This is a genomic window from Peribacillus muralis (genome assembly GCF_001439925.1).
GTDB classification, from domain to species: Bacteria; Bacillota; Bacilli; order Bacillales; family DSM-1321; genus Peribacillus; species Peribacillus muralis.
Genome location: NZ_LMBV01000002.1, coordinates 137,580 through 195,250, shown reverse-complemented (window position 1 = coordinate 195,250; position 57,671 = coordinate 137,580). Strand labels below are relative to the sequence as shown.

The window sequence follows — 57,671 nt, the reverse complement described above, 5'->3', positions numbered from 1 at the left end:
CTAGCATTTACTTATCTATATTATTTCCCTTTCCAAAATTGGAATTTCCCATTTCAAAATTGAAATAATCACCTTTAACAATTCATGGTACTTTAATTGTGTAGCTATAAATAAACCATCAATTGGGGGAAATTATTTTGTTAATGAAATTTTTGGTTTCAGCTATGCCGCTTGTCTTGATTTTGGGTTTTATATTTACAGTAAACCGACCGAAAAAGGAGAATCCTTATGTTAAGTAGTTTTGGAATTCCGGGAAGTATTATTACTGTCTTAGTTATAATCGGATTGATCTCTTTGTTTCGAAAACTTTTCAGGAAAAATATCAGTATTAATGCTTTTAAAAGAGACAACAAACATTGAGTTTGCTGACTCTTTTATTTTGGCTGTTTTATCATACGTTGTTGCTATTCAACAAGAAATGAGTTGAGGTTGATTTCCACTCCAGTGCTCGCTTTCCGCCGGGCGGGCGGGGAGCCACCTCGGCGTGAACGCCTGTGGGTCTCACCTGTCCCGCTGCTTCCGCAGGAGTCTCGCACTTACGCTCCAATCAACCTTATATAGTTTCGTTTGAAAAACAACATACGGTCAAAACCAATATCCAATCTAATCTCGGATTTCATTTAAAAACCACTTCTCTCTTGCTCAAAAAAAGGAAAACGCTGCGCACTCTTGATGCACAGGTTATTTCCGTGTTTTCTAAATTCAGGAAAAGATTTCAGTTGACACCTTCTCCATCATCTCTTATAATTACATTAAGTTCAAATATCTCAAATTAAAGATAAATAGTTTCGAGATTAATTTTTAGGAGGAATAATCATGACAAATACGAATTGGACAATTGACCCAACACACAGTACCATTGAATTTTCCGTAAAGCATATGATGATCGCTAAAGTAAAAGGAAGCTTTAACAAATTCAATGCAAGCATTTCAGCGAACCCATTGGATCTGACTACTGCAGAAATCGATTTTACCGTAGATGTAGCCAGCATTGACACTCGTAATGCAGACAGAGATAATCACCTGCGTTCAGCTGACTTCTTCGATGTTGAAAATAATCCAACATTAACGTTCAAATCTACAAAGATTGTGAAAACGGATGACGATGAATACGATGTTACAGGAAATGTAACCCTTAATGGAATCACACAGGAAGAAACCTTTGCCATCACCTTCGAAGGCCAAGGAAAAGATCCATGGGGAAATGAAAAAGCAGGATTTAGCGGTAAAGGGAAAGTGAAACGCAGTGACTATGGTTTAACCTATAACGCAGCATTGGAAACGGGCGGCGTCCTTATTGGTGACCAGATCACTCTTACCCTCGACATCGAGGCAGCTAAAGAAGCTTAAGGCAAAAAAAGAAGCAGTGTGCCCAATGGGACAGCTGCTTCTTTTTTTATGCATTTCTCGTTCGATAAAGTAAATAAATGAAATATGGAGCACCGATGCTCGCCGTAAAGACACCGGCTGGTATTTCCAACGGGGAGAATAACGTGCGTCCAATCAAATCCGCTATCATGACGAGGATGCCGCCAAGCAAAGCTGATGCGGGCAACAGCACACCAAAACTAGAACCCACCAACCTTCTAGCCATATGGGGTGCCATTAATCCGACAAAGCCTATTCCTCCAGCAAAAGCCGTCGCACCGCCAATCAAAGCCGTACTGATCATCAATAATATGAACCGCTGTTTTTGAACCTGCCCGCCAAGCCCCGTCGCCAGGTCATCGCCGAGCTCCTGTAAATTTATATTTCTCGCATACAGAAAGGCAATCAATAAAAACAGAAACGTCCATGGAGCCAGTATGGAAATATCATTCCATGTAGAGGTGGACACGGATCCCGTAATCCAGAGGTTGGCCTGGCTCGCAAGATAGACCGGGCCGAGAATCATCATCATCGTCGTGAGCGCCTTCATTAAGGCCATTACCCCGATCCCGATCAATACGAGCCTTATCGGGGGAACTCCATTTTTCCAAGCCAAGGAGTAGACGAGGATCGCCACGATTGTCGCACCGATGAAGGCTGCTAGCGGCAGCCAATTGATGCTCACCGTTAAAGAATGATTCTTGTCGCTAAAAATCGCCATGAATCCAACGACCGCCACAGTCGCCCCTCCTGTTATTCCAAGGATATCGGGCGAGGCAAGCGGATTTCTGATCATCCCCTGAAGAATTCCTCCCGCTACGGCAAGTCCCATCCCTGCCAAAAGGGCAAGGATTATTCTAGGCAGGCGAAAGGACTGGATGATTAGGCGATCGCCATCCGTTCCCCCTCCGAATAAAACCTGCAGGACATTCCATGGATGAATATTCATTTCGCCCAATCCAGTGCTGATTATAAAGACAGAGAAAGTGACCAAAAATAAGATGAAAACGACGATCATCGCTTTTTTATCGATTAAGAATGATAGTTTTTCATTAAATAAACGAAAGCTTTTATATGACTTCATCGGCTGCTGAACCCCTTTCTAGCTATGTAAATAAAGAATGGGGTGCCAATTATCGCCGTCATGACTCCTACTGGAACTTCTCGCGGCATCAGGATATACCTGGATATGATATCGGCAGCTATTAAAAGCACCGCCCCGAGAAGTCCGGAAAACGGAACCAGCCAGCGATGATCGGTTCCTACTATATAACGGGTAAGATGTGGAACGACAATTCCTATGAATCCTATCGGTCCAGCCACCGCCACTGATCCGCCGGCGAGCAGGATGATTGCCAGCCCCAGTACCAATTTTAGGATAACGACATTCAGTCCGAGACCTTTTGCCACATCTTCACCCATGGATAACACATTCATTTTCCCGGAAACGATCAAGGCCAGTCCCCATCCAGCGAGAAGGTAAGGAAGGACCGAAATTAAATTATCGAGACTCCTGCCGGAAACCGATCCGGCAAGCCAGAACAATACTTGATCCAACAGGGCCTCATTGGAAACTAGAAGACCTTGCGTCAGTGAAGCTACCATGGCGGACATCGCTGCCCCAGCCAAAGTCAGCTTCATGGGTGTCATGCCGCCCCGTCCCATGCTTCCTATCATATATATACTTGTTGCCGCGATTGCGGCACCGATGAATGATAACCAAGTGAATATTTGAAGATTGCTTATCCCAAGGATGGTGATACCAGTGACTACCGCCAATCCCGCACCGGCGTTGACTCCGAAAATATCCGGAGAAGCAAGCGGGTTTTTAGTCAGTGTTTGCATCAGCACACCTGAAATAGCTAAACTTGCACCAATTGCCGAAGCGATCAGGGCTCGTGGGAGTCTGACCGATTGGATTACGATATGTTCGTTCGACCCATCGAAATGGGTGAAAGCATCAATGGCCATTTGCCATGTAGTATTCGTATAACCGTATACAATGCTCGAGCACACTAAAAAAAGCAGCAAAAGAATGGTAATGAATAGCCCCATCCATTTCTGCCATGTATTTTTCAATAACATATCCTGTTACCTTTCCATTCATGTTTATACTATTATATTCAATTGTACGGTCGGCAACGGAAATATGTCAACGATTTTGATAATCATTTTCAATTATATATTGACAGAAAAGTATATTCATTTTATGATGAGGCTGTTAAGTGCGAATGATTATCATTTGCTTATAATCGGGAGGGATACATAAATGTTCAGGATTAAGTCATTATTCACCATTTTTACTATATTTGCAGTCTTCCTGCTTGCTGCTTGCGGCAATACGGATGATAAAGCCTCAGAAAATAAAGAGGATGACAAAAAAGAGGATACAAGCTATACAATCGAGCATGCCATGGGTAAGACTGAATTGAAAAAAGCACCAAAACGAGTGGTCGTACTAACGAATGAAGGTACTGAGGCATTAATCGCTTTAGGAATTAAACCTGTTGGTGCCGTACAATCTTGGCTGGGAGACCCTTGGTATGACCATATTAAAGACGATATGGATGGAGTCGAAGTTGTTGGTGTGGAACATGAAGTGAACTTAGAGAAAATCGCATCATTAAAGCCTGACCTGATTATCGGCAGCAAGATTCGCCAAGAAGCGATTTATGATAAGTTAAGTGCAATCGCCCCTACCGTCTTTTCGGAAACGCTTAGAGGGGATTGGAAGGAAAACTTTAAGCTTTATGCTAAAGCAGTAGACAAAGAAGAAAAAGGGAACGACGTAATTGCTCAATTCGATAAACACACTGAAGATCTTAAAGCTAAATTGGGTGACAAGGTAAATCAAGAAGTTTCCATCGTCCGTTTCATGGCTGGAACTACACGCATTTATTATACTGATTCATTCTCTGGAGTGATTTTTGATCAATTAGGCTTCAAACGTGCAGAACAACAGAAGGAACTGTTCACTGCTGATAATAAACTTGGCAACCTTGCGATCGAGGTAGGCAAAGAGGTCATTCCTAAAATGGACGGAGATATCCTTTTCTACTTCACTTACGCTCCTGAAGGAGACAAACAAGCTCTTAGCACTGCAAAAGAGTGGACAAACGATCCGCTTTGGAAAAACCTTGATGCAGTCAAAAAAGGAAATGCGCACGAAGTCAGTGACGCAACATGGAATACAGCCGGTGGAGTCATTGCCGCTAATAAAATGTTGGACGATCTAGAAAAAATCATGCTAGAAAAGTAAGGATTACGATCCAGCAAAACTAGCTAAAAAAGCACCCTATAGAATAGACATTTTGAAAAGTCTATCCTGTAGGGTGCTTTTGTTTATGATAAGAAATGCAGATAGACTTCCGATTCCTCATAGTTTAGAGGTTTATATTTAGACCGCTTCTTTCCACTACAGGCGCTCGCTTTCCGCGGGCGGTCCGTGAGCCTCCTCGGCTTTCAGCCAGCGGGGTCTCACGTAGACGCGCATTTCCCGCAGGAGTCTCGCACACCCGCTCCATTCCACTCAGACTTAACATTTAGTAAGAACTCCTTTACCCACAGTTTTGCAGGGTTGTACATCTACTAAACCTGTTCACTTAGTATTCATTTGAAGAAGATGAGGCTGGAAATCCAAGTGAATTTATTGATCAAAAGAGTTTAGTGGTAGTGACTCTTTAATGTAATTGAATGTATGATTAAATTTATATATCTGACTCAAAATATAGGTTCAACTTTAATTTCAGCTTTTAGCAATTTTTTTCATTATTAATATCTTAAGCAGAAATAAAAGACCCTTTCGCATTATACGAAAGGGTCTTTCTTTATAAAAGTTTTAGCAAGGCGGCAACCCTGATCTCTGGTAACTACCCATAAGTTTCGAACTGGGCAGCGCGTGGGGACCTTTCCCACCTCAAAAACCTTTACTTTATAGTATTATCGCAAGCCGTTTATACTCTTTTTTCAACTTTTATATTTTTCATTCGAGAAAATATTTAACTGTACCCGATTCGTTTTACCGCTTTAGCCATTAACCTGCTTGGCCACTTTCCTTCAGTTGATCGTCAACGAACAGGATGCCCAATTCATAATGCTCACCGTCAAATAATGCTCTTTGCACGAAACGGATTTGTTCATTATTATCGATGACCTCAAGCTTGCAATGGGCCCGGTTGATTTGGAGCGCCCTGTATAGCTCTTCTTCTTCCCTGACGATGACACCGTTGATTTTCGAAATGACCTCGCCTTTGACCAATCCCATTTTATCAGCAGGGGAATGAGGGATAACGCCTAAGATCTGGACGCCCAGCTTGCTTTTTGAAAAATAAAAAGGCAGCTTTTGATCCATTGCCCTTTGGGAATGATGCAGGAATTCACGGCCAAGGATTGCCAGTATGGCCGTCAGGATTGCGATTGTCGGATACCAGTAGCCGACAATCGCCAATGCGGTAATCATGAGTCCTAATGCTCCGACTTTTTTTCCATATGCCCTGATTGCCTGCTCCGGGAGCGTGCCATGCAATTTTTGCTTGAAGCCGATTAAAAACGGCAGCACGATTGGCGATATGGCTATATCCCCAATTGAAAAAACCGGATACCAGTCAATAGGAGCTGGAAGTTGTCCTCCCGGTATCATGACGAACATCGGGATTAACCAGAGCTTTTGCGAAACGTAAGCACCTATTGGCTGTCCCCTCTTGGACAACTGCAGCTGCGGGGAGACCTTTTTACTTCCGTTGCTAACAATTAAAAATCCTTCAGCAATCAGCAAGAGCCCTATCAAGATAACAAGCGTCGGGTAGATGGAACGATCCAGCTGATTCAATGCAGTCTGCAAAATCGGGAGCTTGAACTCACTATCGTATAAAAAGAAAAGGATGAAAAAGGTGATTCCGACTGTATATACAGGAGAAACGATCCTCTTGTTCATCGTCAATACAGCCAGGATCGTTACAACGGCCATGATGTACATCGCTGCCAAAGGAATGGTCATTCCCGAGACCAACGTTAGGCATGAAAGGATCAACCCCCATATCAGTCCATGAAGTAACGATGAACGCAGCTCCATTGAAGCCCTGTAAACCTTCGTATTAAAATCATGGCGTTCCCGTTTTACACGAAGATAGCCGATGAATAAACAATATGCAATCGAAATATAAAGCAAAGGATGAAGGAATAGCTTTCCTAATCCTATCATGCATGCTATCAGCCAGTCCGTTGTCAATTTCTTTCCACCATCCTCAAAGGGTAATTAATCGTATGTAAAATTCGTTCTTGTCAGTTACCTCCTATTCTATCAAAAATGTACCCTTCCTGCCTATCAAGATGAAGAAAAAGTAAACTACTCTTTTCATGTTATGTCCGAACAGAGAAAAGGCACCGCTTCAGGGAAGCGGCACCTTCTTTTGTCAGTTCACCAAATAATTCAAAGCTGTTCGCAGCTGAATATCATTATCTTCATCTTGGATTTTTTCCAGTATGGCGGTTTCCAAATGTGCTGCGGTTTTCGCATCCAGCTTCCCTGTCACTTTCAGGCGATATTGTTTTTGGAATGCTTTGACCGCAATTTCCGTATTCCAATCATAATAGCCATCCTCGCGTCCCGTTTCAAATCCAAGTCCCTTCAGAATGCTTTGGGCATACTGGATTTGTTCATCGTTCATGTCACGCTTCAGGACCCCTTCAACCGCAAGCTGATGGGCATTAAAGAAGTCTGGCTGCTTCACTTTGATCGTCGGTTCGATTCCTTTTTTGTGAATCCAATTCCCTGAAGGCGTCAGCCACTTATACAAGGTAAGTTTTATTTTACTGCCATCGCCCATCGGCACGGCCTGCTGCACTGTTCCTTTACCGAAAGTCTTCTCCCCGATCAATGGATAGCCTCCAGCCTCCTGCATCGCTCCAGCTAGAATTTCCGAGGCTGAGGCGCTCCCTTTATCCGTCAAGACTGCGATGGGGTAATTTTTCGCTTTCTTAAGGCTTGTAAAAAACGATTGTGTTTCTCCAGTCCTTTCAGCTATTTGCATAAATGGTTTTTCCTTTGTGATAAACTCGCCAAGAATCGTTTCCACACTGGAAAGCAGACCGCCTGGATTGCCGCGTACATCTATGACCAAGCCTTTAATATCTTCATTTTCCAGCTTCTTCATCTGTTTTTTGAAATCTGCCGCTGTATTTTCCGAGAAAGTAGTTAACTCGATGTAGCCAATCTGTTCCCCGGCCACTTCTTTAACGGATGAAAATACGGTATCCAATGGAATTTCGGCACGCACCATATTGAACTCAAGTGGATTGGAAACCCCCGCTCGCTTTATTTCCATTTTGACGGGAGAGCCTTTTTCGCCACGAATTTTCAGGCGAGTTTCATAGAGATCCAAGCCCTCCACACTCTCTCCATTCACCTTCAGGATTTGATCTTTCGGCTTCAACCCCGCCTGTTCGGCAGGTGAATCCTTGTAAGGAGAGACGATTATGACCTTGCCGTCTTCCATGCCAATCTCAGTCCCGATTCCTTCGAAAGAGGAATCCAACGTTTCATTGAATTGCTTGGCGGTCTCCTTGTCCATATATACGGAATAAGGATCTTTCAAAGCTGATAGCATGCCTTGGATTGCACCTTCCACCAAGCGGGAACCATCCACCTGTTCGACATACTCACTAACGATCAAGCCATAAGCTTGCTCCACCTTTGCCCATTCCTTATCCTTGGATATGGCTGGGCTTTCATGAGTTGTTTCATTTTTATCAGGGAAGCTTGTCCAATAGATCCCCCCCACGGCTCCAATGGCTATTGATATGATGATTACTAGCGGCAGTACCCATTTTTTGACCATATTTATCCCCATTTCTGACCTGATATGTATTCCACTATATGTGGAGCTGGACAAGAATATGCACTGAGGAACTTGTCGATGACCATAAAAAAACAGACCTGGAATATTTCCAGGTCTGTTTTACCGCATTAAAACTGGGTATTAATTAGGTATATAGTTTAATGGATTGACTGCATTTGACTTGCTATAATTCCATGCACCTTTATGTAGCTCAAAGTGTAAATGCTGACCGTACGAATGGCCAGTGTTACCCATGATGCCAATTTGTTGACCTTTGGCAACCACAGCGCCCTCGCTTACTTGTCTAGAGCTTAAATGTGCATAAACCGTAGTCCACTGTTGCCCGCCTAATGAATGGGTAACAAAAATGGCGTTACCGTAAGTACTGGAGAAGTAAGAACGGCTTACGACCCCGTCTGCTGCCGCTACTATTGGAACCGTTCCACTTGCAGCAATATCAATGCCGGCATGCTGTTTATTCCAACGTTCACCCATTGTAGAAGATACATATCCTGCACTTGGTCTAGTGAATGTACCCGAAGATACAGCAGGCGCTTCATTTACATTGGACGAAGATTGGGGAGCTGGTGATGCACTCCTGCTTTTTGAACTAGATTCCGAAGAAGCAGATGGCTGCTTCGATGCTGACGCTTCGGATGCAGCTTGTGCTGCTTGTTCCGCTTCCTGCTCTGCACGTTGTTTCGCTTCAGCAGCCGCTTTTTTACGTGCTGCTTCCAATTCTGCAAGTCGTTGATTTTCTAGGCTGATGGCCGTTTTGATGGCTTTTTCTTGAGATGCCAAATTCGCTTTTTCTTCCTCTAGGCCCATCTTCTCATGTTCATGTTTTTCAGTTTGTTCCTTTAATTTCTTGACTAATGCATCTTTTTCTTGTTTCTGTTGTTTTTGTTGTTCTTGAATTTCCAATAGTTCAGCTTTTGCCACTTCTAAACTAGCAAGCTTCGTTTCAACGGCATTTTGCTTTTCTTCCAGATCTTTTTTATCAAGCTCATGCTGCTTTAAAATATCACGGTCGGCTTCAGCAATTGTCGCTACAGCTCCGACACGGTCAACTAAATCTCCAAAACTGGATGATCCGAATAATACTTCAAGGTAGTTTACGTCCCCACCAGTCTCCTGGAAAGAAAGCGCCCTTTCCTTCAATACTTCATTACGTTTGGCGATCCGCTCTTTCAATACTTTAATTTCTTCTTTCAATGCTTCAATTTCTTTTTTCGTTTGTGAAATTTCAGCATTTTTAGCATCGATTTTTTGGGTGGACTCTTCAATTTTCGCTTCAATCGCAGCGATTTGTTCTTCTGCAGTCAATTGCTTATCCTGAAGGTTATCGATTTTCTTCTCCGCCTCAGAAATATTCGATTCAACACCTGAACGTTTTTCCTGAATCGAGTTCTTCTGCTTTTCCAAATCCGAAATGGACTCAGCATGAACGGATGGTACTGCCAGAAGGCTTCCCAACCCAATCATGATGGAAGCGTTCATGGCAATGATATTCTTTTTCAACGTTTCATTTCCCCTTTCAATCCCGTCACATCTATTGCCCTGCAACGTCTCTCTATCTTTTCTAGCTTCTTTTCCAGTAAAAGGAGCCTTTTATACTTTCAAGAATTTCCTGACGGACATCAAGCTGCCCCAGATCCCGATAACCGCACCTAAGACGATGAGGATTGCCGAAACTTGATAAATAAATGGGCTTGCAGGCAGAAGCTCTATGAACTTGAACGTTATCTGCGGTGCTGCATATTTATAAAGATTGTAGTAGAGTACGGAAATCAGACCGATCGGCACGATCGAACCGAGGATTCCCAACCAAAGTCCTTCGAGGAAGAATGGCCAGCGGATGAATGTATTCGTTGCTCCTACCAATCTCATGATCTCGATTTCTTTTCTTCTAGCTACAATGGTGATTTTAATTGTATTCGAAATAAGGAACATTGCCGTGAATAGTAAACCAACGATAAGGACGATCCCTATGTTTCTCGCAATATTCACGAAGCTGAATAGCTTCTCGACGTAGCCCTGTCCATATTTAACGCTTTGAATATAATCAAAGCCCTCTATCTCTTTTGCCACCTTGATGACATCTTGCGGAGATTTCGTTTTGATGATATAAACGTCCCTTAAAGGGTTGTCCTGTTCAAATGGCTTAAAAGCATCACCATTATCACCTAAATCATCTATTAAATTCGTGAGTTCTTCATCTTTTGGTGAGAAAATGACCGATTGAATGCCGTTCATTTCCGTGATTTTTTTGCCAATTCCCTTTATATCGTCTTTGTTCGCTGCATTATCAATATGTGCTCGAACTTCGACATCTTTCTCCACGTTTCCCGCGATATGATTTAAATTCATCATCAGTACTAAAAATACGCCAACCAATGTTAGAGTGACCGTTACTGCACTAACTGAAGCAAATGTCATCCATCCATTACGGCCAATATTTTTAAAACTTTCACGGAAGTGACGGAGCAATGTTCTAAATTTCATATCCGTAATCACCTCTATGTTCATCGCGAACGATTTTTCCACTTTCAATGGCAATGACACGTCGCTTGATATTGTTGACGATGTCCCTATTATGAGTGGCCATGACCACTGTCGTTCCGCGTTTATTGATTTCTTCAAATATGTTCATGATTTCCCAAGATGTTTCAGGATCAAGATTCCCTGTAGGCTCATCGGCTATGACGACCTTGGGATCATTGACGATCGACCGGGCAATCGCAACCCTTTGCTGTTCTCCACCAGATAACTCGGACGGCAGCATTCTGGCTTTATGTTTAATGCCAACCAAATCAAGGACTTCCATGACCCTCTTTTTGATTTCTTCCGGTTCCTTTTCGATGACTTCCATGGCAAAAGCCACATTTTCATATGCTGTGAATGTTTGAAGGAGTTTGAAATCCTGGAATACCATACCGATATTGCGGCGGAATAGAGGAACTTTAGAATTGCGGATACTTGGCAGGCTAAGTCCATTGACCAAGATATTACCACTAGTCGGCTTTTCTTCCCTATACATCATTTTGATGAAGGTCGATTTTCCGGCTCCGCTGGGACCTACTACATATACGAACTCGCCTGGCTTTATTTTTACGTTGAGCCCATTAATGGCAATTACACCATTTGGGTATGTCTTTTTCACATCTATCATCTCTATCATACTAAAACCACCTAATTTGCTTGTATTATCACTATGTAATTACAGCTTTTTCGACAATTTCCACTGAATTCTGACAGGAATCGCTCTTACTTGAGCACAGACACATTATAACATCAAATTTTGTCAAATTAAGCATTAATAATATTACAGTTTCATTTCAGTTAGACATATATCAACATCTGCGTAATATATACGGAATTGAATGTTTGTTAAGGAATTAAATGTGAGAGGCTTCCGGGATTTTACATACTAAAAACGCCCTGCTGATGCAGAACGTTCCTATGGTCGATTATTTATTTATGTTTACTCAGCCATTCAGCGACCATGCTCGCTTCTTTGCCTTGGAGGATTCCCTTCGGCATTGCACCTTGCCCATTTGCAATGACCTTTTCGATGTCAGCCTTCGTCAGCTTCGCGCCGACCTTCGTTAAATTTGGTCCAACGCCACCCTCGAGATTCACAGCATGACAGCTTGAGCATTTGTTTTCATAAATCTTGGCGGCATCACCGGCACCTGCCGTGGTCGTTTCTCCACTTTCACTTGCTGGCTTATCTGATGCATCATCATTCCCACCACATGCAGCCAAAACCAATGAAGTACCCAAAACTAAGGCTACCCATTTCATTCTCATTTATTTTACCCCCCTCTCCCTATTACCAATACAAGAACATTATACCAATATCACTCCAGTTTAAAACCCTCGCCCAATACCTCCGAAGCGTCCGTGACGATCACAAACGCTTTAGGGTCAACGAGTTTCACCAATTGTTTCAATTTGGTGAATTCAGACTGATCTATTACACACATCATGATTGGGCGGGTGTCATCCGTATATCCCCCATAACCGGATATCCCCGTTACCCCACGGTCTAGCTCATGTATGATAGCATCCCTTACATTCCGTTCATTATTCGTGATGATCAGTGCCATCTTGGATCGATTTAGTCCGACTTGGACAAGATCGATCGTCTTGCTTGTCACATATAAGGCAATCAACGCATAAAGCCCTTTTTCAATATCGAAGACAATCGCGGCACTTAACACGATGATGCCATCGATAACGGCGACACAGGTCCCTAATGACAGATGCGTATATTTATGGAAAATCTGCGCTGCTAGATCGGTTCCTCCTGTGCTCCCCTTCCCGCGAAAGACAAGGCCCAATCCAAGACCGACCATAATCCCCCCGCAAATGGAGCCAAGCAGGGCATCATTCGTCCAGGGCGCCCAGTTTTTTGTCAAGAATACCACTAGTGGCAAGAACAAGGTCCCTATCAAGCTTTTGGCACCAAAATGCCTTCCAAGGATGATAAGTCCGGCCATGAATAAAGGAATATTGAACCCCCATAACACATAAGCTGGCTCCCAGCCGAGAGTGGACTTGAGTATCGTACTGATGCCGCTGACCCCGCCAGAAGCAACTTGATTCGGCAGTAAAAAAACATTAAAACCGATGGCAATTATGGCCGAACCGACAATCACCAAACCATATTCGATTAACTTTTGCATGAAAGGGGGCTTCGGCTCCCTGTATCTTTTTCTCATTCTTTATTGTCTCCTCAAACGATCATTCATTATTATCTAGTATTGGCCGAACATAGTATGACATCCCTTTTCATATCCTGTAAAAATCAGCCAGATAGCATGTTATAAAGGAACAGCGGACGCCATCATGAAAATTTCACAAAAAAAGCCGGACCATAGAAACGGGTCCGGCCGTCATATCTTATAATTTTGAACGGAGGTACGCATCGATGAACATATCTATATCTCCATCCATGACCGACCCCAAGTTTCCGGTCTCCGCACTGGTACGGTGATCTTTAACCATGGAATACGGATGGAAAACATAGGAACGAATTTGGCTTCCCCAGCCTATTTCCTTTTGCTCACCGCGAATTTCATCCAAATCCGCTTGTTGCTGTTCAATTTCACGTTGATATAGTTTGGCTTTCAGCATGTTCATCGCTTGGGCCTTGTTTTTAATTTGCGATCTCTCATTTTGGCACGTCACTACCGTATTGGTAGGTAAATGGGTAATACGGACAGCCGAATCGGTCGTATTGATATGCTGACCACCAGCACCGCTTGCCCTGTACGTATCAACCTTCAGATCTTCCGTACGTATCTCGATATTGATCGTCTCATCGAATTCCGGCATGACTTCACAGGAAACGAATGACGTATGGCGTCGCCCCGATGAATCAAACGGAGAAATACGAACAAGACGGTGAACGCCTTTTTCCGCTTTCAAATATCCGTAGGCGTTATGGCCTTTGAAAAGCAGTGTAACACTTTTGATTCCAGCTTCATCACCTGGAAGGTAATCAAGGGTTTCCACTTTAAAGCCTCTTTTTTCACCCCATCTTGTATACATGCGCAGCAGCATCGACCCCCAATCTTGGGACTCCGTTCCGCCAGCACCAGGATGCAGTTCAAGAATGGCATTTTTTGAATCGTATTCTTCGCTTAATAACAGCTGCAATTCGAATTCATTCATCTTTTGTGAAAGAATCGTGATTTCTTCTTCAAGCTCTGCCAAAAGTTCTGCATCATTTTCTTCTTTCACTAGTTCATACGTCAGGTCCAGATTTTCGTATGATTCGTTCAAATCAGACAGCTGGTTGACTTGTTCTTTCAATGCATTCGTTTCATTGATGACAGTCTGCGCTTTTTGCTGATCATTCCAAAAATCAGGGTGTGTCATCTCATTTTCAAGCTGAGCGATCCGTGCCTCTTTTTCATCTAAGTCAAAGAGACCCCCTAAAGTCCGTTAATCGTTGCGCTGTCCGTTCAAGTTCATTTCTTATTTCTGCTAATTCCATTTCCTTCACCTCATTAAGTATGTTAAAAAAATCCCTACAAAGGGATTCGCCTCAGTACCATTATTCCTCTTCAAACTATATGCAAATATACAACTTTATGCAAACGAAACATGAAAAGAGGCGGCAAGTTCCTGACTTAACCGTCCCTTATTCATTATACACCTAATATTAGCCTACACTGCCATGGCAATTCTTATATTTTTTACCGCTGCCGCAAGGACAAAGCGCATTTCTCCCAACGTCTTCCTTTTTACGGGACGGGGCCTTTTTCACTTTGCCTCCATCTTCTTCCTTCGGGTTTACCGCTTGTCCTTTTATGACTTCCGTCCGCTCTAAATTATTGCGGATTTCAGCTTTCATGATGTATTTAGCGACTTCGTCCTCCATGGAGGCTATCATCGCCTCAAACATGGCAAAGCCCTCTGATTGATATTCGCGCAGCGGATCGATTTGTCCATAAGCACGAAGGTGAATCCCTTGGCGCAATTGCTCCATCGCATCGATATGATCCATCCATTTACTGTCGACCGCACGTAGAACGATGACCTTTTCGAATTCACGCATTTGCTCTTCAGATAGCTCTTCTTCTTTTTCGTCATAGTCATCTTTCACCTTGGCTAAAATGAATTCAACCAATTCCGCTTCATCTTTTCCTTCTAAATCAGCTACGGTGATCGATCCCTCATCGAATAAGTTGCCGTTCAAGTAATCGACAAGGCCCTGCAGGTTCCAGCCTTCCTCATCACCCATCGGTGCAAATGCTGGCACATTGCGCTGGATGGAGGCCGCTATCATCGTTTCGACGATTTCACGTAGATTTTCACTTTCCATCACATCGAAACGTTGCTTATAGATAATTTCCCGTTGTTGGCGAAGAACATCATCATATTGCAGTAATTGCTTACGTGAATCGAAGTTATTGCCTTCGACTCGTTTCTGCGCAGATTCAACGGCACGAGTCACCATCTTGCTTTGGATTGGCTGGGAATCATCCATACCGAGACGTGCCATCATGTTTTTCATATTATCGGAGCCGAAACGGCGCATCAATTCATCTTCCATTGATAAATAAAATTGTGTGACCCCTGGATCTCCTTGACGGCCCGAACGACCACGCAACTGATTATCGATACGCCTGCTTTCATGGCGCTCCGTACCGATGACAGCAAGTCCGCCTAGGTCCTTGACACCTTCTCCAAGCTTGATATCCGTACCACGCCCAGCCATGTTCGTAGCGATCGTAACGGAACCTTGATTACCAGCATTGGCAATGATATCAGCTTCACGCTCATGATTCTTCGCATTCAAGACATCGTGAGGTATCCCCTTTTTAGATAAATAAGCTGAAATGACTTCCGACGTTTCAATAGCAACCGTTCCGACTAGCACAGGCTGACCCAATGCATACCTTTCGGCGATGTCTTCAACAACTGCCCGGAATTTACCATCAGTTGACGCATAAATTAGATCGGCCCTGTCATCCCTAATGATGTTCCTGTTTGTCGGGATCGCAATGACATTCATATTGTAGATATTGCGGAATTCCTCTTCTTCCGTTTTGGCTGTACCAGTCATGCCGGAAAGTTTTTCGTACATCCGGAAGTAATTCTGGAACGTGATCGTCGCAAGCGTCATGCTTTCATTCTGAATTTCAAGACCCTCTTTCGCTTCAATCGCCTGATGGAGGCCTTCACTGTAACGACGCCCTTTCATCAACCGGCCGGTGAATTGATCAACGATGACGATCTCGCCTTCCTGAACGACATAATCCACATCTAAATGCATGGAAACATGTGCCTTCAATGCCTGGTTGATATGATGGTTCAAAGTAACGTGGCTAATATCAAACAAGTTATCGATATTGAACGCTTTTTCGGCACGGTTCATGCCATCCTCGGTTAGCTGTACACCTTTTGTCTTTTCATCATACGTATAATCCTTTTCTTTTTGCAGCGTTCTGACAAACGCATTGGCCTGGATATAAAGCTGGGCCGATTTTTGTGCAGAACCGGAGATGATCAACGGCGTTCTGGCCTCATCAATTAAAATCGAATCGACTTCATCGATGACAGCAAAATGCAAAGGCCGCTGGACCATTTGTTCTTTATATAACACCATATTGTCACGCAAGTAATCAAAGCCTAACTCATTATTCGTGCTATACGTAACATCGGCATTATACGCCTCTTGTTTTTCATCCTTTGAATGGCTGTTCAGGTTCAGTCCGACGGACAAACCAAGGAAGTCAAACAAAACACCCATCTCGGAAGCATCACGGTGGGCCAAATATTCATTGACTGTAACGACATGTACACCTTTACCAGTAAGCGCGTTTAAATAAACCGGCATCGTGGATGTTAATGTTTTACCTTCCCCTGTTTTCATCTCTGAGATATTCCCATCATGAAGCGATGCCCCACCCATGATTTGAACACGGTAAGGATATAAACCAAGAGCACGTTTCGCTCCTTCACGGGCGACCGCAAAAGCCTCTACGAGCAAATCATCGACGGTTTCCCCGTTTTGGTAGCGCTCTTTAAACTCCCCCGTTTTGGCACGCAGCTGTTCGTCCGATAATGCGGCCGTCCCATCAGCCAGCGCCTCGACTTGATCAGCGATCTTTTCCAGACGTTTAATTTCTCGCTTATTCGGATCAAAAACTTTATTCAATATATTAAGCATTCAATAACGCTCCTCTATTATGGTAGTGATCATCCATTGACAAATTTCATATAAATAAGAAGAAATGCACTTCTATTATTCCCAATCTACGCTTAATTTTACCACTTCTATCCTAGAGGTACAACTTCATGTCACTTGATCCGAATTCAATTCTTGCGAAAAACAATGGATAAATGAGGAGGAAAACTGTTAAAATAGGAGGAAGTATAAATAATATATGGAAACTCCCCACCATTCCAAATGCAAATGTGGATAATCCTTACCCTTCCATCACTTAATTATTCTGCCTAAGCCGTAGCGATAGCTGTCAAGGTATATCAACCTTACGGGCTTCATGTTTGAATTTTTTAAGGTGGGCTACTAAACATTAAAAGTAGAAGATAAATAGAACATGTTTCGAGGTGGTATTATGATTGGTGAACGCGTAAAAAAACTGCGGGAAGAAAAGAAAATGTCAATGACCGAACTTGCCGATAAAGCCGGGGTGGCAAAGTCTTACTTAAGTTCGCTAGAGCGTAACTTACAAACGAACCCTTCCATTCAATTTCTAGAAAAAATCTCCGTCGTACTTAACATCCCTGTTGATGCCCTCCTATACGATGCACCAAACAAGGAAACCTTGGATAATGACTGGATGAGAATCGTAGAGGAAGCTATGAATTCGGGCGTTTCGAAACAACAATTCAGGGAATTCATCGAGTTTAATAAATGGAGAAAAGATAAAGAAGAGTAGAGGTTAATTAACCTGACCCTACATAATCCTGACCTAAACAGCTTGAATGAGCTATACATACTGAAATCTACTTGGGAATAATTAGCCCTATAAACACCCGCTGTTTATAGGGTTGTTTTGTAATTAGCTTCCATCTCTCTCCTCTAATGGAACCTCAAGGCATTTTCGTTCAAAAAAAGCACTAATTTCCTCTTTTTTAAAACCCAAGTTCCGTGCTTCTGAAATTAACTCGACCCATTCCTGATCCATTTCCATTTTAACCACCCTCATCTATACCTCCTAAAATACCTTTGTATTTCAGGCAGACCAGCCATCTTAGTCTAGCGGACCTTAGACCTGTGCCTTTGCGCCCTTATCTTTCAATAAGTTTGCCTTTGTCGTGGTACCTATTACCAAATACATTGCTTATAAACATATTATACCGGATACTTGCACCATATATTGTTATATTATGTCGCTAAACTAGCAAAAAGCAAAAAATTTTATCCGACAAAATATTACAATATTAAGAAAATTCAGCATAAACTTTAAGTGTTTTTTGCATACCTATCATTTACTTCTTTTTATGAAACGGTATATATCGCTCTTCTTATTCTGTTGATGAAGCCCATTAACTCTCTCCATCACTAGCGGATCCAAGGCTTTTTGCACAGTCAGGTCATCACCGCAGGTTGGGCAAAGCCACTCCCCATATTCTGCACTGCTAAAAGAAGCCCGTCGGCATTTATGGCAATTCTTCTGATACAAACTATCAACCCCTCTGCACCTCGCTTCAGTTGTTCTTTAAAAAATAACATAACGTTCTATTTAAAGAACGAACAACTTAAGTATAGTACAAAAGAAAGATTCCTTAACATGGGCATAACTAACTATTTATCTTAATAAAGAACAATATACGTTCTATAAATGAAACAATAGACATATTGCATGATGAAGTGAACGCTGGACTTCGCCATTTTCCCGTGAAGAAAAGCTCTATCAATCTAACACGACGCCAAAAAGCACAACCCAATGACTGGGCTGTGCTTTAGTTGATAGATTCAGATTTAGCTAGGTTCGATCAAGCCGTAACGTCCATCTTTACGACGGTATACGACGTTCGTTGTGTTCGTATCTGCATTCGTGTAAACGAAGAAGCTGTGACCAAGCATATTCATTTGCAAAATCGCTTCTTCACTGTCCATCGGCTTTAAATCAAAGCGCTTGTTGCGGACCACTTCAACATCATTCTCTTCTTCGAATTCATCGACCACTTCGTCAACGTCCGTATTGAAGGCAAATGCTTCAGGAGTCGTTGATAAATTGTTTCTGAATTTACGATTGACCTTCGTTTTATGTTTACGAATTTGGCGTTCAAGCTTATCATTGATCAAGTCAATGGCAGCATACATATCCGCATTTTCCTCTTCAGCACGAAGAACCAAATTCTGCATAGGAATCGTCACTTCGACCTTGGATGTATTATTGTTCACTTTCAAATTAACTAACACATTTGCATCTGGTGTATTGTTAAAATATCGTTCTAACTTGCCAATTTTCTTTTCGACGTATTCTCGAATTGCTGGAGTTACCTCAATGTTTTCACCGCGTACGTTGTAATTCATAAAGTGAGTCCTCCTTAAAATAAGACTATAACAGTTAGATTCTACAATACCCCTCCGGTTCCCTTTAGAAACACATCATGAAATATGTCGAAATTTTAAAACAATTGTCGGAAGGTTTTAAAGGGTTGATGTCTACCCTGACTTCATTATAACAAATGCCTAGCCATAAGGAAAAAATAAAGGCTAAAATATTTACAGAAAATTTAAATATTTTTAACATAAAAACCGTTTGGAATCCAAACGGTTGGGTAATCAGTTTCTTTTATCATAGAACATGCCATCGATTGATAGACTTTCATAAGGGTTCATATATTTATTGGATGATTTTTTCTTTTTGTTTATTTCCAGGATGTCCCGCTGTATTTCTTGCTTTTGAAGCTTCAGCAAGCTATCGATCTGTTGATTGAGCACCATCGTTCTGCGTCCTAGCTGCTGCTCTGCATCAGTAAAGGGCGGCTTGATTTGTACTAAGATGTACTCCCGCCGCTCAATCAGCTCGGTGATGCTTTCTATCTTGTCCTGACGTTCTGCAAACGTCATATCCTCCAGAACGGCAAGTAATTCGGCAGTCAAGTCATGAAAGGCTTGAATCATTACACTTGCCCGCTTTGGCTGAATTGTTTTTTTCGATTGATTTGAATGACTTCCTTCCATGTATTACGGAAGTCAGTGACGAGTCCTTCCACCTCGTCCAAGGCAGCAACATCATTTTTCAAATTTGCCTCTATCAGGCGGCGATTCATGAAATCATACAAACTCATCATTTCCTTGGATACCACAAAGTCCATGTTCAGCGTCACCATCAATTCATGGATGATGTTTTGCGCCTTGATGATGTTCGTATTTTTCGCTTCGATATTCCCCGCTTCGATTGCCTTCCGCCCGAGCGTGATGAACTTCAGGCAGCCATTGTACAGCATTAATGTCAGCTCTCCCGGAGATGCTGTATTGACCGAATTTTGTTGATACGATTGATAAGGATTATTCATCGCCATATTTATCTTCCTTTCCGACTTACCTTAACTAAAATAAGAAGCTAACGATGCACTTTGGCTGTTCGCCTTTTGAATCGCTTTTTCCATCGCCGTGAACTGACTATAGTAGCGCGATTCCAATTTCGTTAACTTTGCTTCAAATGTTGAAATCCGGGTATCCAATCCATTAACCAGCTTCCCGATGGTAAACGAGTTATTAACAAATCCAGCCTTCCCGGCCTTTTCCGTAATAACCTTCATGGAAGATTGTATATCATCACGCAAACGGCGAGCCAGACCTTTGTCGCTTTTTTCCGAACCATCAGCCATGAACATATTATAAATCGCATTGGGATCCTCACTAATCACTGCTCTAAGCTTGTCCTCATCAATCGTTAATTTGCCGCCCTCCAAGTAATTCTTGGTCGTGGTAATGCCTAGGCTGCTAAGGTTGTTTTTTCCCGTGATTCCATCCACAGCGGTATACAAGGAAGACCGCATCGTGGTCAGAAGACTTTTTAATGTCGAATTACTTCTTAGCGTACCGCTCTTCGCTTTTTCTTCCCAAAGCTTCACTTCATCCTCTGTCATTGCCTTCTTTTGCTCGGCAGTCAGCGGAGTGAAGGAGCGATATTTTGCTTCACCTGTTTTATCCTGGACCTTTTTAATGATTTCGTTGTATTTGTTCACGAACTGCGTGACCGTGTCCAAAATGGCATCCACATCAGCCGTTGATGAGAAAGTCACGGTATCCATCGTTTTCTGCTTGACCGTTATTTCCGCTCCATTGATTTGGAACGTATTCGAAGGGCGGGAAATGTCCAGGCCATTATACGTAATCGATACATTTTCCCCTTTTGTTCCGCCAGCTTCTTCGTTGTTGCTGCTCAGTTTTAACGCAGCAAAAAAATCTCCGCTGCCGCCCAGTTTAATTTCAGGACCATCTTTTACATCACCGGTATTTTTAGCGGTAATCGAAAAGTTTTGCGAATTTTGATCAAAAAACAGCGTGACCCCAGAGTTTGCATTAATTTTATTGATGACACTCTCTAGCGTATCTTCGGCATTAAGCGTAAGTGTATACGGCTTAGGCGTTACTCCGTCATTATCTACCGTATCAAAGCCGCCCTCTTTATTAACCGCTAATATCGTAATCTCTTGAGGCGTCGTGAAGCCTAATTCCGACAGTTTCTTTTTCGCGTCAGTAACAGCCGTTTTTTCCGTACTAGACATGGTTGCTGCCTTGGCAAGACTGTTCACCTTAATATTCCCGGTAAAATCAGTAGTTGAATTTATATTTTTCACGGATATTGCATCTGGATTCGAAACCGATACCTTCTTTTTAATGAAAGAGGATATTTTCCCAATCCCATCTCGAATGAGCGTATCCAATTCCGATAAAGCTGTATTGATCGAGCGGTAATCATCGCGCTGCCATTCGGAGGACTGCTTTTTCTGTGTTAACTTATCCAAAGGCACCCGTTCCGCCTGCATCATGCTTTTAACTATATCATCTATATCCATTCCACTTGCTAAACCACTTACTCGTACCACCATTGATCACCCACTTATATTTTTTCATCCACCATAATCCCGACAAACTCCGTCATTGCCGCATAATAATCCAATAATTTCTTAGGCGGGATCTCCCTGATCGTCTCATCCGTTACATCATCGACCACCTTGACATAATACTCATTCAGCTTCTCGTGATACTCAAAGCGAACCGCCGTATGTGTTGGGTTTAGAAAGGTGTTTAAGCTCTCCACCACTTCTTGAACCTTTTCCTTTGTAGGCTGATTGCTTTCCACACTTTGTTCCGAATAAGCAACTGTATTGATTTCTCTTTGATAGTAAGAACTGATTCCGTCCGAGATGGCTGTTCTAAGTTGTGAGGAAAGAATATTCGTGGACAAACTCTCCAGCATATAAATAGCCCCCAATATGATGTCTTTATTTTTTATATCGGTAATTACGGTTTTATATTTAGGGAAAGCTTTGATTTTGGTTTTCAGTCCACTCTGCATGAAAATGAAGATAATCCAGATTGCCGACAGTTTGTGGTGGTGTATTCAGACTGTTGATTTCCACCTCAGACACTTAGCTTTCCAGAGGCGGTCCGGGACTTTTTGCGCCTGTGGGGTCTCCCTTGGACACGTATTCCTGCAGGAGTCTCGGACACCCGCTCCAATCAACTTTGTATTAACATGTAGATAGCATACCTTTTACCTACAATTTTCAGAACAGATTTACTATCAAATCTTAGTAAAGTCTACAGTAAGAAAATGGATAAAGTTCAAGCAAGTATTGCTATTTCCACACATGAGAAAGCCAATGAAAATAAGTGAATACTACAAACTACCCTTATACAAATAAATCACATCCAGCTTTATCCTATACACGTCCTTGAACTGTGCGTTGGATGTCTTTATAAAGGCATCCAATCCAATGAAAAAGGTGTCGGAATGAGAGCATTCCGACACCTTTTTGTCTACAAGCTGAAGACTCGATGTAAATATCTTGAGTCTTTTTTTAAAAAAGTAATGATTAACGTAATAATTGAAGAACGCCTTGTGGTTGTTGGTTCGCTTGCTTTGCGACTATGTCTTTCGAGCATAGAATAGACTATATCTTCACCCTTGTATTATAAGGGGCTGGGCACTTCGAATGGCTATCGCCACCCTACGGATTTCATGGTCTTAGCTTTCGCATTAGACTGTATATCCTAGTCGTTGAACCTTCTCCAGAGTTTCCTCAAAGGAGCTTGGCTGCTGATTGTCCATTGGGTCATCTCCATCATTTTCTGACCATCACGCTTACCGTTTCCAGTTACGTTGTGGTTGATGCAGCTTTAGGAAGTTCCAGCAATTCACCCAGTTATACTTTTATCCATTACTAGATAAAACGCCCTTCAAATTCACCTTAGAAGTTGTAAAACTCCTTGAGGTGCGGAATTTGCTTGAGCCAACATTGCTTGTGCTGCTTGACCAAGAATAGAATTTTTAGTTTGCTCCATCATTTCTTTCGCCATATCAACGTCACGTACACGTGATTCTGCAGCAGTTAGGTTTTCCGATGAAGTACCTAAGTTGTTAATTGTGTGTTCTAATCTGTTTTGAGTAGCTCCTAATTTAGAACGCTCGGTTGAAACTGTTCCAATAGCAGAGTTAACTAATGTAATAGCAGCATCAGCGCCAGCTTGGTTTGAAATATCAATACCCACTGTATCAGCTTCAGTTGTTCCAGTTCCTACAGCTAAAGTAGTAGCATCCATTGCTCCGATAACAAGAGTTAAGTTCTGCCCTGCATTCGCCCCAATATGGAATACCTTACCATCTCCATCAGAACCATCAAGTAGCTTTTGAGTGTTAAATTCTGTTGTTTTGGAAATACGTGTTATTTCTTTCGCCATTTGATTAAATTCTTTTTGCAATTCACCACGGTCAGCATCAGTATTTGAATCGGTAGAGGATTGAACAGCAAGTTCACGCATACGTTGAAGGATGTCATGAGTTTCATTAAGAGCACCCTCAGCTGTTTGAATCATTGAAATACCATCTTGAGCATTACGAGAAGCTTGATCCAATCCACGAATTTGTCCGCGCATTTTTTCAGAAATTGCTAGACCTGCAGCATCGTCCCCAGCTTTATTGATACGCATACCTGAAGCTAGTTTCTCCATTGATTTAGATTGTGCGCCTGTCGCGCTTGATAATTGACGGTGCGTGTTAAGTGCTGCGATATTGTGATTGATAATCATTTATGTTTCCTCCTTGAGTTTTAAGTTCCCACATCCATGTGGTTATTCACGGTGGGCAGTGAATAAGTCGGCCGCCTATATCACTGCTCATCGCTGTATATGTAATATCGACCTGCTTGGAAACATATTTAGGGGATTCTACGATTTTTTCTTAAAATAGTCATTTATGTTTTGCAGCAGATGTGTTTCCGTTTGGGTGGCTTTGCTATTTTCCTGCTGAATCGATAGATAGATTTCCTTCCGATGGATATCGATGTTTTTCGGGGCATTGATTCCGAGCTTGATCTGTTCTCCTTCAACCGCGAGAATCGTAATTTCAATATCGTCGCCAATCATGATTGCTTCATTTTGTTTTCTGGTCAATACGAGCATCATTTCTCCTCCTGTTCTGCGGGAGGTTCGAACAGTCTATGCTTTGTGCGGTAATCACTTCCGGTCAGGATGAATTGCTTACCGATTTTTTTTGTGTTATTTATGACAACGGGAGCCTGAAGGTTCGCCGTCGATTCATTGAAGATATCAGAAATCGTCAAGATCACGAACGTAAGGACATCCTGCTCCGTTTCTATTTGTAAAAATTCGAGCACTTCATCCGTCAGCTTCACTTCGTAATCAGGAAACACATCAAAAGGGTTCGTCACAATGAAGGCAATCTCTTTTGTTTTTGTCGATTGCAGGACGAAAAAGGGCGTGTCATCCAACGAAAGCAGGCAAAACTGCTTTTCTTCCAAAAAGCCCGGCAGCCCGCTTTCGAATCGATATATATCTTCTCCGGCTAATTCAATTTTGCCATGAAATTTTGTTTGTACATTCATCTCTGTTTCCACTCACCTGTCTTATTAGGAAATAAATTAATGAAATCGATATCCAGCGTATTTTTTTGTAGGATTTCGACATCGATACTGCCCGGTGTGTATGTGTGTTCCGGCCGGTTTATTTGAGCATCAATGATCGGTTTTTGTGCGGTTGCTTCAATCTCCACTTGTGCTGGCTCGTAGTCAAGCTTGACGCTGAAATGGGAGGGAATCCAGCCAAGATTGAAGTGCTTCTCCGCTCCTTTGCTGTTTTGCTTCGCCTGATCAGCGAGCGGATTTCCGCCTCTTTCTATGTGCCTCAGCTCCGTTCCCTGCCGCGAGCGTCGAGCCATGCCTGCGAGCCAGTCTTGGTATCCTTGCTGCGCGAATTCCTCCACTCGCTTAGAGAGGCTTTTCAAGTCCATATCCTCCCTTGCCTTTGTCTGATCGATCGTCAGCTTGCCTCGGGTCGTATGGATTTCCAGAATGGCCTGCGGCTGCTCTATCGATTGGACCGCTGCCTTTTGTTCAATTTGCTGCACAGGCTGTTCGATATCCAACCCAATCTTAATTGGGGTGGATTGCAATCTAATTTGCGGAATTTGCATCATCAACACTCCTTATGAAAAAAAGCTATCCTTTTAAGAATAGCTTAGCGAAGAAAATCCAATAAACTCGGTTGCATGATTTTCGCCCCGATACTTAAGGCGGCACTATGGACGCTTTCCTGGGTCGTCAAATCCATGATCGCTTTTTCGATATCGACATCCTCATTTTTTGAAAGGATTTCAGTGGCAAAAACCTCCTGCTGCTTGAGACGGTCCGACATCAGCTCAATCCGATTCTGCCTTGCACCAACCTGGGCCTGCAAGCTTAAGAAGGTATTGATCGTTACATCAAGGCCCTCCAGTGTCGCGCCTACGTCGCCGCCGTTTTCGAGTGCAGCGATCGTTTTGTCGATGCTCCCGCGATTTGCAAGCGCATCTCCAAAAACCTTCGATCCATCCGTGTTGATCTTAAGGGAAATTCCAGAAAACACTTCAAGGTTTATGTCCCCTTTGCCGTATACGATATCCCCATTCGCGTCTTTAACGGAAGATGGCCTCACATTCGTATCTTGCCCGTTGAAAATATACTTCCCGCCAATCTGTGTATCACCGAGGTTTACGAGATGCTCCTTTAGTTGCTTGATTTCCTCTGCAATATTTTTCAATTGATCGCCTTCATATGTGCCATTGCTTCCTTGAACCGTTATTTCCCGAATCCGCTGCATGACAGAAACCGATTCACTTATGGCATCATCTGTGCTGTCGATCCAATTGGTCGCCTCGGAAATATTGCTCTGATACTGTCCGATTTGATTCAGGTTCGTCCGGTACCCCATTCCCATCATGGCCGCAACCGGATTGTCGGAAGGCTTGGTGAACTTCTTCTGAGAGGAAACCTGCTCTTGCAGCTTGGCCATCTTTTCGTAGCTGCCGCTTAAATTGCGTAACATATTATTGGTTAGCATCGATTGCGTTACCCGCATGTTCGTTCACTCCTCTTATCGGCCTACCGTGCCCATACCGTTTATTATCTTATCGAGCATTTCGTCCATCATCGTCATCATCCTTGCAGAAGCGTTGTATGCCTGCTGGAATTTGATCATGTCCGTCATTTCTTCATCAAGTGAGACGGAGCTGACCGATTCCCTATTTTGTTTGACGGAAGTAGCAAGCACAACCGAGTTGGAAAGGTTCTTTTGGGCGCTTTCCGAATCCACCCCCAGCTTGCCGATGATACCCGCATAATAGGTGTCGAAGCTTCCCGTCAATTCTTTCGAGTTTTGGTCTTTCGTCGAGTACTCACTAAACGCTTTCTTCTTCAGGTCTGCCAGCAGCTTAGCATTTTCGTTATCTCCGGATGCTCCGCCGCTTTTACCGCCTGCAGCAATTTTCGATGGATCTTTGCTGATCTCACTATTCACCTTGATGCTTTGGGCAGCGCTTTTACCTGGATCGATCTCGAAGAAGTTCAGAGTTGAAGTGCTGCCATCACCCAATGCATATCCTTGTTTGTGGATGGCATTGAACTCATTCACGAAGGCTTTCGTCATATTATCGAGTTTTTTCAGCATATCGGGATAAGCTCCGCCGATCGTGCCGTCAGCCTTTTTATAACCAAAGCTGTTGATCAAGCCCGACAATTCTCCCGAAAATTTATAGTCCGTCAACGTTTTCGAACCGGCTTTCACTCCATCGACCATACCTGTCGTTTTATCATAGCTGACTTCGACTTTCGACGTGCCGACCATGCCTGTTTGGTTAACGCTTACTAGATTGATGGGCGGCTTATAGGAAGAACCGTCCTCCTTCATCAATTCGATATTGTACAGTCCTGTCGCAACATCGCTGGCCCTGCCGTAATCCGTCGGAATGACGTTTTGCACTTTTATGCTGACAAGCTGTGAGAGATTATCGACGAGAACATCGCGTTGATCGTACAGGTCATTGGGGATATAGCCATGCGGTTCGACCTTGCTGATTTGCTGGTTAAGCTGATCGATATGGCTAATGATCGTATTGATTTCGTTCGCTTTAACGTTGATCTGATTGCCGATATCCGTTTGGACGCTCGTTAGCGAGTTATAGTAGTAGTTCAAGGTATCTGCGACCATGACGCCTGTCGAGGCAACGACTTCACGCGCCCCTGAGTTTTCCGTGTTCGCCGTCAGCCCTTGAAGTGAATTCCAGAACTTCTCCATCGTGGCAGCCAACCCGCTGTCGGTCGGTTCGTTCATGACCCCTTCCATCTTCGTCAAGGATTCACTCATCGCTCCGTAATAACCGATTTTATTGCTCTGTGTTCGATACTGTGCGTCAAGGAAGCTATCACGGATTCGCTGAACCGTTTCTGCCGCTACCCCTGTGCCGATTTGGCCAGCCACCCGCGGGCTGTTCATCCCGACAGTAGGGAAGCCCGGCGTCTGGACGAGGTTGACCCGCTGCCTTGAATATCCTAATGTATTGGCATTGGCCACGTTATTTCCTGTTGTGTATAAGGCGCCTTGCGAGGTCGATAAGCCACGCTTGGCCGTCTCAAGACCCATAAAGGTTGAAATCATTTGCTCATGCCTCCTTTTTTCCGTTTCTTATGCCTTTGAATCGAACATCGTCATGCCGCTTTTTTGGGGTTTTCTAACCGAGTTGCCGTAATTCAGGTTTTGATTTTGAGGTCTAAGCATATCCAGTGAGACGTTGATGAATTGAAGCGACTGATAAATCAGTTGTTGATTTAAACTGTTCCGTCCCTTTAGCTTAGTCACTTCTTCCATCAATTCCGCTTTTAGGTGGGCAAGTTTTTCCGTTTCGATCGGACCTGTCAGCTCGGTTACGCTGTGAATGGAGGCAGGCTGTCCCACTTTTCCATTTGCACGAAGAAATTCCCCGACCGCACCTTCTCTTTGCTTATCCGTTTGATCAATCGCTTTCAAATGCTTTTGTTCCTGAATCAACAGTGCGGTAATGGCCTCGGTATCATTCGCTTTCAAAACTGCCGTTTTCCTTATCGCTAATTGATTGAAGCTTTTATGAAGCTTGATCAATTTTTCAAGCGACTCAATGATGCTCCGTACAGACATTTTGCCGCCTCCTCTCCTCATGAATGAAGGACGGAAATTGGTTTCCGTCCATTTTCGTTATAAAAATCATTTCCGGTAAAAATCGATAAGACCTTTAGCCGTCGCTTGTGCATTCAATTTATACGTTCCGTTCTCCACTTGGATTTTCAGTTCGTCCACTTTCGCTTGCCTTGCAGCAGGAATCGGAGATAATTGCTGCATCTCTTTTGCCGCTGAAGAAATTTCAACTTTATCCTTGGCAACGGACTTGGATTCTTTCATATTCCCCGCTTTATTGGCTTGAAGAGTATACGGGTTAACACCTGTCATACCGCCGTTATTGATTTTCATATTCCAGATCCTCTCCTTCGGTCGATTTCCATTCCAAATTACGATTCCTATATAAGGCCATTGGATTGGCTATGGTCTGTATGTTTCTCCCTATCATTATTATCGACAAGGATTGAATATCTTTTATGGTTTCCAGTGATCTTTCCCCTGACAACGATTGTCGAAAGTTGTTTTCAATATCGAAAATTCTAACAAATCCTGTTTAAGGTTGCCATGAATTACCCTTTTAGATCATCCTTCATATAGTACGTATTTTTTTTCTCATGCCCGGGAATTTCAGTCAGGCGCCTATCCTCATCTTCAAATGCCTGCAAATCCGAACGCAGGGAATCGCTGCAGTTGCTGCATAACCTTCCGCCCTTAATCTGCGTACCGCACTTTTCACACGGAATGCCTAAATTAGGGAACTGGGAAATCCTCAGCTTTCCTGTTTTCACGAATTTAATGATTAAGATTTCTTCCACACCAGTGTCTCTAACCACTTGCATCATGGAGGCCGTTCTATTTATTTTCTTGCGAATATATGCATATACTTTATCGTATTTGGCTTCTTCCTCTTTATAACAGGCATCGCAAACATCTCGGAATTTCGTAATAACGAATAACGAATTGCAGCTTGGACAATTGAGTATATCCATCAAGGTCCCTCCTTCCACATCACAATGATTATTGATATGTACTGTTTATATCGAATAATACGTTCGATACTTTAGGAGATTCTATAAAATTAAGCTATTTCACCTACACAATGTGATCGAGGATACTTCTTTTGCCCCAGCTTTTTTCAAGGCTTTGGCTGCCTGCCTGAGCGTTGTGCCTGTTGTGTAAATATCATCAATCACCAAAATTGATTGGTTGGGCAGCAAATCGTTTTTTGTTACGTGGAAAACCTGCGGCAATGCGATTCTCTCATGACGTGATTTTTTTGATTGTTTTTCCGTATCGATCCGTGTCAGCACCTCGATTGTCCGAAGGCCAAGCAAATCCGCCAAAGCCTGTGCCTGGTTGAATCCCCGCTCCTTTAGCCGTTCAACACTAAGCGGGATGCACGTTACAAGGTCATACTCGATGTCCCTTAGCATCTCCTTCAAATAAGGGATGAAAATCGAAGCTAATGCATAATCCCCGCGATACTTATATTTGGCAATGATTTCTTTCAAGTATTCATTATAATGAAAAAGCGATATATTGTTGGACAAATAGCCGGACCACTCTCCATTTCCTTCCCATCTCAAGCAATCGAAACAGAGTTCACCACTGCTGGAATTACCGGCGAGTCCCCTTGAACACATCGAACATCTATCCCCGGTTATCCTTTCAAGCTTCTCGTCACAGCTCTTGCAGATCAGCTTGGCATCCACCCTCATAAGCAGGGTCCTCCATGTCAAGGCATCCTTCATCACCTCATCACAAACCAGGCACTTACGCATCGAGCAACCCTCTTTCCCATGCAGCGCGATTCATCCTTTGGATGTGATCGATTGCCTCAATCATCGCTTTACTTTTACCGTAGTGAAAAAAAGTGATCGTCCCCAAAGGGTGTACAAAGCTTCTCCCTACCCGTCCGGAGATCTGGACGAGGGCGCTTTCTGAAAACACTTCATGCTCAGCTCCAATCACGGCCACCTCCAACCGTTCAATTGTAATCCCGCGTTCCAGGATGGTCGTGGTCAATAACCCCGGAACGTCCCCATTCCTTATAGCCATCACTCTTTCCTTTCGTTCGGGATGCTGTGAGTGGACGATTTTCAAGTTTGGAGACAGCATTTGAAACAGCGGAATGCCCTGCTCCATCACTTCAATGCTTGGAAAAAACAAGAGAAAGGGGATTTTCTGCTCCAGGCGCTCACTTACCCACCTGCTAATCGCAGGAGGTATCTTTTTTTGCAGCAATTTCTTTTTCCAGTTACCACACCACTTCATTTCTGGGATAGGAATTGGCTGACGATGGTAACGGGCAGGTATTATGGCGGCTTTCAATTTGCCGCTTCGATATAGACGCTGCATCCGTTTCGAAGGTGTGGCAGTCAGATAGATGGTTGAGGCAGAAGCCTTTTTCGATTTATCGACTGCATAATGCAGGGAATCATCAATTGAGTAGGGAAACGCATCGACTTCATCAACGATAATAACATCGAAAGCTTCAATAAAACGGAAAAGCTGATGTGTCGTGGAAACGGTTAGTGGTGAAAATCCATGTCGTTCGGCACTGCCGCCATAGAGGGTCGTGACTTCGATGGCAGGAAAAGCTTCCTTTAACCTTGGGGACAGCTCGAGAACCACATCGGTCCGCGGTGTTGCCAAACAAATCCGTTTCCCGTCAAGCAAGGCTGCCTCAATCGCTGGAAATAGGATCTCCGTCTTCCCTGCCCCGCATACAGCCCATACTAGAAATTCATCTTTTCCTTTTACAGCTTCAACGACACGGTCGGAGGCCTTTTGTTGACCTGCGGATAAAGTGCCTGACCAGCTCATCACACTGTCAGGAATCGTAAACTGAATGCCTGGTCCGGTCCACCTATAAAGCTTTGCGCATTCGCTAACCCGCCCCATCATGATGCATGAGCGGCAGTAAGTACAATCTCGATCGCAAATCTTACAAGGGAATGTATAAAACATGGTTTGTTCTTTGTTGCCGCAGCGCACACAGTGATAACTGCCATTTGTGGATTGCACGCCGCAAGCTTCCGAGACATACCCATTGCTGAGATGCTCTGCGAGGAGTTCTTTGGAGAAGGGGATTTCGAAGGCCAAAAGGTGTTTGCCGGTGAGATGGTTTTGAAGTTCCGGGGAATAAGGGGCGGAAATGCTCTTTTTTTTCAAACTGCACCCTCCACTTCTTAATGAATTGACTTCTTCTTATTCATTCGCTTTTTACTCCAGGATTCCTTTTTCCTGCATAAAAAAATGCCTTTCGCTTAGGAAAGGCGTTACAGCTTATACTTTATACCAGCCCATCCCCATCGAGCCTTCGCCAAGATGGGTCCCGATTACAGGACCGAAGTAGCTGATGTCGAATTCGACATTCGCGAATCGGGCTTCGAGTTCGGTTTTCCATTCTTTTGCTTCAATTTCCCGTTTCGCATGAATGATGACGGCTTTATATTTCGCACCACTTGCTGCGTCTTCTCCAAGCAAATCGGCAATCCGCTTCATCGCTTTTTTCCTCGTGCGGATTTTTTCGAACGGGACGATGACCTTATCAACAAAATGGAGAACAGGCTTCACTTGAAGCAAACTGCCAATCAAAGCTTGGGCACTGCTTAACCGGCCTCCCCGCTGTAAATGGGAAAGGTCATCTGCCATGAAGTATGCCTTGACGGAAGGTTTCATTTCTTCAAGTCTCGCCATGATCTCTTCTGCGCCCTTTCCATCAAGTGCCATTTTAGCCGCCTCGATTACGTAAAAACCCTGAATTCTGCAGCTGCTCTCCGAGTCAAAAGCATGAACCGTAATCCCCTCGACCATTTCTCCTGCAGATACAGCTCCCTGATACGTACCGCTGATGCCACTGGATAAATGAATGGAAATGACATCATCGTATTCCTTTTGCAGCTCCTCAAACTTCTCGACAAACAGTCCGATCGGAGGCTGTGACGTCGTGGGTAATTTCTCCTGCTTCTTTACTTCCTCATAAAACTCATCCGTAGCGATGTCGACTTCTTCCCGGTATGCTTCATTGGAGAAAATGACATTAAGCGGCATCATATGTATATGTAAACGTTCACGCATTTCCTTCGGTATATATGCAGTGCTATCTGTTACGACTGCGGTTTTCATCATAAGTACCATCCTTATAAAAATTTACTCTATTTTCTTATTCAACATTCTATCTAAAAATGCCTTCATTTGCATTAAAATGCTTTCCTTACCGTTAATTCGTAATATATGGTTAGTCCAACCTCCAACAAAAAAGTCCGGCTCTTCAGCACGCATTGCGGAACTGAAAGAGCCGGACTTATCGACAACTGCAATTATTTCACTTCTACCCAACCATTCTTGATGGCTAGGACAACCGCTTGTGTACGGTCATTGACATTCATTTTCTGAAGAATGTTGCTCACATGGTTCTTGACTGTTTTTTCACTGATATATAGCGTTTCACCGATGGCACGATTGCTTTTTCCGTCAGCTAAAAGTTGAAGGACTTCACATTCACGTCGAGTCAAGAGATGAAGAGGTCTCCTGATTTCGATTGTATGAACGGATTCACGATCAGACCCTTCATCAGCTGCCAGGCGGCGATATTCTTTCACTAAATTGTGAGTAACCTTCGGATGAAGGTAAGAGCCTCCTTCGGCGACTACACGAACGGCATCGATCAACGCATCGGCATCCATCTCTTTCAATAGGTAGCCTTGGGCGCCCGTTTTCAATGCATGCTGTACGTAGTTCTCATCATCATGAATCGAAAGGATGATGACTTTTGTTTCAGGGTACCGGTTCACAAGCATTTTCGTTGCTTCTACCCCATTCATAGTCGGCATGTTGATATCCATGATAACAACATCTGGTTTATGTGTCTCAACGAGATCCATTGCTTCACTTCCGTCATCACCCTCGGCAACAACATCGAAGGATGATTCAAAATCTAATATGCGCTTAACGCCTTCACGGAAAAGCTGATGGTCATCGATAATGATGATACTTGTCTTCAACGGCTTCTTCCTCCTAATTTCTATTTAATATGCCTATCCCCTTTAAGTTACTTTTGATAGGGAATTTGTATAAACACCAAAGTGCCTGCTCCTGGCTGTGAATCGATTGTCATTTCACCTTCAAGCAGCTCGACTCTTTCTCTCATGCCAACCAAGCCAAATGAGCCTTCTTTTTGAATCGTACAGTCAAACCCTTTCCCATCATCTTTGACGACAACGGTCACCATCTCTTTGGAAATGGACAGTTTAACTTGAACCTGTTTTGGCTCTGCGTGCTTCAATGAATTTTGGACAGCCTCTTGAACTAGCCTGAATAAAGCGACCTCCATATCGGAAGGAAGCCTTTTGACCTGCCCAAGATTGACGAAATTCAAATGCACGCCATTATTATAATCTTCGGTCGTTTGCAGGTACTTTCTGAGGGTAGGAACAAGACCTAAGTCATCAAGTGCCATGGGACGAAGATCATAGATGATCCTGCGCACTTCGTATAAGGCATTCCTTACCATGACCTTCAAACTGCGGATCTCAACGAGCGCTTCATCAGGGCCCCTCTCCCGCTGAACACGTTCTATCAAATCTGAACGCATCATGACATTCGCCAGCATTTGCGCCGGACCATCATGAATTTCCCGTGAGAGCTTCTTGCGTTCCTGCTCCTGGGCTTCGATTATTTTCAAACCGAAGTCCTGTTTGCGCTTCGCTTCTTGCAGGGCTTCACCAACGAATTTTAAGTCCTGGGTCAAATAATTCTGGACCACCGAGATTTGCGAGACAAGATGTACCGCCTTATCGATCGTCTGCTGTAAAGCCCTTAATCTTAATTCGAGTTCATCCCGGCGATTGCGAAACTCCTTCTCCAATTGCCGGTTTATCTGTAGATCGACCTGCAGCTTATGTGCCCTTTCATAAGCATCTCGTACCTGCTCTTCAGAAAAATGGTTGAAGTGCATACTGACCTCGGAAAGCCTTTTCCGAGCAAACCTGGCTTTTGAATCAAGCGCATCACTGTCGGTTATCACAATGGCAACCCTGACTTTCACATCATCAAGCTCTTTTGTTAATGATTCAAAATCTTTACGGCATTGCTCGCCGATGTCAAAGACTTCATCCTTACTTTCACTAACAGTGCTCACCATTGTTTCTAAGATCTTGTCCAATGCTTTCGCATCAACTTTTTTTATGGACATTAAGATCCCTCCACTTTAATCAAAAGACTGAAGTATTTATTATCTTAAAGACTATGTATATGGAAAAAAAGCCTTTTCCCTTTTACATGAATGGTTAAATTCCAGGAAACTTTTGTATGAAGTATCCTTCGTGAACATATTGTACCAAAAAAAGAAGAAAAATACGTTAATTTATCCAGCAGATTTTTACGAAATGCACATATATGATACATATTTCCTGGTTATAGGCATTATGGCCGATTTGATAGTCTAGCATACCCATTAGCGGCAAATGCGTTTCCATTATCCTAATACAAACGATCGTTTTCAATCAAATCGGTTATTCCGCTCCATTGATTATTATATGAAACAGACCCATTTATTAAATGGCAAAATCCTTGAAGTGAACGGCCACAATAGCAACACGTTTAAATTAGTGACCAAAACGCATTGTTTTTCCTAAAATGTTATTCTTTTGAGCATAATCATTAGCTAAACAAATGAAAGGCAATAGAACTTATTATAACATGGTCTCCTTTTTCTTATATTAAAGTTTCTTTACACATCTTCTCTCAAAACGAATCGTCATTGCCACTTTTCACGCAAAGACTTATAATGAATCAACTAATAGCAAGTTCGAAGGTGGAATAGGTATGCTCGCTCAATATTTAACGGTGGCAGGTCGCGGTGAACATGAAATCGTCATTGAAAAATCCCGTTTTATTTCCCACATCGCCCGAGTTGAAACGGAAGAAGCCGCCCAGGCATTCATTCAGGAGATCAAGAAAAAGCACAAAGATGCCACACATAACTGCTCAGCGTATATGATCGGGGAACAGAACCAAATCCAAAAGGCCCTCGATGACGGTGAACCAAGCGGTACGGCAGGCGTCCCCATCCTAGAGGTTCTTAAGAAAAAGGATTTGAAAGACACCGCTATAGTAGTCACAAGGTATTTTGGGGGTATCAAACTTGGTGCCGGAGGGCTCATCCGTGCTTATAGCAAATCGACTTCGGAAGGCATAAATGCAACTGGTATCGTCATCAGGAAGTTGATGCGGGTCATTTCGACAAAGGTTGACTATACGTGGCTCGGAAAATTGGAGAATGAATTGCGTTCCTCGATTTATCAAATAAAGGAAATTCAATACCTCGATCAGGTAACGATCCACGTATATGTGGAAGAGTCCCAAAAAGAAACATATATCACCTGGATGACGGAGCTGACAAGCGGTCAAGGTCAAATTGTCGAAGGTGATATGCTTTATTTGGAACATGCATTCTCCTGATTTCACCCTTACTATTTTTCCTTTTTCAGGATGTAATATAATTGAAAAGAAATATTTATTTTACGAAATTATTAAATCATTGTAAAATTAGATTTATTATGACGAAATATAAAAAGAAGGATTCGAAAAATAGCGAAATATGTCTGAAGTTCGTTATTTAAAAGGAGAAGAAATGATGTCTACTACTAGGCGTGTTTATAAAATTAAAAAAACTAAGAAAAAAAGGCGAAAGAGGCTTTGGTTATTACTAGTCCCCATACTGGTACTGGGACTAGGTGCAACTACGTATGCTGCGACCCTATATATGAAAGCACAGAATGTTTTCCATAAATCGTATGATCCGGTCGAGGCTTCAGCCAAGCGGAGTGCAGCTGTCGACCCGCTCGAAGATAATTTCTCGATTCTCTTCATAGGAATCGATGATAGTGACAAACGTGACTATCAAGGAAACTCGCGCTCTGATGCTTTAATACTGGCTACATTCAATAAAGATCAGAAATCTATTAAACTTTTAAGCATTCCACGTGATTCTTATGTGTACGTCCCTGCCAAAGGAGTTACCACAAAAATCAATGCGGCACATGCAGCCGGAGGTCCAAAGGCGACGATGGACACGGTAGAAGAACTATTCGATGTCCCTGTCGACTATTATGTTCGTATGAACTTTAATGCTTTCATAGATGTTGTCGATTCATTGGATGGGATCGAAGTTGACGTACCATATGAATTGAAAGAAATGGATTCACATGACAATAGGGGTGCAATCCATCTGCAAAAAGGAATACAAACTGTAGATGGTGAAGAAGCATTGGCCTTTGCACGGACACGTAAGCAGGACAGTGACATCCAACGCGGTGAGCGCCAGCAGGAAGTGCTTAAAGCCATCATCTCCAAGGCAACCTCCGCTGGATCTTTAACGAAATATACAGATGTAATGGAAGCTGTCGGTGACAATATGACAACGAATCTTCAATTCTCACAAATTAAAGGATTCATTAAATATGTAACTACCGATAAAGGCCTCAACCTTGAAACAGTCAAGCTGGAAGGACAGGATTCCACCATTAACGGAACGTATTATTATCAGCTGAATGAAACATCGGTAGCGAATACGAAGCTAATGCTTCAATCACACTTAAATCTTGGACCTGAAGATGCTTCCAAGCAAACCGAAGCCGTCCAATCACAAATAGAAGAATAAAGCGAAACCCCACTTGTAAAAGTGGGGTTTTCTTTTGTTGCTATCCACCAAGTAATGCGGTGTAATTGTTTTCCCCGCAGGAGTCTCGCATTTCGCTCCATTCAACCTAATATAGTTTCAAACAAAAACAAAGAAGGCTCCAACGCGTAACGAATACGGTTGGAGCCTTTTACATGGTCATACAGTTCAATCTAGTAATCTAGTTGCCCTTCTATCATGGTTTGTTTTTAAAATTAAGCATCTTCAGCAGCGGCTGGTAGTTTGAATTGACCAAACCGATTTTTTCGACAAAAATCTCGATGATCAGCAGAAGTCCCGCCACTAGGATCAAAGCCCCCCACATCGTTGCAAATGAGAAAATGATGGCTGCCAAGCCGAAGCAGGCAGCTAAGGCGTAAATCAGCAGAACGGTTTGCTTATGAGTGAACCCCAAATTTATTAAGCAGTGGTGCAGATGGGACTTATCGGCAGCAGAAATCGGCTGCTTATTGACGAGCCTGCGGATAATCGCAAAAAACGTATCGGAAATCGGCACGCCCAAGATGATGATCGGTACGATCAAGGAAATCATCGTCACGTTTTTAAACCCAAGCAGGGACAGAACGGCAATGATGTAGCCCAGGAATAGGGCGCCCGTATCTCCCATGAAAATCTTCGCCGGGTGAAAATTATACTTCAGGAAGCCAAGAGTGCTTCCGATTACGATCAAGGCTACCATGGCAACGAATAAATCGCCTTTAATTAGCGCCATTGTTGCAATCGTCACTAATGCTATCGTCGACACACCACCTGCAAGGCCATCGAGGCCATCGATTAGGTTGATGGCATTAATGATGCTGACAATCCATAAAATGGTGATTGGTGTACTTAGCATTCCAAATTCCAGCGTATCGGTAATGAACGGCAAATTGATGAATTCCACCTCAAGACCGCCCCATAATACGATAATGAGGGCAGCCAGAATCTGGCCCAGGAATTTGGGTGCAGCCCTTAGTTCATATATATCATCAGCCATCCCGATCAATATGATGATAAGTGCGCCGACTAGAAGTGGCAACTGTCCCCAAAAGTCATCCGTAAACAATAAGAAAGTAATGAAAAAACTCAAAAATATAGCTAAACCGCCCATGCGCGGCATAATTTTACTATGCACTTTTCGCTCATTCGGTTTATCGGTAGCTCCTAATTTAAAGGCCAGCTTTCCGACAAAAGGAGTCAAAAAAATGGATAATAAAAAGGCTACCAACAAGGCCCCAATTAACATTAAGAACCACCTCAATTCAACTAAAAATCTAATACCCGTAACGATCTATAAGAAAACCTACATGTTTATTTTAATTTTTTATCCTCAAATAAACATTATATACGTTTTCGGCTAAAATCTCTATAGAAAAGTTGTTTTTTGCAAATTCTTGTAAATCTGACCCTATCTTTGTCAGTTCCCCGGATTTCTTCAATTCCAAGGCACTAAAGATCGCTCCCTCCAGCTCGGCGACATTTCCGATTTCCGTAACCCAGCCTTTGCTCCTATCAGGTATCAATTCCTTCACACCGCCAACATCACTCGTGATCACAGGAAGACTTGATCTTGCTCCTTCCAGCAAGACGAGCGGAAAGCTTTCGCTTAAGGAAGTCAGTAAAGTGACATCCCCCATTGGATAAATTCTTTCTATATCGGCGCGATATCCCAAAAAGATGACGTTATCGGATAACCCCTTCTCCAAGGCGAGCCGTTCCAAAGCCTTCCTCCTGCTCCCGTCCCCTACAAGCAAAAGTCTAACGTGTGGAAACTTGGAAACCACAGCTCCCAATGCCTCCAAGGCACATTCATGGCCCTTCACCGGTTCAAGTCTTGCAGGCATGATGATGATGAAGTCATCTGCTTTCAACCCGAATTCTCCTCTTTGGAAAGGGGCCGGCAGTTTTTTTTCAAAGTCAATCCCGTTAAGGATTTTCGTGATTCTGGACGGATTGATTCCGCGATCGATCAAGTCCTGTCTAAAGCGGTCGGAAACCGCCAATATATGATCGGCATATTGAAATGACCTTACGTGCATACCTGTAAACAGCTTTCCCTTTACACCCTGGCCCAAGAAGTCATGATGGGGCGCGCTGTGAACGGTCAGAAGCCAAGGGCGCTTTACGAGGCGCTTCAAAAAAGCACCGTATATATTCGCTCGCGGCCCATGGGTATGGATGATGTCTATATTATTTAGACGGATGTAGTCCCGTAAACGTTTCAAAATGGAAAGGTCATATTTGGAATGTTGGGGGAAAAGTTCGGTTTTTATCCCCGCAGTCTTCGACCGCCGGTAAAGCTCCCCTTCTTCAAACACCCCAAGCAAGCACTCTTCTTTTTTCAATTGGTTCAGTAAGGACATAATATGGAACATGCCGCCGCCAGTTTCATTACCAGCATTTAAATGCAAGACTTTCATCCAGTCCACTCCTTATGTTCAGGAATGCTGTACCTTTTTCCTTAACCGCCTTACCTTGAATACGAACCTTGGCAGGGCAAGCATCCGTTTCCAGCGAGAAGGCTGTTGAATCAACCGGTACAACCATTCAAGACGCAGCTTTTGCCAAAAAACCGGGGCGCGGTTCACTTTTCCTGCAAGAACGTCGAAGCTTCCACCCACTCCGATGAAGATCCCTTTCTTGAATAAGGGATAGTGCATCGAAACCCATTTCTCCTGCCGAGGAAACCCCAATGCAGTCAGGATGATGTCAGGTTCGAGTTCAGCTATGGACCTAGCCAAGTGGTCGTCCTTTATATCAATGTAACCATGGTGATATCCCACTAACTCGATTCCCGGATATTGCAGTTTTACTTTAAGGGCGGCTGCTTCAATCACATCTTCCTCCGCCCCGAGCAAATATATTTTCAGGGCCGTTCCATCAGCGACCCGAAATAGTTCATTCATCAAGTCAAATCCTGTAATTCGCTCTTGTAAAGGTTGGTTTAGCCATTTAGAGGCCATAATAATACCAATGCCATCCGGCGTGATGTAATCAGCCGATGTAATGATGTCCTTATAATCCTTGTGCTCATTTGCATATTCGACGATTTCTGGGTTTGCCGTAACGACAAACGTTTTTTCTTGATTCATTATTCTTGGATAGATGATCTTATTCACAAATTCATCCATATTGCTATCGATGAATGGAATCGTGAGTATCTCTACGAACTTTTCTGTCATTTCACTTCAGCCTTTCATATGTACTATACATCTAAAGGGTGGGGTATTATTCAAGAAATTTTTTCATACACATCATAGAACCTGATTTTTTGATTCGAAGGTGGTTACTCATTTGAAGCTTCTAGAAAAACATGCAATACCGATTCTTATCCTTTGCCTGCTCGTTCCAGCGGCAGTGCCTTACCCTATCACCGGCTACTTAGCGACGGTGCTGATGCTCGTATTTATCGTTATAAATAAAAAAAGTCTTGTATTCATTTTATTCATTTATTTCCCGGCCCGTCCCTTGTTCATGGAACTGAATGGCGGCCTAACTTATTCAGGCGACCTAATCATCGTCCTCTTATTTCTTTCATTGCTTATGGAAAGGTTCAAAAAAAAGAATTGGTCTTTTTCTACATATCATTTCACCATGCCCTTTTGGCTCTTTTGTTTAATTGGCACAATGGCTGCACTCATAACCGGTGTCGGAATCCTGCCCATCCTCTTTGAGCTACGGGCCCTGCTTATTACATTCTTGCTTCTTTACATTATCGGTGAATTAAATCTAGAAAGAAAGGATATCTTTCTATTTTTGAAGGCAACCCTAGTATTTACCATCATCCTTTGCCTTCATGGCTTAATCGAAAAAATTTTCTCGCGTACGATTTTGCTTCCCCATGAATGGGAAATGTGGAATCTTTCTTCCGCCAACCGAATGAGAATATATGGAGCTTCTGCCAACCCTAATGTATTCGCCCTATACTTAAGCATTCAGCTGTTTTTTAGTTTCTTTCTATATCGATCACTGAAAAAATCCAAATTCCTTGTCTTTCTCGCTTCGATTTTGATTTTTGGGACGCTGCTGCTCACCTATTCCCGCGGCACAATGATTGCATTCGGATTGGCGGCGCTCGTCTTTGTACTTTGGACGAAAAATAAATCGTTTCTTATATACTCTTTAGGGGCATTCGGGCTCGGGCTGCTTCTCGTTTACTATCCGGTCATATTCGCTTCAAGCAAAGTTGAGCTATCCGCAGCCGTTCCATTGGATAACCTGATGATTGGAAGTAACCCGACTTCCGATCATGAACAGGCCCTCTCCAGCCGTTTTTCAGAAATGTTTTCTGATAAGATCCTTCACCAGAGTACGGAGTGGGGCCGCTTATATGTCGTTTTCAAAGGAGTCGAAATCTTCAAAGATCATCCGGTTATCGGTACGGGGCTTGCTACATTCGGGGACTCAGCCACCCTTTCCTTTCCCTCACCGATCTATGGGGAATACAAAATCGGTGAAAGGATGTATACCGATAACCAATATATCCAGATACTGGTTCAAACGGGCTTACTTGGTTTTGGTGCCGTTCTGACTTTCATCTTATTAGCCTTCCGCAAAATCAAGGCATCGGGACACGGCACCTTTGCAGCCTTCACCGGATGCCTGTTGCTGGCGGCGTTAACGGCAGGACTTTTTTACAATATCCTCGAGGATAAAACATTTACCGTAATTTTTTATAGTTGTTTAGGCTTCATTTTACAAAAGGACATTATTTTAAAGGATTGAAAATATGCCTACTCGTTCACATGTACTTAAATCGGTCGGGCTCGTCACCATCATTGCAGCTGTTGGAAAAGTTCTCGGCTTCGGCCGGGAGTCAATCATTGCCGCCTATTTCGGGGCGTCGTCGATGGCAGATGTTTTTTTCGTGGCAAGCCTCATTCCCACCATTCTGTTTACAGCTCTCGGCAGTGGCCTCCAGGCTGGCGTCATCCCCATTTATTTGGAAAAGAAGGCGAAAAATCCAATGAAGGCGGATGATTTCATCAGTCTATTAGGCTCCTTCTTCATGCTCGTAGCTGGAGTCATGACCATCGCCTGCATGATCTTCACAAAGCCGCTCGTCATGATGGTTGCACCCGGTTTCTCTGCTGCAGAGCTTGAATTAACGGAATCGCTGACCCGGATCATGCTGCCAAGTTTACTTTTCTTTACGCTTTCATACATGGCGACAGGCGTTCTGAATGCGAATAAACGCTTCATGCTGCCTGCCCTTACTTCCACTGCCCAAAACACGGTCATTATAATAGCCACCGTCTTGTTTGCTGCCCCATTCGGGGTGGAAGGATTGGCCTGGGGCTTTGTATTCGGTGCTGCGAGTCAATTCTTGATTCAATATCCATCCTTGAAGAGATATAACATTCGGCTTATCATCTCTTTCCTGCCCCACAGGCAGCAGATCGTTCAAACGCTGTACACCTTTTATCCGATCATCATCGCGGCTTTGGCCATCCAATTGAATAGTGTCGTGGATCGAATCATTGCCACCTCCCTCGAAACCGGGAGCGTATCGGCGCTGAACTATGCGAACCGGCTGTTATGGCTCCCGTTAAGCATTGTCCTCACGCCGCTGATTACCGTCTTGTATCCTTCCATCGTCGAGCGGGCCCTTATCGGCTACAAGTCTTTCCTAAGTTTGACCTTAAGAGGAATGAAGTCGCTTATTTTTTTAGCGATTCCTTTCATGATCGTCATGTTAATCAGCGGAAACAGCTTGATCACACTAGCTTTCCAACGCGGGGCCTTTGATGCTTCAGCTACCGAAACGACAAATACGGCATTTTTCTTTTATTCGGCAGCCCTCCCTTTCTTTGCACTTAGGGATTATTTAATGAACGCCTTCTATGCCTTAAAAAAAACAAAGGTGGCCATGTATTCCTGCCTATTCGCCGTATTCCTAAATGTCATGCTCAGCTGGTTCCTATCTCGTCAACTCGGGGTCGGCGGAATCGCCATAGCTTCGGGCATTTCCATGCTCCTTCAATCTCTCTACCTTTTTTGCTTCCTTTGGCTCAAGGCAGATAGAGAGGACTACGCCGTTTTCCGGGATGCCGTGACAGAAGGCGGCAAGCTGATCATCATTGGCGCCATCATTTACGGACTTGCCAGGTGGATTTATCCGCTTGCCCCGACGTTCTCCATCATCGTGGAGCTAGTCTTCATCACTTTATTGGTATTCGGATTGTATCTCGCATTATCGATGATTTTCAAAGTGAGCAGCCTGCAATCATTGAGCAGGTTCAAATCGAAGTGAAAGGAAAAGGAGTGCTTATTATGAACATTTTGATAACAACGATATTCGACTACCCTCACGAAGGAGGGCTATCGAGCCATATCACGACATTGAAAAAAGGGCTGATGTCTCGAGGCCATATGGTAGATGTATTATCTTTCTCTCAATTACCTCTGCTCAAGAAAAAAATGCTCGCCCAGGCCCCCGGGTTTTTAATGAATAAAGTAAAGCAAGGAAGCGGCCAGCTTTTTAATGACCGACAACGCCAAAAATTATTGGCAACTGCGCTAAAAAGCTTGGATAAGCACTATGATGTCATTAATGCACAAGACATTTTTGCCACACTTGCCTCCGTTGAGTCCGGAATACCAACGGTGCAGACCGTCCATGGGTACTATTCATTCGAAGCAGTCAGCAGAGGAGCCCTCCTCCCGGATAGTAAAGAAGATTTGACCATTCTCGAGCTTGAAAGAAATGCCTATCGATCCGCTGCAAAAGTCGTAACGGTAGATCAAAGAATTAAAGACTATATACACCATTCAGCACATATCGAGGCGACAGCAATTAAGAACTTCATTGACGTGACAGCCTTTAAGCCGGAAAGCGAAAAACGGGAGCAAACCCGCCACGACTTCCAGATCCCCCTACATAAGAAGATGCTTTTCGTTCCGAGAAGAATGACAGAAAAAAACGGTGTCATTTATCCGCTCCTGGCCCTCCCGGAGGTGCTCGAAACACATCAGGAGACGATATTGGTCTATGCCGGTACAGGTGAGCAGCGCGCCCGGCTTGAGGAAACGGCAGCAAGTCTCCAATTAACGGATTCCGTGATTTTCTTAGGGTCCGTGCCGTTCGAGGATATGCATAATCTCTATGAAGCATCAGATGTCGTCCTCATCCCAAGCGTACATTCGCACGGCGTGGAGGAAGCGACTTCCATTTCTGCATTGGAAGCGATGAGCTGCAGCTCACCCGTCATTGCCAGTGCAATCGGAGGCTTGAAGGAAATAATTGTTGATGGCGAGGATGGCCTTCTAGTGGCACAGAAGGATACCAAGGCGCTTGCACAATCGATTGCGACATTGCTTCAAGATCCTCAATACGCATCCACATTAGCCTTGAGGGCCCGATCGAAGATGGAAAGTGAATACTCCCATCTTGCCGCCGCAAAACGGTTCGAGGTCGCTTACAATGAAGTGCTTATCTAAAAAAAACAAGCAGTCCCAATAATGGGGCTGCTTGTCCATTTCATACGAGCTGTGAACTGCGTCTTTCCATTTGTTCTTCGCGGTACTTTTTCTGTTCTTCTTTAGACATGGCATTATATTCCTTCAAAAATGCTTCATACTGTGGCATGACTTCATTCATTGGACCATATGCCTTTAACTCTCCATATTCAAGCCATAATGCCTTTTGGCAAAATTTCTTCATCTGACCGATTGAATGGCTGACAAAGAACATCGTTTTGCCTTTTTCTTTAAATTCGTTCATTTTCTCCAAACACTTTTCAGCAAAGTTTTTATCCCCGACCGATAAGGCCTCATCAATGATGAGGATATCAGGATCGATATGAACGGAAACGGAAAAACCAAGCCTGGATTTCATGCCGCTTGAGTAGGATTTCACCGGTTGGTCAATGAACTTACCAAGTTCCGAAAACTCAATGATCTCAGGCTCAAGTTCTTTGATCCGATTTTTATCGAATCCGAGCATCAGCATTTTCAGTTCGATGTTTTCCCTGCCCGTCAACTGATTATTCAGGCCCGATGAAACGGCAATCAAAGCCGTTTTCCCATTAGTTTGGACATTTCCGTCCGTAGGCGGGACAATGCCTGCAATAATATTGGACAATGTGGATTTACCTGATCCGTTGACCCCGACAAATCCTATTACATCGCCCTTTTCTGCTTCAAAACTAACATTCCTCAGAGCGAAGTACTCTTCCCCATAGCTTTTAGGCAAAAGGAGATCCAATAATTTTTCCGAGTTTTTATTGTATAATTTATACTTTTTCGTCACATCTGTTACTATTACCGATTTTTCCAATTTTCTCACTTCCTGTTTACTTAAAGTCAACAAAGCGATCTCTAAACCTAACATGCAGCGAGGAACCTATCATAAACAAAATGATAATGACTGCCCAGAAATAAAGCGTATATTCCCAATGCTCGATCAGATACCATGATTCCCCCAATAACGAAGCTCGATACCCTTCCACAATATAATATAGTGGATTCAGCTTCATGATGTTGACTATGGTAGGGTGTTCCTTAGCATCCATTACCCAAAGGATTGGTGTTAAATAAAACATGACTTTCATTAAGGACACGATGATATTATGAACGTCACGAATGATGGTTGATAATGTTGAAGTGATTAAACCCAATGAAAATAACAGCAAGACCGTCGCTGCAACATAATACGGCAGTTGCAAGATGTAGACTGTAGGGAGGTAACCTGTAAACCCTAATAGGATGATGATGACTCCCAGCAGCATAAGATGCTGATACAACTTAGCAAAGATGACATACGATGGAATCACACTCATCGGAAAGCTCATTTTGGATACCATATTCATTCGGGAATAGACGGATTTGGACGTTTGGGTTATGGCCGGGTTCACAAAGAACCAGACAACGATCCCTGCCATCAGCCATGGAAGGAAATCATCCCCGCGATTTAAGATGATAAATCCAAATACAAACCAATAAATCGCAATCTGTATCATCGGATTGATGATTTCCCATAGGACTCCCAGGTAGTTACTGCTGTTGGCACTTTTCACCTCATAAACGGATAAACGCCTTACCAAATAGAAATTGTTAATTTGCTCTTTTAATACAGTCAAAGCTGAACTCATAGATTACACGGACCTTCCTAAAAACACTTTTTCTACGACACGGCGTGAAGCCTGACCATCTTCGAGTGCACAAAACCGTTCGTGAAAATGATTGATATCATTGGCATTTTCAAATTTCATATTCTTGATACTATCAATGACTGCATCGGATGTTTTTACTAACGAACCAGGTGCATTCTTTTCAAAGTCAAAGTAAAACCCGCGAAGCTTGTCCCTGTAATTTTCAATATCATACACGAAGAAAAGCATCGGACGCTGTAAATTCGCGTAATCAAAAAATACGGATGAATAGTCAGTTATTAATAAATCAGAAATAAGATACAAATGACTAATATCTTCGTAACTGGATAAATCGTAGGCGAAGCCTTGATACAAGGACAAGTCCATGTTCTCGGAAACCAAGTAATGAAGTCTGAGCAAAATGACATACTCGTCCCCCAATTCCCGTTTCATTCGATCCAAATCCAGTTTTATTTCAAACTTATATTTCCCCTTATCATAAAACTCATCATCCCTCCAAGTAGGAGCATATAATATGATTTTTTTCTCTAAGGGAATACCTAACTTCTGTTTCAATGAGTCGATTGTATCACGATTATTCCCGTTGTAAAGGAAATCATTACGAGGATAACCAGTTTCCATAATTTTAGTTGGATCGACATTAAAGGCACGGGCAAAAATCTCGGTTGAATAAGCGTTCGGTGAAATTAGATAGTCCCATTTACTTGATTCGGCATGGAAATTTTCTTTATATTTATCCGCCGTCGTTCCAGGCATATGAACTTCAGCCATATCTGCCGCAAGCTTCTTTAGCGGCGTTCCATGCCACGTTTGCAAATAGATCGTGTGCCTCGGCTTCGGGATCCAGAGCGGCAGTCTGCTATTCGTTACCCAATAGCGGGCTCTGGTCATTTTAAGCAGCCAACTAAATGAAAAACGGTCGAGATATGGAATCCCAGCCTCTTCGAAATGAGCTTTATACTTTTTATCTACGCTCCAATACATTTTATATTCAGGATGGTGACTCTGCAAGTATTCATAAATCGCCCGTGGATTACAGCTATACTGCTTGCCCAAAAAGCTTTCAAAAATAACTAGTCTCTGGTCCACAGGCAACACGTTGCCTGCCAAGGCAAAAACCATTTTATATCCTCTTAAAATGATTGCTTTGACGATTTGTTTAAACAGTGTTAGAAAGGAAGGTCTCTTTGGGGTTTTTATTTTTCCATTTTCCATATCCGATCTCCCTTTTCAATAAATTAATAAATAGCGCATATAAATGAACATTGACACAATCATGCACATCAAAAAAAAGCTCACCCAAGAAAAGGGAGAGCTTTTTTTGGTGTACTTCGAACAGCTACTCCAAAGACTTTATTGCCAGTCCCAAATTATTTGCCACTGTTGTATAAAACTCCACATTTTTCTTATTATACGTCATCTTATTTTTCAGGATTCTTTTAATATTCAACAATTGGTAGTCATTGTAGCGAATGAACACTGTAAATAGGGACTTTTCCATACGATCGATTTCATCCAGTGAAACAGAGAAATGCCCTCTGTTGCCTTCTATTTGAACGTCGCAGTTCAGTTCATTGTCCATTCTTTTTCTATCACGTATCAATACAGACTCGATGTTGTTTATATCATCACCATATATCTCAAAACTTTGGTGGTAAACATTATCGATGACATAGGAATCAATTGCCCGAGCAAGCATCGGAATCCTGACAAAGCGATATTCATCTTTCAAAAATGGCAGTTCATAATAAGGTAAGCCATCTTTAATATGGTATTTTTTATTCGATTCTCGTTTTAACCATTCAAATACCTTTACGAAGTCATCAATCCGATCGTCCATGAATAATTCAATCGCCAATTTGTAAACAGGCACTTTGAATTCAGCGGTAAAGTCATATGACAGGTTTTTCGTAGTTTCAACAGCTTCCTTTAATATTCCGATGAATTCTTCTTTGTTCTTCGATTTCACAAAGGTTTGACTGTCGAACGTTTTTACTAAATCGTACTCATAAATCCGGTTAAGAGACACCTTTTTGAATTCAAGGTTAATATCTTTGGTTTGTATATACTTTATTATTTCAATATCCGCTTTCCTCTTGTCCAACACATTCGTAATACGAGTTAAGGAAGTTGGATTATCTGACGTCCTATTGACATAATAAATAGGTTTTTTAGTGGTCGAAACTGCTTTAGCTTTAAAGAAAACATCAGTGAAAAACCATTTATCTTCACCGAATTTCATATTGGGAAAACCAATTTCATTTTCTTTGACCATGGATAGATTCATCATTCTTGCCGTTGGACCCATATGATAAAAAAAGTGCGGAACATCCAATGGGGAAATGCTTCTTCTTTCTTTTATGGAAGCGAACTCACCAATCACGCTCTCTGACTCGGATTCGACTTTTACCGTTTTACCCACTACATAATCATCACCAGTTTCCTCCAGGATGTTATAGAGGCTTTCCAGTCCATCAGGAGCAAGCCAGTCATCCGCATCTAAAAAAGTTATATATTTGGTTGTTCCCATTTCTATCCCAATATTTCTAGGGGTCCCGGGGGACCCATTATTATCTTGAAGGGAAACTGAACAAATGCTTTTATATTTAGCCGTATACTCTTGGATAATTCGAGCGGTACCATCAGTCGAACAGTCATCAATGATTATATATTCAATCTGATCTATCCCCATGGATTGATTTATGACCGATTCAATCGTTTTTCTTATGAATTTTTCAGAGTTATATGCAGCAGTAACTACAGTGACTTTTTTACCTTTTCCTAATAGCTTATTTCTTAAGCTTGAAGGATTGTTTTTCGTTTGAATCGTACTGCCCTTTATAAGTTCCCTCGCTTTTTGACGTACCAAGACGCTCATTCCAATCCTCTCCTTCCGTGTGTAGAGGTGCATGTATCGCTAAGGCAGCCAATCTACCGGTTACTCAAAATCAACAATACCCTTTGTTTCAGGAATCAATCCTCAAAAAATTGATTGACGATTCTTTCTGTAGCTTTCCCATCCTCTATTCCACAATACTTCTCTCTAAATGAACCATATCTCTCTTTATATTGCATGTTTATTTGATCAATATTAATAATGGAATCGATAATCTCTTCCGTCGTTTTCAAAAATGGCCCTGGAGCTTCTTTATCAAAATCCATATAAAATCCGCGGATGTTATCTCTGTAATCTTCCAGATCATACGTATAGTACAAAATCGGTCGAGCAGTATTCGCATAGTCGAACATTACTGAAGAATAATCCGTAATCAAGATGTCAGAGATCAGGTAAAGCTCCTGGATATCTGAATAATTGGATACATTCATGACGAAATCCTCGAATTCGCTAGGGATGCTGAGACTATTGCTAATGACAACATGCATCCTTAACAACAGGATATACTCATCCCCCAGTGCCGCCTTCATTTTTTCCAAATCAAATTTTAGATCGAAAATGAATTTATTGTTTTTCGATGTTTGATTATCCCGGAATGTAGGAGCATATAAGATGACTTTTTTTCCTGCGGGTATCTTCAGCTTTTCTATTACTGACTTGGCAGTTATTGCCGCATCGTCCTTGTAAAACAAATCATTTCTTGGATATCCAGTTTCCAATATCTTCCCATTATATTTGAAGGCACTTCTGAAGGCCTGGGATGCGTATGGACTTGGTGAAATTAAATAATCCCATGTTTTAGTTGCAGCATGCACTCGATCTAAGTATCCATCTTCTCTTCCCTGTATATTTTCTATATCGAATAGCATTTTTTTCAGGGGGGTGCCATGCCAAGTTTGAATATAAGTGGTTTCTTTCCTTTTGCTCATATAGGTAGGGAAATTTTGATTATTTATCCAATAGCCTGCTTTGGCTAAATAATAGTAGTATTCCGGACTTAGGCGTTTTATCACCTTCGTGTTTTTCCCTTTTACCGGCAAATTCCCATTATACACCCAAACTTTTTTGTGATTATTATCCCTTTTAATCAATTCTTCATAGATATACTTAGGGCTATCCGCAAATTGCTTGCCTATCCCACTTTCGAAAAGGATTAGGTTCCTGTCAACAGGGAGAAGCTTAGACATCATTGTATATGCTTTTTTCATAACAGGGAAATAATATTGACTTTTCCTGAATCGAGTCATTACCAATTTGAGCAACTCTTGGTTATATAATTTATTCAGGGCAGCTTGATTTTTTTCAGCCTTCTGAATCACTTCGAATATTCTCGAATTGGAATGAACATCGCGATACTTAATAAAACGGTCAGCTTTGTCCATATACTTTTTCTTCATGGTAAAATCAGTTTTCGCGTATTCGGCCAATCTATTCAACAGCTCATCCAATTCATCAACGATATCACCAGGAAGATCGTTATCCAGATCCAAATGCGATGGCCTTTTACCTATGAAACGATCTCTATCGAATTGATAGTAAATCACTGGTTTATGCAGGAAACTGAAATCGAAAGCGACACTTGAATAATCCGTAATCATGATTGCACTTTCCTTAATTAACCTTTGGACATCCACTTCACCCTGACTGATTACCCTAACTGGAGCATCTTTAAAATAAGACGTGAATTTCTGCATATTGGGGTGAAGGCAAAAGATAATTTCAAACCCATCTTTTTCAACTAATTCATGTAAAACCGGATGGTTCACTAATTTCTGATATCTTTCAAAATACTCGCTTTCCAAAAATATATCATCGGAAGTAATCCAATCCCTCCAAGTTGGGATGATCAACACTTGCCGCTTAACTAAAACATCATCGTTGAACAGTGAGTCGAACCTCGATAGTCCCGTTGCGAACACTTCTTTTTCGTTGTATCCAAAGTCCGTTACGATCATATCCTTTTCGAAGTCGGAACTTACTAGGAAAACATCCGTATTAAAACCGGAAGTGGCTTTTTTTCCATAGTTCGCCACCATATTCTTCGTACCCATAACCCCATGTTGAAGAAACACCTTAACTCCCTTAACACGATTCTTAAATTCAGTCGTTCTTAATGGATATAAGTAATCTGGATGATGCGATGCAATGATGCGTGTCGACTCCAGAGTCTTTTTAATATGTTCCTTCGACTTGAAATAAAGTACATTTCCGAAGGGTTCGACATTTTTAGCTTCGACGGAATTTTCTTCTATTACATAATACACTTCTTTTTCCGGATGTTTTTCCCTCATATATTTAAAGAAATGATATCCTGTATCTTGGGCTTTATACGTTCTTTCTCCGATTAACCAGACATCTTTTTTCTTGTTGAATAGACTGAGGATTCGCTTCCATCCCATCATACTTTTTAAATATTGATAACTTTCTATCGGGAAGTTAAACACTTCCAATGATAAGTTAGATGCTTTAAAGGTATAGTACGGATTAACTATAGCCACTGTATGATCATATCTGACGTTGGTCTTTTTAGTGAATAATTTAGCTCTGGTTGTTGGTCGTCCGACACGTACCAATTTCGGTTCTTCCTGATCATGCAAATGTAATTTCATGTATATATCGTATATATCATCTTGCAAATCGACACTGACCAATTGTTCTATATCCAATTTCAAATCATATATATAACGATTCAAACCGTATTTCTTACTATTCATTTCCCGGTTATGGATAAAAGATAGATTTGCCTTGTATTCCTTGTCACTTTGTCTTCCTTTAACTACACCTTCACCTTTTAAGATCTTTGAATGTTTGGTGAAAATTTGACCATTGATATGCATCGTTTTCGACTTGTTGGTGATTTTCTCGATTTGAGACTTGATTGAAGCTTTAGGGGTCTCATTGACGTATAGAGATAGATTTCCTTTATTCGTTATCGAGAATATGCATTGTTTATCTTCGTAGGAGTATATGTTCAAATTGTCAATGTACGTTTCCTGAAAACGACCTAGACGAATTGGGTACTCAATATGAACCTGGTCGGATTCTTCTACATATGCCGCTTTATGTTCGATATTTTGTATCGTTTTTTTGCTTAGCTTATCGACCGGTACGGAAATTTTCATAAAACAATCATAAACAGTCGGGTTGTTCTCATTTATTTTCCGCATTACATCTTGCAGATTTATTGTAAATTCGAAATTAGCTGAACCAGCCATTTCAGCGATTTTTATTTTTTGATCTTCATTTTCTCTGGAGAATAGCCATATTTCTTTTGCGAAATAATGTTCTTTTGAAAATTGTCCTTTTATGAACAACATATTTCCCTCTTGCCAAATGCTAAGAACTTGCTTCAGCTTAATTTTAGGAGTTTTTTTTGCTTTTCTTTTTCCAAGAAGCCTCTTTATCATTTTAAACCACCTATAACAAATTATTTAAATAAATTCGATTCATTCATTGTACTTTAAAATCATAAACTTTTTTCGCATTTTACTCAATATCACGTCACCGATAAGATGATTTCCCACACATTACCAAATAAGCGTATATTAACGAAAATATTGGCTTTCTGTGTGCCGATAGCAGCATACCCCTTTTGAAACAAACGAAGCAAGTTCCTTCTATATATTGTTACCGAAATCCTATACAAAGAAGCACAGTTGAACGTCCTGCCATCTCCCCAAATCCAGCCATTCAGCCGCTCACGTTTCTTCTTGATTTTTATTAATTGGGTATATACAATGGTAACCGATAGATTTGGAGCCTATACATGACAGCCCATGTCCCCTATCACTCACACTTCCCCTTGAGTAGCTCCTCTAGTTGTTCTCTCCTAAACATGATAAAATGTGATTGGCTCATTTTTGTCGTTCATTTCTTTTTACCTTTAACTCCGTTTGATATTATATTTAGATACTGCTTTATATCACTTAACGGACAATTATACGGGCTGAAATTAATAGTTTTATTATCATTAAAAGAAAATGTGGTTTAAATGTAAATAAATTGTTGTTTATTTGTAAAGCTATTAAGTTATAATTAGTAAGGTAAGTCATTATTGATTTTGCTCCATAGGCAAGTAACAGCCGAATGCCATGGAATGCTAGTAACCTGCTTTACATTTCATTTCATAATCTAATGGTCCAACTAAATATCAAATTGACTCTTACTATTTTTATAGAAATGAAGAGTCTTACAGGAGGAATAAAAAATGAAGAAAGTAATCACTTATGGTACCTTTGATTTACTTCACTGGGGTCATATCAATCTATTGAAACGTGCTAAAGATTTAGGGGATTATCTTATCGTTGCCATTTCCACTGATGAATTTAATGCTTTAAAAGATAAAAAGGCTTATCATAGCTTTGAAAACAGAAAAATGATCCTTGAATCGATCCGCTATGTGGATGAAGTTATACCTGAGAACAAATGGGAACAAAAGCGGGAAGACATCATTCGTGAAGGTGTAGATATCTTTGTAATGGGAGATGACTGGAAGGGCAAATTCGATGAGTTATCCGAAGTTTGTGATGTGGTCTACCTTCCAAGAACAATCGGCATTTCGACTTCCCAAATTAAAGATGACCTGTTACAAGTTACTAATGGCTAAAGAATTCGCGATAGGGATTTATCTTTTTTGTTTCAAAGTTTTATTCTCTATCTTTAAACTCTTCCCTTTGCATGACAAAACGACCTTTGTCTCTTCATTCGGGGATAATTGCCAATATATCGCTGACGAAATGGACAAGCAGGACATTTCCGTCAAAAAAGTATTTTTGATGAAATCGAGCAGTCATATACATGTAGAGGACGGTGGGGATACCATCGTCCTTCCTTTTGAATCAAAAAATATCATCGCCCTTTTCCTATCGATTTATCATCTTGCTACATCGAAAGTGATCATCATTGATAATTATTATGGCTTTCTTTCCGCCGTTTCATTCAAACAGCAAGTGAAATGCGTTCAAGTGTGGCATGCGGCCGGGGCCGTTAAACAATTCGGCGCAAAAGACCCTTCCATTCAAAACCGTTCTCTTGGAGCTCGGAAAAGGTTCCTGGATGTATATAAAAAATTCGATTATGTTACTTCAGGTTCAGACAGAATGGCCGAAATTTATCAGGAAAGTTTTCAATTGCCTGAATCCCACATATTAAAGACCGGGATACCTCGTACCGATTTCTTTTTCAATGAGAAATCAAAAAAGACAGCACGTCGTGCATTTCTTGCCAAGTTTCCAGAATTAGAGCATAAGAAAATCATGCTATATGCCCCTACATTTCGTAATGATGGCTTGAATGATGGAGCGATTGCACTCGATTTGGAATTACTGTATGAGGAACTGCAGGGTGAGGATTATGCACTTCTGCTTAAATTGCATCCAGCGGTTAAAGCAGATCATGATTTACACCTTAAATTCCCTGGGTTCGTTTATTGTGTCACTAATGAATTTCATGTCAATGAACTGCTGATCAGCACAGACCTATTAATAACCGACTACTCTTCAATTCCGTTTGAGTTCTCCTTTCTAAACAGGCCGATGATTTTCTTCGCCTATGATTTAGCTGAGTATGTACAGGAGCGGGGCTTTTGGGAAGACTACACAGCTTCCATGCCGGGACCGGTAGTATCCACCACAGAAGCTTTATTGAAACAAATCCGAGTCGCCGATCATTCATTAATGAAAATCGCTGCCTTTAACCAAAAATGGAATCAATACTCGACTGGAAACTCAAGCCGGAATGTAGTTGACTTTCTTTTTAAATAAAATCACTCACCCACTTCATTGATGAAGTGGGTTTTTTTGACAAATCCCAATTATCATGTAAATCAGTGATAATTTAACAGCGTACGACAAGCTTTTACGCCTTGAACATTTTTGTGAAAAAAGACTCATAATATAGAAAATTTTGTTGGTTTTATCACCTTTATCAAACCAATATAAACCAGTATAATACTACTATTTTCCCCTTGTAATAAAAATGTAATATATTTTCGCCTGTTTATTTTGTTAGAATAGGGAAAAAGACATAGAGGTGGAAATCTTGAAAAAAAGTGTAGTCGCATTTTCGACACTAGCCATTTTATCTTCAACTTTTGTTTCTCCTGCCCTTGCCAGTACATATACAGTCAAAAGCGGCGATACGTTAAGCAAAATCGCACAGAAACATAATACGACGGTACATGACTTGAAGCAGCTTAATCATTTAAAAACCGACTTTTTGAGAATCAACCAAAAAATATTAACATCCAACTCCGACAAAACATCTAATGATTCTTCTGTTTCCTTGAAAAAAACGAAGAATACCACATATACCATCGTCTCTGGCGACACGTTAACACGGATAGCGAACAAGCATAACTTGACACTTGCTGAATTGATGAAAATGAATAACTTAAAATCGGATCGAATTTATGCAGGGGCTAAACTAATCGTATCTAAATCGACTACCACCACTACAATTGATTTACCCGGCAGCTCCAAACCATCCAATCCTACAGAGACCCCGGCGAATTCTGCTACATACATCGTGGTAAAAGGTGATACGCTTTCAAAAATCGCCATAAAGACCAAGCTATCAGTAGCACAGCTTAAAGCATTCAACTCGTTAAACTCAGATTTCATTAGAGTCGGACAAAAGCTAAGATTAAGCAAATCATCCAGTTCCAGCACACCAGCTAATAATGATGTTAAGGTAGAAGCACCTAGCTCCGGCAGCAAAGTGGCCAAGCTCGTTTCCGAAGCGAAGAAAATGATTGGAACACCTTATTCATGGGCAGGCGCGTCTCCATCAGGGTTCGATTGCAGCGGTTTCATTTACTACACATTCAAGAAGGCCGGATATGATATCTCCAGGGTTTCATCCTCTACATATTATGATATGGGCAAAAAGGTTACTTCACCTAAAAGCGGTGATCTTATCTTCTTTGCAACCGGTTCTAGTAAAGCCGTGGTAAGTCATATGGGAATCTACTTGGGTGGCGGGGAATTCATTCATGCCTCATCCAGCAAGGGCGTCACAATCACTTCTACTTCAAACTCTTATTTCAAGAGCAGGATCATTGGTTATAAAAGTTTATAAGCTTCAATGGACAGGCATTCACTTAGAGCCTGTCCATTTTTGTGTAAGGCTTTTTTTAAAAAAACACCGATGATGTTGAAAGGATCTGCTGCTTCGTTAAGTAAAAATAGGTAAAATTACACTCTATCTACAAAAAGATACTATTCTATTTTCGACAAAAAAAAGGTATAGTTAGGTCTAGGTACTTTTTTCATGCCCTCCATTTTAGTTGGATGGTTCAGGGAGGAATTTAGTTGAGATCTGAACATAAGAAGAAGAAAAAGAAGCGCAAAACGTTTAAAATAATTGGCTTTACCTTACTTATCCTTTTCATAGGTGCAGGTGCTTATGCAGCTTCCGTCTACCAATCCCTGGCAGGCGCGATTCAGACAATGCAGGGTACGGAGCATAAAACGGATAAGCGTGTAGATGATATTAAGTTTAAAAGCAAAGACCCTTTTTCAATCCTTATCCTCGGTGTCGATGAAAGGAAAAATGACAAAGGGCGATCAGATACGATGATTGTCATGACGGTCAATCCGAAAAAGGAATCCATTGAATTACTGAGTTTGCCACGAGACACACGTACAGAAATCATCGGCAAAGGCACGAATGATAAAATGAACCATGCCTATGCATTTGGCGGAGTTTCCATGTCGATCAACACAGTCGAAGCTTATCTCGACGTTCCGATCGATTATTACGTCAAAATGAATATGGAAGGCTTCCAAGATATCGTGAATGCTGTAGGCGGCGTCACCGTTGATAATGATATGGACCTTGCCTACAAAGGCTTTACCTTCAATAAAGGCACCATTGACTTAAATGGTAAAGAGGCCTTGATTTATTCCCGAATCCGTAAGGAAGATCCACGCGGGGATTACGGACGGCAAATGCGTCAACGCCAGGTTATCCAAGCTGTCATGAAAAAGGGCTCAAGCCTATCGACACTCACTAATTATGACGATATATTCAAGGCACTAGGAAAAAACGTTGAAACCAACTTAACCTTCAATGAAATGCTTAGCATCCAAAACAATTATAAATCTTCACTAAAGAACATTGAACAATATACACTTCAAGGTGACAATCAAAGGGTCGATGGCGTCTTTTACAACATCGTTCCAGAAGAAAAAAAACTGGAAGCCCAAAACCGTATGAAAACACATTTGGGAATATAACCTAAAGAAGATGACTTTATTGCCATCCTCTCAAACTTCAGGCAAAAAGGGTTTCGGAATGCTCTCATTCCGAAACCCTTTTTAATTTAATCAGTCATAAAGAATGGTCCCCCCTCCAAATACCTTATCTAGGTCATCACTGGCGACCGACATGTCCAATTGAACGCAATCAAAACGTACATGTACATCCCCCCTTATCCGAAGCTATTTTCGTTGGAGCAGAGAGGATTGAAACGGCCAAAGAGTAGACCCTCCGATATTGTGGTCAGTGGCTTTTCACACAAATTTGGGTGGAACGGAAGGTGACACTCCTGAGGGAATGCAACGATCAAGTCCAAATTCTCCAAACTATGGGCTGAGTTCTATTTTAATTCCCATGT

The 57,671-nt window shown here is 42.1% G+C and carries 51 protein-coding genes, 1 pseudogene and 1 riboswitch; of the genes and pseudogenes, 12 read left to right on the top strand and 40 right to left on the bottom strand.

Going from position 1 to position 57,671, the window contains the following annotated elements; all coding sequences use genetic code 11:
* The first annotated feature begins 816 nt into the window (after nt 1–816).
* Complete coding sequence (locus ASU00_RS03255; RefSeq protein WP_057912007.1) at nt 817–1,350, top strand: YceI family protein; 534 nt, start codon at nt 817–819, stop codon at nt 1,348–1,350.
* Nucleotides 1,351–1,396: 46 nt separating this feature from the next.
* Here the strand turns inward: ASU00_RS03255 and ASU00_RS03250 are convergent, their stop codons facing one another.
* Together ASU00_RS03250 and ASU00_RS03245 are read right to left on the bottom strand one after the other, a co-directional pair.
* A complete protein-coding gene (locus ASU00_RS03250) occupies nt 1,397–2,452 on the bottom strand; it encodes a FecCD family ABC transporter permease (RefSeq protein ID WP_057912006.1) in 1,056 nt (351 codons plus the stop codon).
* Nucleotides 2,449–3,453, bottom strand: a complete 1,005-nt coding sequence (locus ASU00_RS03245) for a FecCD family ABC transporter permease (RefSeq protein ID WP_057912005.1) — start codon at nt 3,451–3,453, stop codon at nt 2,449–2,451. The genes ASU00_RS03250 and ASU00_RS03245 overlap by 4 nt, the downstream gene beginning before the upstream one ends.
* Before the next feature lie 184 nt (nt 3,454–3,637).
* Here ASU00_RS03245 and ASU00_RS03240 point away from each other — a divergent pair, with 184 nt between their 5' ends.
* Nucleotides 3,638–4,627, top strand: coding sequence for an ABC transporter substrate-binding protein (locus ASU00_RS03240; protein ID WP_057912004.1), 990 nt, complete (start codon nt 3,638–3,640; stop codon nt 4,625–4,627).
* A 774-nt stretch (nt 4,628–5,401) separates the two neighbouring features.
* Here ASU00_RS03240 and ASU00_RS03235 read toward each other — a convergent pair.
* From ASU00_RS03235 to secA, 9 genes are all read right to left on the bottom strand, one after another.
* Nucleotides 5,402–6,595 (bottom strand): PDZ domain-containing protein, encoded by a 1,194-nt coding sequence (locus tag ASU00_RS03235; protein ID WP_057912003.1) that lies wholly within the window; start codon nt 6,593–6,595, stop codon nt 5,402–5,404.
* Nucleotides 6,596–6,779: 184 nt separating this feature from the next.
* A complete protein-coding gene (locus ASU00_RS03230) occupies nt 6,780–8,204 on the bottom strand; it encodes a S41 family peptidase (protein WP_057912002.1) in 1,425 nt (474 codons plus the stop codon).
* A gap of 141 nt (nt 8,205–8,345) precedes the next feature.
* Nucleotides 8,346–9,725 (bottom strand): murein hydrolase activator EnvC family protein, encoded by a 1,380-nt coding sequence (locus tag ASU00_RS03225; protein WP_057912001.1) that lies wholly within the window; start codon nt 9,723–9,725, stop codon nt 8,346–8,348.
* Nucleotides 9,726–9,815: 90 nt separating this feature from the next.
* Nucleotides 9,816–10,709, bottom strand: a complete 894-nt coding sequence (gene ftsX / locus ASU00_RS03220) for a permease-like cell division protein FtsX (protein ID WP_057912000.1) — start codon at nt 10,707–10,709, stop codon at nt 9,816–9,818.
* Nucleotides 10,699–11,385, bottom strand: coding sequence for a cell division ATP-binding protein FtsE (gene ftsE, locus ASU00_RS03215; protein WP_057911999.1), 687 nt, complete (start codon nt 11,383–11,385; stop codon nt 10,699–10,701). The genes ftsX and ftsE overlap by 11 nt, the downstream gene beginning before the upstream one ends.
* 293 nt (nt 11,386–11,678) lie before the next feature.
* A complete protein-coding gene (cccB, locus tag ASU00_RS03210) occupies nt 11,679–12,017 on the bottom strand; it encodes a cytochrome c551 (protein ID WP_057911998.1) in 339 nt (112 codons plus the stop codon).
* Between the two features lie 50 nt (nt 12,018–12,067).
* A complete protein-coding gene (locus ASU00_RS03205) occupies nt 12,068–12,931 on the bottom strand; it encodes a YitT family protein (RefSeq protein WP_057911997.1) in 864 nt (287 codons plus the stop codon).
* A gap of 181 nt (nt 12,932–13,112) precedes the next feature.
* A protein-coding gene (gene prfB / locus ASU00_RS03200; protein WP_236712575.1) for a peptide chain release factor 2 occupies nt 13,113–14,211 on the bottom strand; the annotation gives its coding sequence in 2 pieces (ribosomal slippage) (nt 13,113–14,147 and nt 14,149–14,211; 1,098 coding nt in all).
* 168 nt (nt 14,212–14,379) lie between these two features.
* The gene (gene secA / locus ASU00_RS03195) at nt 14,380–16,893 is read right to left on the bottom strand and encodes a preprotein translocase subunit SecA (protein ID WP_057911995.1); all 2,514 of its coding nucleotides are present in this window, start codon (nt 16,891–16,893) and stop codon (nt 14,380–14,382) included.
* 409 nt (nt 16,894–17,302) lie between these two features.
* Here secA and ASU00_RS03190 point away from each other — a divergent pair, with 409 nt between their 5' ends.
* Entirely contained in the window at nt 17,303–17,626 is a 324-nt protein-coding gene (locus tag ASU00_RS03190) for a helix-turn-helix domain-containing protein (RefSeq protein WP_057911994.1), read from the top strand.
* A 123-nt stretch (nt 17,627–17,749) separates the two neighbouring features.
* Here ASU00_RS03190 and ASU00_RS24310 read toward each other — a convergent pair whose 3' ends face one another.
* From ASU00_RS24310 to ASU00_RS03090, 21 genes are all read right to left on the bottom strand, one after another.
* Complete coding sequence (locus tag ASU00_RS24310) at nt 17,750–17,896, bottom strand: anti-repressor SinI family protein (RefSeq protein WP_082630128.1); 147 nt, start codon at nt 17,894–17,896, stop codon at nt 17,750–17,752.
* A 27-nt stretch (nt 17,897–17,923) separates the two neighbouring features.
* Nucleotides 17,924–18,009, bottom strand: a riboswitch (cyclic di-GMP riboswitch).
* Between the two features lie 166 nt (nt 18,010–18,175).
* On the bottom strand, nt 18,176–18,373 hold the full coding sequence (locus ASU00_RS03185) for a hypothetical protein (protein ID WP_057911993.1): 198 nt from the start codon (nt 18,371–18,373) through the stop codon (nt 18,176–18,178).
* 299 nt (nt 18,374–18,672) lie between these two features.
* On the bottom strand, nt 18,673–19,230 hold the full coding sequence (hpf, locus tag ASU00_RS03180) for a ribosome hibernation-promoting factor, HPF/YfiA family (protein ID WP_057911992.1): 558 nt from the start codon (nt 19,228–19,230) through the stop codon (nt 18,673–18,675).
* A gap of 252 nt (nt 19,231–19,482) precedes the next feature.
* A complete protein-coding gene (locus ASU00_RS03175) occupies nt 19,483–19,824 on the bottom strand; it encodes a flagellar protein (RefSeq protein ID WP_057911991.1) in 342 nt (113 codons plus the stop codon).
* Nucleotides 19,824–20,225: a flagellar export chaperone FliS gene (gene fliS / locus ASU00_RS03170; RefSeq protein WP_057911990.1), complete on the bottom strand. Its 402-nt coding sequence runs from the start codon at nt 20,223–20,225 to the stop codon at nt 19,824–19,826. The genes ASU00_RS03175 and fliS overlap by 1 nt, the downstream gene beginning before the upstream one ends.
* Before the next feature lie 24 nt (nt 20,226–20,249).
* Entirely contained in the window at nt 20,250–21,761 is a 1,512-nt protein-coding gene (locus ASU00_RS03165; protein WP_057911989.1) for a flagellar hook-associated protein 2, read from the bottom strand.
* A gap of 11 nt (nt 21,762–21,772) precedes the next feature.
* Entirely contained in the window at nt 21,773–22,132 is a 360-nt protein-coding gene (gene flaG / locus ASU00_RS03160; RefSeq protein WP_082630138.1) for a flagellar protein FlaG, read from the bottom strand.
* 989 nt (nt 22,133–23,121) lie between these two features.
* Complete coding sequence (gene hag, locus ASU00_RS03155; protein WP_057911987.1) at nt 23,122–23,964, bottom strand: flagellin Hag; 843 nt, start codon at nt 23,962–23,964, stop codon at nt 23,122–23,124.
* A gap of 138 nt (nt 23,965–24,102) precedes the next feature.
* Complete coding sequence (gene csrA, locus ASU00_RS03150) at nt 24,103–24,336, bottom strand: carbon storage regulator CsrA (protein ID WP_057911986.1); 234 nt, start codon at nt 24,334–24,336, stop codon at nt 24,103–24,105.
* Nucleotides 24,336–24,779, bottom strand: coding sequence for a flagellar assembly protein FliW (gene fliW / locus ASU00_RS03145; RefSeq protein WP_057911985.1), 444 nt, complete (start codon nt 24,777–24,779; stop codon nt 24,336–24,338). The genes csrA and fliW overlap by 1 nt, the downstream gene beginning before the upstream one ends.
* Nucleotides 24,776–25,366 (bottom strand): DUF6470 family protein, encoded by a 591-nt coding sequence (locus ASU00_RS03140; RefSeq protein ID WP_057911984.1) that lies wholly within the window; start codon nt 25,364–25,366, stop codon nt 24,776–24,778. The genes fliW and ASU00_RS03140 overlap by 4 nt, the downstream gene beginning before the upstream one ends.
* 44 nt (nt 25,367–25,410) lie before the next feature.
* Nucleotides 25,411–26,289, bottom strand: coding sequence for a flagellar hook-associated protein FlgL (flgL, locus tag ASU00_RS03135; protein WP_057911983.1), 879 nt, complete (start codon nt 26,287–26,289; stop codon nt 25,411–25,413).
* Between the two features lie 15 nt (nt 26,290–26,304).
* A complete protein-coding gene (flgK, locus tag ASU00_RS03130) occupies nt 26,305–27,864 on the bottom strand; it encodes a flagellar hook-associated protein FlgK (RefSeq protein WP_057911982.1) in 1,560 nt (519 codons plus the stop codon).
* A gap of 27 nt (nt 27,865–27,891) precedes the next feature.
* Complete coding sequence (locus tag ASU00_RS03125) at nt 27,892–28,380, bottom strand: flagellar protein FlgN (protein ID WP_057911981.1); 489 nt, start codon at nt 28,378–28,380, stop codon at nt 27,892–27,894.
* 66 nt (nt 28,381–28,446) lie between these two features.
* A complete protein-coding gene (flgM, locus tag ASU00_RS03120) occupies nt 28,447–28,710 on the bottom strand; it encodes a flagellar biosynthesis anti-sigma factor FlgM (protein ID WP_057911980.1) in 264 nt (87 codons plus the stop codon).
* A 218-nt stretch (nt 28,711–28,928) separates the two neighbouring features.
* Nucleotides 28,929–29,348: a TIGR03826 family flagellar region protein gene (locus tag ASU00_RS03115; RefSeq protein WP_330219512.1), complete on the bottom strand. Its 420-nt coding sequence runs from the start codon at nt 29,346–29,348 to the stop codon at nt 28,929–28,931.
* A 99-nt stretch (nt 29,349–29,447) separates the two neighbouring features.
* Nucleotides 29,448–30,140: a ComF family protein gene (locus tag ASU00_RS03110; RefSeq protein ID WP_057911978.1), complete on the bottom strand. Its 693-nt coding sequence runs from the start codon at nt 30,138–30,140 to the stop codon at nt 29,448–29,450.
* On the bottom strand, nt 30,133–31,533 hold the full coding sequence (locus ASU00_RS03105) for a DEAD/DEAH box helicase (RefSeq protein ID WP_082630126.1): 1,401 nt from the start codon (nt 31,531–31,533) through the stop codon (nt 30,133–30,135). The genes ASU00_RS03110 and ASU00_RS03105 overlap by 8 nt, the downstream gene beginning before the upstream one ends.
* Before the next feature lie 114 nt (nt 31,534–31,647).
* A complete protein-coding gene (locus ASU00_RS03100) occupies nt 31,648–32,490 on the bottom strand; it encodes a DegV family protein (RefSeq protein WP_057912246.1) in 843 nt (280 codons plus the stop codon).
* Nucleotides 32,491–32,684: 194 nt separating this feature from the next.
* A complete protein-coding gene (locus tag ASU00_RS03095) occupies nt 32,685–33,368 on the bottom strand; it encodes a response regulator (RefSeq protein ID WP_057911977.1) in 684 nt (227 codons plus the stop codon).
* A gap of 47 nt (nt 33,369–33,415) precedes the next feature.
* Nucleotides 33,416–34,558, bottom strand: coding sequence for a sensor histidine kinase (locus ASU00_RS03090; RefSeq protein ID WP_057911976.1), 1,143 nt, complete (start codon nt 34,556–34,558; stop codon nt 33,416–33,418).
* 632 nt (nt 34,559–35,190) lie between these two features.
* Between ASU00_RS03090 and ASU00_RS03085 the strand changes: the two genes are divergently transcribed.
* The gene (locus tag ASU00_RS03085) at nt 35,191–35,826 is read left to right on the top strand and encodes a YigZ family protein (protein WP_057911975.1); all 636 of its coding nucleotides are present in this window, start codon (nt 35,191–35,193) and stop codon (nt 35,824–35,826) included.
* Between the two features lie 175 nt (nt 35,827–36,001).
* On the top strand, nt 36,002–37,027 hold the full coding sequence (locus ASU00_RS03080; protein WP_152983673.1) for an LCP family protein: 1,026 nt from the start codon (nt 36,002–36,004) through the stop codon (nt 37,025–37,027).
* Nucleotides 37,028–37,241: 214 nt separating this feature from the next.
* Here the strand turns inward: ASU00_RS03080 and ASU00_RS03075 are convergent, their stop codons facing one another.
* From ASU00_RS03075 to ASU00_RS03065, 3 genes are all read right to left on the bottom strand, one after another.
* Nucleotides 37,242–38,291 (bottom strand): glycosyltransferase family 4 protein, encoded by a 1,050-nt coding sequence (locus ASU00_RS03075; protein ID WP_057911974.1) that lies wholly within the window; start codon nt 38,289–38,291, stop codon nt 37,242–37,244.
* Between the two features lie 70 nt (nt 38,292–38,361).
* Entirely contained in the window at nt 38,362–39,465 is a 1,104-nt protein-coding gene (locus ASU00_RS03070) for a glycosyltransferase family 4 protein (RefSeq protein ID WP_057911973.1), read from the bottom strand.
* 18 nt (nt 39,466–39,483) lie between these two features.
* A complete protein-coding gene (locus ASU00_RS03065; RefSeq protein WP_057911972.1) occupies nt 39,484–40,227 on the bottom strand; it encodes a WecB/TagA/CpsF family glycosyltransferase in 744 nt (247 codons plus the stop codon).
* A gap of 112 nt (nt 40,228–40,339) precedes the next feature.
* Here ASU00_RS03065 and ASU00_RS03060 point away from each other — a divergent pair, with 112 nt between their 5' ends.
* Genes ASU00_RS03060 through ASU00_RS03050 form a run of 3 tightly spaced genes read left to right on the top strand, consistent with a single transcriptional unit; the run spans nt 40,340 to nt 44,485 of the window.
* Complete coding sequence (locus ASU00_RS03060) at nt 40,340–41,770, top strand: O-antigen ligase family protein (RefSeq protein ID WP_057911971.1); 1,431 nt, start codon at nt 40,340–40,342, stop codon at nt 41,768–41,770.
* A gap of 4 nt (nt 41,771–41,774) precedes the next feature.
* Nucleotides 41,775–43,298 carry a murein biosynthesis integral membrane protein MurJ gene (murJ, locus tag ASU00_RS03055; protein WP_057911970.1) on the top strand — a complete coding sequence of 508 codons (1,524 nt, stop codon included), beginning with the start codon at nt 41,775–41,777 and terminating at the stop codon, nt 43,296–43,298.
* Between the two features lie 20 nt (nt 43,299–43,318).
* Nucleotides 43,319–44,485 carry a glycosyltransferase family 4 protein gene (locus ASU00_RS03050; protein ID WP_057911969.1) on the top strand — a complete coding sequence of 389 codons (1,167 nt, stop codon included), beginning with the start codon at nt 43,319–43,321 and terminating at the stop codon, nt 44,483–44,485.
* Nucleotides 44,486–44,525: 40 nt separating this feature from the next.
* Here the strand turns inward: ASU00_RS03050 and tagH are convergent, their stop codons facing one another.
* The 5 genes and pseudogenes from tagH to ASU00_RS03025 all read right to left on the bottom strand — a co-directional run bounded on the left by tagH (nt 44,526) and on the right by ASU00_RS03025 (nt 52,461).
* Nucleotides 44,526–45,332: a teichoic acids export ABC transporter ATP-binding subunit TagH gene (gene tagH, locus ASU00_RS03045; protein WP_236712582.1), complete on the bottom strand. Its 807-nt coding sequence runs from the start codon at nt 45,330–45,332 to the stop codon at nt 44,526–44,528.
* A gap of 7 nt (nt 45,333–45,339) precedes the next feature.
* Entirely contained in the window at nt 45,340–46,137 is a 798-nt protein-coding gene (locus tag ASU00_RS03040; protein WP_057911967.1) for an ABC transporter permease, read from the bottom strand.
* 3 nt (nt 46,138–46,140) lie between these two features.
* Nucleotides 46,141–47,346: pseudogene (locus ASU00_RS03035) on the bottom strand (CDP-glycerol glycerophosphotransferase family protein); the annotation flags it as partial.
* A gap of 151 nt (nt 47,347–47,497) precedes the next feature.
* Nucleotides 47,498–49,036 carry a glycosyltransferase family 2 protein gene (locus tag ASU00_RS03030; protein ID WP_057911965.1) on the bottom strand — a complete coding sequence of 513 codons (1,539 nt, stop codon included), beginning with the start codon at nt 49,034–49,036 and terminating at the stop codon, nt 47,498–47,500.
* Nucleotides 49,037–49,131: 95 nt separating this feature from the next.
* Complete coding sequence (locus ASU00_RS03025) at nt 49,132–52,461, bottom strand: CDP-glycerol glycerophosphotransferase family protein (RefSeq protein ID WP_057911964.1); 3,330 nt, start codon at nt 52,459–52,461, stop codon at nt 49,132–49,134.
* Nucleotides 52,462–53,261: 800 nt separating this feature from the next.
* On the opposite strand from ASU00_RS03025, the gene tagD reads away from it, so the two are divergent.
* From tagD to ASU00_RS03005, 4 genes are all read left to right on the top strand, one after another.
* Complete coding sequence (gene tagD / locus ASU00_RS03020) at nt 53,262–53,660, top strand: glycerol-3-phosphate cytidylyltransferase (protein WP_057911963.1); 399 nt, start codon at nt 53,262–53,264, stop codon at nt 53,658–53,660.
* Nucleotides 53,653–54,816, top strand: a complete 1,164-nt coding sequence (locus ASU00_RS03015) for a CDP-glycerol glycerophosphotransferase family protein (RefSeq protein ID WP_057911962.1) — start codon at nt 53,653–53,655, stop codon at nt 54,814–54,816. Before tagD ends, ASU00_RS03015 begins: the two co-directional genes overlap by 8 nt.
* Before the next feature lie 277 nt (nt 54,817–55,093).
* A complete protein-coding gene (locus ASU00_RS03010) occupies nt 55,094–56,131 on the top strand; it encodes a C40 family peptidase (protein ID WP_057911961.1) in 1,038 nt (345 codons plus the stop codon).
* Between the two features lie 233 nt (nt 56,132–56,364).
* The gene (locus tag ASU00_RS03005; protein WP_057911960.1) at nt 56,365–57,291 is read left to right on the top strand and encodes an LCP family glycopolymer transferase; all 927 of its coding nucleotides are present in this window, start codon (nt 56,365–56,367) and stop codon (nt 57,289–57,291) included.
* Nucleotides 57,292–57,671: the final 380 nt, after the last annotated feature.

What these genes read in the sequence shown, in the direction of transcription:
- ASU00_RS03070 (WP_057911973.1), bottom strand. Translation starts at nt 39,465, where the DNA reads ATGAAAGTCTTGCATTTAAATGCTGGTAATGAAACTGGCGGCGGCATG.
- flaG (WP_082630138.1), bottom strand. Translation starts at nt 22,132, where the DNA reads ATGCTGGAGAGTTTGTCCACGAATATTCTTTCCTCACAACTTAGAACA.
- ASU00_RS03100 (WP_057912246.1), bottom strand. Translation starts at nt 32,490, where the DNA reads ATGAAAACCGCAGTCGTAACAGATAGCACTGCATATATACCGAAGGAA.
- tagD (WP_057911963.1), top strand. Translation starts at nt 53,262, where the DNA reads ATGAAGAAAGTAATCACTTATGGTACCTTTGATTTACTTCACTGGGGT.
- ASU00_RS03050 (WP_057911969.1), top strand. Translation starts at nt 43,319, where the DNA reads ATGAACATTTTGATAACAACGATATTCGACTACCCTCACGAAGGAGGG.
- cccB (WP_057911998.1), bottom strand. Translation starts at nt 12,017, where the DNA reads ATGAGAATGAAATGGGTAGCCTTAGTTTTGGGTACTTCATTGGTTTTG.
- fliW (WP_057911985.1), bottom strand. Translation starts at nt 24,779, where the DNA reads ATGAATGTACAAACAAAATTTCATGGCAAAATTGAATTAGCCGGAGAA.
- ASU00_RS03085 (WP_057911975.1), top strand. Translation starts at nt 35,191, where the DNA reads ATGCTCGCTCAATATTTAACGGTGGCAGGTCGCGGTGAACATGAAATC.
- flgK (WP_057911982.1), bottom strand. Translation starts at nt 27,864, where the DNA reads ATGATTTCAACCTTTATGGGTCTTGAGACGGCCAAGCGTGGCTTATCG.
- ASU00_RS03190 (WP_057911994.1), top strand. Translation starts at nt 17,303, where the DNA reads ATGATTGGTGAACGCGTAAAAAAACTGCGGGAAGAAAAGAAAATGTCA.
- hag (WP_057911987.1), bottom strand. Translation starts at nt 23,964, where the DNA reads ATGATTATCAATCACAATATCGCAGCACTTAACACGCACCGTCAATTA.
- ASU00_RS03065 (WP_057911972.1), bottom strand. Translation starts at nt 40,227, where the DNA reads ATGACAGAAAAGTTCGTAGAGATACTCACGATTCCATTCATCGATAGC.
- ASU00_RS03080 (WP_152983673.1), top strand. Translation starts at nt 36,002, where the DNA reads ATGTCTACTACTAGGCGTGTTTATAAAATTAAAAAAACTAAGAAAAAA.
- ASU00_RS03250 (WP_057912006.1), bottom strand. Translation starts at nt 2,452, where the DNA reads ATGAAGTCATATAAAAGCTTTCGTTTATTTAATGAAAAACTATCATTC.
- ASU00_RS03110 (WP_057911978.1), bottom strand. Translation starts at nt 30,140, where the DNA reads ATGCGTAAGTGCCTGGTTTGTGATGAGGTGATGAAGGATGCCTTGACA.
- secA (WP_057911995.1), bottom strand. Translation starts at nt 16,893, where the DNA reads ATGCTTAATATATTGAATAAAGTTTTTGATCCGAATAAGCGAGAAATT.
- ASU00_RS03040 (WP_057911967.1), bottom strand. Translation starts at nt 46,137, where the DNA reads ATGAGTTCAGCTTTGACTGTATTAAAAGAGCAAATTAACAATTTCTAT.
- csrA (WP_057911986.1), bottom strand. Translation starts at nt 24,336, where the DNA reads ATGCTCGTATTGACCAGAAAACAAAATGAAGCAATCATGATTGGCGAC.
- flgL (WP_057911983.1), bottom strand. Translation starts at nt 26,289, where the DNA reads ATGCGGGTAACGCAATCGATGCTAACCAATAATATGTTACGCAATTTA.
- ASU00_RS03125 (WP_057911981.1), bottom strand. Translation starts at nt 28,380, where the DNA reads ATGTCTGTACGGAGCATCATTGAGTCGCTTGAAAAATTGATCAAGCTT.
- fliS (WP_057911990.1), bottom strand. Translation starts at nt 20,225, where the DNA reads ATGGCGATGAATAATCCTTATCAATCGTATCAACAAAATTCGGTCAAT.
- ASU00_RS03140 (WP_057911984.1), bottom strand. Translation starts at nt 25,366, where the DNA reads ATGCAAATTCCGCAAATTAGATTGCAATCCACCCCAATTAAGATTGGG.
- ftsE (WP_057911999.1), bottom strand. Translation starts at nt 11,385, where the DNA reads ATGATAGAGATGATAGATGTGAAAAAGACATACCCAAATGGTGTAATT.
- murJ (WP_057911970.1), top strand. Translation starts at nt 41,775, where the DNA reads ATGCCTACTCGTTCACATGTACTTAAATCGGTCGGGCTCGTCACCATC.
- ASU00_RS03075 (WP_057911974.1), bottom strand. Translation starts at nt 38,291, where the DNA reads ATGTTAATTGGGGCCTTGTTGGTAGCCTTTTTATTATCCATTTTTTTG.
- ASU00_RS03175 (WP_057911991.1), bottom strand. Translation starts at nt 19,824, where the DNA reads ATGATTCAAGCCTTTCATGACTTGACTGCCGAATTACTTGCCGTTCTG.
- ASU00_RS03030 (WP_057911965.1), bottom strand. Translation starts at nt 49,036, where the DNA reads ATGAGCGTCTTGGTACGTCAAAAAGCGAGGGAACTTATAAAGGGCAGT.
- ASU00_RS03230 (WP_057912002.1), bottom strand. Translation starts at nt 8,204, where the DNA reads ATGGTCAAAAAATGGGTACTGCCGCTAGTAATCATCATATCAATAGCC.
- ASU00_RS03165 (WP_057911989.1), bottom strand. Translation starts at nt 21,761, where the DNA reads ATGGTGGTACGAGTAAGTGGTTTAGCAAGTGGAATGGATATAGATGAT.
- ASU00_RS24310 (WP_082630128.1), bottom strand. Translation starts at nt 17,896, where the DNA reads ATGAGGGTGGTTAAAATGGAAATGGATCAGGAATGGGTCGAGTTAATT.
- ASU00_RS03025 (WP_057911964.1), bottom strand. Translation starts at nt 52,461, where the DNA reads ATGATAAAGAGGCTTCTTGGAAAAAGAAAAGCAAAAAAAACTCCTAAA.
- ASU00_RS03205 (WP_057911997.1), bottom strand. Translation starts at nt 12,931, where the DNA reads ATGAGAAAAAGATACAGGGAGCCGAAGCCCCCTTTCATGCAAAAGTTA.
- flgM (WP_057911980.1), bottom strand. Translation starts at nt 28,710, where the DNA reads ATGAAAATCAATAACGGCGGTATGACAGGTGTTAACCCGTATACTCTT.
- ftsX (WP_057912000.1), bottom strand. Translation starts at nt 10,709, where the DNA reads ATGAAATTTAGAACATTGCTCCGTCACTTCCGTGAAAGTTTTAAAAAT.
- ASU00_RS03245 (WP_057912005.1), bottom strand. Translation starts at nt 3,453, where the DNA reads ATGTTATTGAAAAATACATGGCAGAAATGGATGGGGCTATTCATTACC.
- ASU00_RS03255 (WP_057912007.1), top strand. Translation starts at nt 817, where the DNA reads ATGACAAATACGAATTGGACAATTGACCCAACACACAGTACCATTGAA.
- ASU00_RS03090 (WP_057911976.1), bottom strand. Translation starts at nt 34,558, where the DNA reads ATGTCCATAAAAAAAGTTGATGCGAAAGCATTGGACAAGATCTTAGAA.
- ASU00_RS03015 (WP_057911962.1), top strand. Translation starts at nt 53,653, where the DNA reads ATGGCTAAAGAATTCGCGATAGGGATTTATCTTTTTTGTTTCAAAGTT.
- ASU00_RS03115 (WP_330219512.1), bottom strand. Translation starts at nt 29,348, where the DNA reads ATGGATATACTCAATTGTCCAAGCTGCAATTCGTTATTCGTTATTACG.
- ASU00_RS03240 (WP_057912004.1), top strand. Translation starts at nt 3,638, where the DNA reads ATGTTCAGGATTAAGTCATTATTCACCATTTTTACTATATTTGCAGTC.
- hpf (WP_057911992.1), bottom strand. Translation starts at nt 19,230, where the DNA reads ATGAATTACAACGTACGCGGTGAAAACATTGAGGTAACTCCAGCAATT.